Source organism: Streptomyces sp. NPDC057253 (genome assembly GCF_042669125.1).
Classification (GTDB): Bacteria; Actinomycetota; Actinomycetes; order Streptomycetales; family Streptomycetaceae; genus Streptomyces.
This window is the reverse complement of sequence record NZ_JBHUXV010000040.1, coordinates 1-57671: the sequence shown is the minus strand read 5'-3', so window position 1 is coordinate 57671 and position 57671 is coordinate 1. Positions and strand designations below refer to the sequence as shown.

The 57671-nt window shown below is 71.5% G+C and carries 45 protein-coding genes and 1 pseudogene (1 of these 46 running past the window's edge); 20 read left to right on the top strand and 26 right to left on the bottom strand.

The genetic code is table 11. The annotated features are described in order from the left end of the window. Positions 1 to 515: the 3' portion of a type 1 glutamine amidotransferase domain-containing protein gene (locus ACFULQ_RS22530; RefSeq protein WP_383546582.1), read on the top strand. The gene continues 181 nt to the left of window position 1, outside the view; the window shows 515 of its 696 coding nt (coding positions 182-696); the start codon falls outside the window, past its left edge; the stop codon is at positions 513 to 515. A 269-nt stretch (positions 516 to 784) separates the two neighbouring features. On the opposite strand, the gene ACFULQ_RS22525 is transcribed toward ACFULQ_RS22530, so the two are convergent. Further along, the gene (locus ACFULQ_RS22525; RefSeq protein WP_383546581.1) at positions 785 to 1390 is read right to left on the bottom strand and encodes a TetR/AcrR family transcriptional regulator; all 606 of its coding nucleotides are present in this window, start codon (positions 1388 to 1390) and stop codon (positions 785 to 787) included. Between the two features lie 141 nt (positions 1391 to 1531). Between ACFULQ_RS22525 and ACFULQ_RS22520 the strand changes: the two genes are divergently transcribed. Both ACFULQ_RS22520 and ACFULQ_RS22515 read left to right on the top strand, forming a co-directional pair. Next, positions 1532 to 1867, top strand: coding sequence for a hypothetical protein (locus tag ACFULQ_RS22520; protein ID WP_383546579.1), 336 nt, complete (start codon positions 1532 to 1534; stop codon positions 1865 to 1867). Between the two features lie 129 nt (positions 1868 to 1996). Then, positions 1997 to 3133: a hypothetical protein gene (locus ACFULQ_RS22515; protein WP_383546577.1), complete on the top strand. Its 1137-nt coding sequence runs from the start codon at positions 1997 to 1999 to the stop codon at positions 3131 to 3133. 6 nt (positions 3134 to 3139) lie between these two features. Here the strand turns inward: ACFULQ_RS22515 and ACFULQ_RS22510 are convergent, their stop codons facing one another. The 3 genes from ACFULQ_RS22510 to ACFULQ_RS22500 all read right to left on the bottom strand — a co-directional run bounded on the left by ACFULQ_RS22510 (position 3140) and on the right by ACFULQ_RS22500 (position 5429). Beyond that, positions 3140 to 3442, bottom strand: a complete 303-nt coding sequence (locus tag ACFULQ_RS22510) for a hypothetical protein (RefSeq protein ID WP_383546575.1) — start codon at positions 3440 to 3442, stop codon at positions 3140 to 3142. Continuing rightward, on the bottom strand, positions 3439 to 3663 hold the full coding sequence (locus tag ACFULQ_RS22505; protein ID WP_383546573.1) for a LexA family protein: 225 nt from the start codon (positions 3661 to 3663) through the stop codon (positions 3439 to 3441). Before ACFULQ_RS22505 ends, ACFULQ_RS22510 begins: the two co-directional genes overlap by 4 nt. A 599-nt stretch (positions 3664 to 4262) precedes the next feature. Continuing rightward, positions 4263 to 5429, bottom strand: coding sequence for an MFS transporter (locus tag ACFULQ_RS22500; RefSeq protein WP_383546611.1), 1167 nt, complete (start codon positions 5427 to 5429; stop codon positions 4263 to 4265). A gap of 287 nt (positions 5430 to 5716) precedes the next feature. On the opposite strand from ACFULQ_RS22500, the gene ACFULQ_RS22495 reads away from it, so the two are divergent. Continuing rightward, positions 5717 to 6637 (top strand): helix-turn-helix domain-containing protein, encoded by a 921-nt coding sequence (locus tag ACFULQ_RS22495; protein ID WP_383546572.1) that lies wholly within the window; start codon positions 5717 to 5719, stop codon positions 6635 to 6637. 102 nt (positions 6638 to 6739) lie between these two features. Here the strand turns inward: ACFULQ_RS22495 and ACFULQ_RS22490 are convergent, their stop codons facing one another. Then, positions 6740 to 7345, bottom strand: a complete 606-nt coding sequence (locus ACFULQ_RS22490; protein WP_383546571.1) for a YdcF family protein — start codon at positions 7343 to 7345, stop codon at positions 6740 to 6742. Between the two features lie 165 nt (positions 7346 to 7510). On the opposite strand from ACFULQ_RS22490, the gene ACFULQ_RS22485 reads away from it, so the two are divergent. From ACFULQ_RS22485 to ACFULQ_RS22475, 3 genes are all read left to right on the top strand, one after another. Then, complete coding sequence (locus tag ACFULQ_RS22485) at positions 7511 to 8848, top strand: gluconate:H+ symporter (protein WP_383546569.1); 1338 nt, start codon at positions 7511 to 7513, stop codon at positions 8846 to 8848. Positions 8849 to 8883: 35 nt separating this feature from the next. Further along, positions 8884 to 10212 carry an enolase C-terminal domain-like protein gene (locus ACFULQ_RS22480; protein ID WP_383546567.1) on the top strand — a complete coding sequence of 443 codons (1329 nt, stop codon included), beginning with the start codon at positions 8884 to 8886 and terminating at the stop codon, positions 10210 to 10212. A gap of 187 nt (positions 10213 to 10399) precedes the next feature. Next, on the top strand, positions 10400 to 11875 hold the full coding sequence (locus ACFULQ_RS22475) for a glutamate--cysteine ligase (RefSeq protein WP_383546566.1): 1476 nt from the start codon (positions 10400 to 10402) through the stop codon (positions 11873 to 11875). On the opposite strand, the gene ACFULQ_RS22470 is transcribed toward ACFULQ_RS22475, so the two are convergent. Continuing rightward, positions 11876 to 12979: a Gfo/Idh/MocA family protein gene (locus tag ACFULQ_RS22470; RefSeq protein WP_383546565.1), complete on the bottom strand. Its 1104-nt coding sequence runs from the start codon at positions 12977 to 12979 to the stop codon at positions 11876 to 11878. After that, the gene (locus ACFULQ_RS22465; protein WP_383546563.1) at positions 12949 to 13659 is read right to left on the bottom strand and encodes a ThuA domain-containing protein; all 711 of its coding nucleotides are present in this window, start codon (positions 13657 to 13659) and stop codon (positions 12949 to 12951) included. Before ACFULQ_RS22465 ends, ACFULQ_RS22470 begins: the two co-directional genes overlap by 31 nt. 207 nt (positions 13660 to 13866) lie before the next feature. Between ACFULQ_RS22465 and ACFULQ_RS22460 the strand changes: the two genes are divergently transcribed. Continuing rightward, entirely contained in the window at positions 13867 to 15009 is a 1143-nt protein-coding gene (locus tag ACFULQ_RS22460) for a S1 family peptidase (protein ID WP_383546561.1), read from the top strand. 125 nt (positions 15010 to 15134) lie between these two features. Here the strand turns inward: ACFULQ_RS22460 and ACFULQ_RS22455 are convergent, their stop codons facing one another. After that, positions 15135 to 17339, bottom strand: a complete 2205-nt coding sequence (locus tag ACFULQ_RS22455) for a PQQ-binding-like beta-propeller repeat protein (protein WP_383546559.1) — start codon at positions 17337 to 17339, stop codon at positions 15135 to 15137. 204 nt (positions 17340 to 17543) lie between these two features. Between ACFULQ_RS22455 and ACFULQ_RS22450 the strand changes: the two genes are divergently transcribed. Genes ACFULQ_RS22450 through ACFULQ_RS22440 form a run of 3 tightly spaced genes read left to right on the top strand, consistent with a single transcriptional unit; the run spans position 17544 to position 22545 of the window. Then, on the top strand, positions 17544 to 20153 hold the full coding sequence (locus ACFULQ_RS22450; protein WP_383546557.1) for a tetratricopeptide repeat protein: 2610 nt from the start codon (positions 17544 to 17546) through the stop codon (positions 20151 to 20153). Next, positions 20057 to 21274 (top strand): hypothetical protein, encoded by a 1218-nt coding sequence (locus ACFULQ_RS22445; protein ID WP_383546556.1) that lies wholly within the window; start codon positions 20057 to 20059, stop codon positions 21272 to 21274. The genes ACFULQ_RS22450 and ACFULQ_RS22445 overlap by 97 nt, the downstream gene beginning before the upstream one ends. Beyond that, complete coding sequence (locus tag ACFULQ_RS22440) at positions 21271 to 22545, top strand: alpha-glucoside ABC transporter substrate-binding protein (RefSeq protein WP_383546554.1); 1275 nt, start codon at positions 21271 to 21273, stop codon at positions 22543 to 22545. The genes ACFULQ_RS22445 and ACFULQ_RS22440 overlap by 4 nt, the downstream gene beginning before the upstream one ends. Positions 22546 to 22551: 6 nt before the next feature. Here the strand turns inward: ACFULQ_RS22440 and ACFULQ_RS22435 are convergent, their stop codons facing one another. Further along, a complete protein-coding gene (locus ACFULQ_RS22435; RefSeq protein WP_383546553.1) occupies positions 22552 to 23298 on the bottom strand; it encodes a phosphotransferase family protein in 747 nt (248 codons plus the stop codon). A gap of 116 nt (positions 23299 to 23414) precedes the next feature. Here ACFULQ_RS22435 and ACFULQ_RS22430 point away from each other — a divergent pair, with 116 nt between their 5' ends. Continuing rightward, on the top strand, positions 23415 to 24059 hold the full coding sequence (locus ACFULQ_RS22430) for a DUF6629 family protein (RefSeq protein ID WP_383546552.1): 645 nt from the start codon (positions 23415 to 23417) through the stop codon (positions 24057 to 24059). A 63-nt stretch (positions 24060 to 24122) separates the two neighbouring features. On the opposite strand, the gene ACFULQ_RS22425 is transcribed toward ACFULQ_RS22430, so the two are convergent. The 5 genes and pseudogenes from ACFULQ_RS22425 to ACFULQ_RS22405 form a co-directional block, all read right to left on the bottom strand. After that, positions 24123 to 25154: a LacI family DNA-binding transcriptional regulator gene (locus ACFULQ_RS22425; protein ID WP_383546551.1), complete on the bottom strand. Its 1032-nt coding sequence runs from the start codon at positions 25152 to 25154 to the stop codon at positions 24123 to 24125. 89 nt (positions 25155 to 25243) lie between these two features. After that, positions 25244 to 26311, bottom strand: a complete 1068-nt coding sequence (locus ACFULQ_RS22420; protein WP_383546549.1) for a glycerophosphodiester phosphodiesterase family protein — start codon at positions 26309 to 26311, stop codon at positions 25244 to 25246. Positions 26312 to 26453: 142 nt separating this feature from the next. After that, positions 26454 to 27249 (bottom strand): annotated as a pseudogene (locus tag ACFULQ_RS22415) (YqjF family protein). A 161-nt stretch (positions 27250 to 27410) separates the two neighbouring features. After that, the gene (locus tag ACFULQ_RS22410; protein ID WP_383546548.1) at positions 27411 to 29582 is read right to left on the bottom strand and encodes an MMPL family transporter; all 2172 of its coding nucleotides are present in this window, start codon (positions 29580 to 29582) and stop codon (positions 27411 to 27413) included. A 201-nt stretch (positions 29583 to 29783) separates the two neighbouring features. After that, entirely contained in the window at positions 29784 to 30788 is a 1005-nt protein-coding gene (locus ACFULQ_RS22405; protein WP_383546546.1) for an aldo/keto reductase, read from the bottom strand. A gap of 87 nt (positions 30789 to 30875) precedes the next feature. Between ACFULQ_RS22405 and ACFULQ_RS22400 the strand changes: the two genes are divergently transcribed. Next, positions 30876 to 31787, top strand: coding sequence for an AraC family transcriptional regulator N-terminal domain-containing protein (locus ACFULQ_RS22400; RefSeq protein ID WP_383546545.1), 912 nt, complete (start codon positions 30876 to 30878; stop codon positions 31785 to 31787). A 455-nt stretch (positions 31788 to 32242) separates the two neighbouring features. Continuing rightward, positions 32243 to 35473, top strand: coding sequence for a fused isobutyryl-CoA mutase/GTPase IcmF (gene icmF / locus ACFULQ_RS22395; protein ID WP_383546543.1), 3231 nt, complete (start codon positions 32243 to 32245; stop codon positions 35471 to 35473). Between the two features lie 12 nt (positions 35474 to 35485). Here the strand turns inward: icmF and ACFULQ_RS22390 are convergent, their stop codons facing one another. From ACFULQ_RS22390 to ACFULQ_RS22380, 3 genes are all read right to left on the bottom strand, one after another. Beyond that, positions 35486 to 36736 carry an MFS transporter gene (locus tag ACFULQ_RS22390; protein ID WP_383546541.1) on the bottom strand — a complete coding sequence of 417 codons (1251 nt, stop codon included), beginning with the start codon at positions 36734 to 36736 and terminating at the stop codon, positions 35486 to 35488. 33 nt (positions 36737 to 36769) lie between these two features. Beyond that, entirely contained in the window at positions 36770 to 37300 is a 531-nt protein-coding gene (locus ACFULQ_RS22385; RefSeq protein WP_383546540.1) for an AAA family ATPase, read from the bottom strand. Between the two features lie 78 nt (positions 37301 to 37378). Beyond that, positions 37379 to 38425, bottom strand: coding sequence for a LacI family DNA-binding transcriptional regulator (locus tag ACFULQ_RS22380; RefSeq protein WP_383546538.1), 1047 nt, complete (start codon positions 38423 to 38425; stop codon positions 37379 to 37381). 148 nt (positions 38426 to 38573) lie between these two features. Here ACFULQ_RS22380 and ACFULQ_RS22375 point away from each other — a divergent pair, with 148 nt between their 5' ends. From ACFULQ_RS22375 to ACFULQ_RS22365, 3 genes are all read left to right on the top strand, one after another. Beyond that, positions 38574 to 39653, top strand: coding sequence for a glycoside hydrolase family 5 protein (locus tag ACFULQ_RS22375; RefSeq protein ID WP_383546536.1), 1080 nt, complete (start codon positions 38574 to 38576; stop codon positions 39651 to 39653). Between the two features lie 539 nt (positions 39654 to 40192). Further along, a complete protein-coding gene (locus ACFULQ_RS22370; protein WP_383546610.1) occupies positions 40193 to 40798 on the top strand; it encodes a restriction endonuclease in 606 nt (201 codons plus the stop codon). Positions 40799 to 40888: 90 nt separating this feature from the next. Continuing rightward, positions 40889 to 41359: a carboxymuconolactone decarboxylase family protein gene (locus ACFULQ_RS22365; RefSeq protein WP_383546535.1), complete on the top strand. Its 471-nt coding sequence runs from the start codon at positions 40889 to 40891 to the stop codon at positions 41357 to 41359. A 57-nt stretch (positions 41360 to 41416) separates the two neighbouring features. Here the strand turns inward: ACFULQ_RS22365 and ACFULQ_RS22360 are convergent, their stop codons facing one another. The 6 genes from ACFULQ_RS22360 to ACFULQ_RS22335 are packed head-to-tail and all read right to left on the bottom strand — an operon-like array spanning position 41417 to position 48072. Next, on the bottom strand, positions 41417 to 42433 hold the full coding sequence (locus tag ACFULQ_RS22360) for an ABC transporter ATP-binding protein (RefSeq protein WP_383546534.1): 1017 nt from the start codon (positions 42431 to 42433) through the stop codon (positions 41417 to 41419). Continuing rightward, positions 42430 to 43458 carry an ABC transporter ATP-binding protein gene (locus ACFULQ_RS22355; RefSeq protein ID WP_383546532.1) on the bottom strand — a complete coding sequence of 343 codons (1029 nt, stop codon included), beginning with the start codon at positions 43456 to 43458 and terminating at the stop codon, positions 42430 to 42432. The genes ACFULQ_RS22360 and ACFULQ_RS22355 overlap by 4 nt, the downstream gene beginning before the upstream one ends. Next, a complete protein-coding gene (locus ACFULQ_RS22350; protein ID WP_383546530.1) occupies positions 43451 to 44419 on the bottom strand; it encodes an ABC transporter permease in 969 nt (322 codons plus the stop codon). Before ACFULQ_RS22350 ends, ACFULQ_RS22355 begins: the two co-directional genes overlap by 8 nt. Before the next feature lie 7 nt (positions 44420 to 44426). Continuing rightward, on the bottom strand, positions 44427 to 45452 hold the full coding sequence (locus tag ACFULQ_RS22345) for an ABC transporter permease (RefSeq protein ID WP_383546529.1): 1026 nt from the start codon (positions 45450 to 45452) through the stop codon (positions 44427 to 44429). Then, positions 45440 to 47158: an ABC transporter substrate-binding protein gene (locus ACFULQ_RS22340; protein WP_383546528.1), complete on the bottom strand. Its 1719-nt coding sequence runs from the start codon at positions 47156 to 47158 to the stop codon at positions 45440 to 45442. Before ACFULQ_RS22340 ends, ACFULQ_RS22345 begins: the two co-directional genes overlap by 13 nt. 17 nt (positions 47159 to 47175) lie before the next feature. Then, entirely contained in the window at positions 47176 to 48072 is an 897-nt protein-coding gene (locus tag ACFULQ_RS22335) for a proline iminopeptidase-family hydrolase (protein ID WP_383546526.1), read from the bottom strand. A 243-nt stretch (positions 48073 to 48315) separates the two neighbouring features. Here ACFULQ_RS22335 and ACFULQ_RS22330 point away from each other — a divergent pair, with 243 nt between their 5' ends. Continuing rightward, positions 48316 to 49071: a FadR/GntR family transcriptional regulator gene (locus ACFULQ_RS22330; protein ID WP_383546525.1), complete on the top strand. Its 756-nt coding sequence runs from the start codon at positions 48316 to 48318 to the stop codon at positions 49069 to 49071. 20 nt (positions 49072 to 49091) lie between these two features. Here ACFULQ_RS22330 and ACFULQ_RS22325 read toward each other — a convergent pair whose 3' ends face one another. Next, positions 49092 to 50564: an arabinose isomerase gene (locus tag ACFULQ_RS22325; RefSeq protein WP_383546523.1), complete on the bottom strand. Its 1473-nt coding sequence runs from the start codon at positions 50562 to 50564 to the stop codon at positions 49092 to 49094. 25 nt (positions 50565 to 50589) lie between these two features. Continuing rightward, positions 50590 to 51888, bottom strand: coding sequence for an MFS transporter (locus ACFULQ_RS22320; RefSeq protein WP_383546521.1), 1299 nt, complete (start codon positions 51886 to 51888; stop codon positions 50590 to 50592). A gap of 240 nt (positions 51889 to 52128) precedes the next feature. Between ACFULQ_RS22320 and ACFULQ_RS22315 the strand changes: the two genes are divergently transcribed. Further along, a complete protein-coding gene (locus tag ACFULQ_RS22315) occupies positions 52129 to 56079 on the top strand; it encodes a glycosyl hydrolase (protein ID WP_383546519.1) in 3951 nt (1316 codons plus the stop codon). On the opposite strand, the gene ACFULQ_RS22310 is transcribed toward ACFULQ_RS22315, so the two are convergent. After that, positions 56056 to 57081 (bottom strand): LacI family DNA-binding transcriptional regulator, encoded by a 1026-nt coding sequence (locus ACFULQ_RS22310; RefSeq protein WP_383546517.1) that lies wholly within the window; start codon positions 57079 to 57081, stop codon positions 56056 to 56058. The genes ACFULQ_RS22315 and ACFULQ_RS22310 overlap by 24 nt on opposite strands. A 379-nt stretch (positions 57082 to 57460) precedes the next feature. On the opposite strand from ACFULQ_RS22310, the gene ACFULQ_RS22305 reads away from it, so the two are divergent. After that, the gene (locus ACFULQ_RS22305; protein WP_383546515.1) at positions 57461 to 57658 is read left to right on the top strand and encodes a hypothetical protein; all 198 of its coding nucleotides are present in this window, start codon (positions 57461 to 57463) and stop codon (positions 57656 to 57658) included. The last annotated feature ends 13 nt before the right edge of the window (positions 57659 to 57671 follow it).

Below are 57671 nucleotides of genomic sequence, written 5' to 3'. Positions count from 1 at the left end.
GCCTCGCCGCCGAGGTCAACGGCGGACAGGAGAACGCGGACCGCATCGCCGGGGTGCTCGCCTCGGCCGCCGAACTCCAGCGGCCCCTGCGGCTGGAGGACGTGCGGCTCGACGACTACGCGGCCGTGTTCTACCCCGGCGGCCACGGGCCGATGGAGGACCTCGCGGTCGACGCGGACTCGGGGCGGCTGCTCACCGCCGCCCTGGAGAGCGGCAAGCCGCTGGGCGTCGTCTGCCATGCCCCGGCCGCGCTGCTCGCCGCGACCAGGGCGGACGGCTCCAACGTGTTCGCCGGACGCCGGGTGGCCGCCTTCACCAACGCCGAGGAGACCCAGGCGGGCCTCGCCGACAAGGCGAAGTGGCTGCTCCAGGACCGGCTCACCGAGGCGGGCGTACTGGTCGACGAGGCCGAGCCGTGGGCCCCGCATGTGATCGTCGACGACAACCTGGTGACGGGGCAGAACCCGGCGTCCTCCGCGCCGCTCGCCGTCGAACTGCTGAAGAAACTGGGCTGAGGCGGAGCGCCCCTGCCCCGTGGGCTGTCCGGGGGCGCCTGCCCCGTGGGCCGTCCGGAGACGCCGAGCGGGGCAGGGCGGGTGCGTCGGCGGCGGGGCGGAGGGCGGTGCGTCCTTCGGCCACGAACGTCGGGCGCGCCGGGCACGCCAGGGACGCCGAGCGCGCCGCGAACGCCGAGCGCGCCGGGCGCGCCGCGAACGCCGGGCGCGCCGGGGACGCCGTGCACGCGGGGACCCCGTGCACGCCGGCCGTGCCCGGGCGCATCGGTTCAGACGTCGAGGGCGGGTAGCACCACCGCGTCGATGTAATCCCGGACGAAGGCGGGGTCGGCCGGGGTGTCCTCCGCCAGTTGGCGGGCGATCAGGAGGCCGACGAGCGTGTGCGGGACGAAGGGCAGGGCGGGGGCGTCCGAGGCGACCTCGCCCCGCTCGACGGCGTGGCCCAACATCTCGGCGAGGCCGGTCAGTTCGGGGACGACGAGCAGCTCGCGCAGCGCCGCGAGCAGGTCGGGGTGGGCGTGGGCGGCCTGAAGGAGCCCGCGCAGCAGTGCGGAGTCCCGCTCCATCCGTGGCGTGCTCAACCGGTCCACCACGGCAGTGAAGTCGCCGCGCAGCGAGCCGGTGTCGATATCGGCGAAGGTGACGGGCTTCTCGTGGCGCAGCGCCTGGGCGACCAGCTGCGGCTTGCCCGTCCACTGGCGGTAGAGGGTGGCCTTGCTGCACCGGGTGCGGGTGGCCACGGCCTCCATGGTGAGACTGTCGTAGCCGACCTCCCGCAGCAGCTGGAGGACGCTTCCGAACAGCTCAGCCACCCGCTGTGGCGTCAGCTTGCTGCGCCGGGTGCGGGGGCTGAGCGTGGCTCCTTCGCCGTCCATGTGGCCTCATCCAAACGAAACTGTTTCGTACACCTCCAGGTTACCCCTGGGTTGTTCAAAGCGAAACCGTCTCGGCGGCGAGCCTCTGAGACTCCTCAAGTCGCTTGGCAGGGGCGGGACATGACCGTCACCATGCTCCGCATGTCGGTAATCGCGGGACTGAACAAGAAACACAACTTCGTGCTGCTCGTCCGGGACGCGGACGTGGTCGGCGCGGCCCTGCGGCAGGCGCTGGCCGAGGCCACGCCCGAGGAGCGCCCCGGGCTGGAACGCGCCGCCGCGCTCGTCGAGGCCACCGCGGCAGCCACCGAGACGGAGCTGCGCGCCCGCTGGGTCCGCTCCCGCCTGGCCGCCGTCGGCTTCACGGGCGACGTCGCCTCGGTCGCGGCGGTGCGGGCGCTGCGCAAGGCGGAGCCGAGGCTGAGCCTGCTGGCGGCCGTAGAGCTGCAGAAGGATGCCGTGGCCCATCCGGAGTGATCCGGGGCTGGAGGGGGTGATCCGGGCGGCTCCCGGCAGCAGGGCGGGACGGTGACCCGATCACCGAACAGACCGCGCGGACCAGCCGTTCTTCCGCGCAGAACGGTTCCTTCCTGCGAAGCTCGGTGTGTGACGTACGTAGTGACTGTGGACACCCGCATCCCGGAAGGCACTCCGGAGATGGACCCCCTCCAGCGAGCGGGCGCCGTGGCGCTCCTCGAGGACGGATTCGAGTCCGTCGAGTCCCTGGAGGGACCGGACGGCGTGGAGGCCGAACTCCTCGACAGCATCGTGGCCGTCCATCCGGACGGGGCCCTGCTGAAGGTCTTCGTGGACGCTCCTGCGCTGGAGTTCGCCGAGGACGCGGTACAGGTCCTGGTGGACGAGCTGCTGGAGCGCTCCGAACTGCTGGCGGACTGGCGGATCGAACGGTGCGAGGTGGAACTGCACCAGGATCTCGCCAAGGAGAGCCTCGACGCCGCCGACGGCCCCGACGCCCCGCCCGACGACCCGGCCGTCCGCAAGGCTCGGCACACCCAGCACCCGGCCGGTGACGGCGCCGACGAGGGCTACGACCCCGACGTACGCACCAAGACCGTACGGAACCGGATGCTGGAGCTGGCGGACCGGCTGCACTCGTTCCCTGCCGCGACCTTCGGCGTGCTCGACGACGAGGAGAACCACGGGGACGAGGCCGGCGGATTCGCCGCCTCCCCGGCGGGCGCCCTACTCGCCGCAGGCGCGCTCGTCCACGCCACCATCGTCCTGGTGGCCGAGCTGTTCGAGGACGTGCAGGTCCTGACGCAGGAGGACACCAGCGTCGCCGAATGCGAAGGGCCCCTGTGGCACCTGGAGCGGCTGCCCGACCGGTACGCCCTGCGCTACGACGCCCGGTTCGCCCGCCGCTTCCTGGTGACCGTGATCGCCCTGACCACCCGCTTCACCGACGGAAGCTTCCGGCGGCTCGGCTGTGTGGCCGAGGAACTCGCCCTGCGGTTCCTCCTGCGCGAGGCGACGGCCACCCTCGAGCTCTACGGGCTGCTCGACGACGACGTGTCGGCCGCGCTCGACGCCTTCGCCGACCACGTCTACGAGGACATGGAACACGAGTGGCTCTACGACGGCTCGATGGACGGCGACGACGAGGAGGCGGCCGGTGCGGCCCTCGGGATCGAGCCGGTGGCGTTCGAGGAGTGGTTCACGCCGTTCGACGAGGGCCGGTACGTCCACCCGTCGGCGGCGGACGGCCCCAGAGAGGCGCAGTAGCAGGGCTTACGGTGCGTTCGGGCCCGGCGTGCCAGGGTGGCCGGTCCCCTCCCGGTGCGCGAGCGGGGCCGCCGTGGGCGCCGCCGACGCCGGGGCGTCCTCGGGCCAGCTCTCCACCAGCCGTTCGTCCGCCCCGATCCGCTCGACCAGGAAGACGTGCGCGGCCGGCATCCTGCCGTACGCGCCGATCCAGTCCCGGAACTTGTCCCGGGCCGTGGTCTCCCGGGACCACCAGCCGTGCATGACGGGGCGGCCGGTGGCGGACACCGTGAGGTGGAAGCGCTGGGGGTCGGGCGCGGGGCCGGTCATGTGAGCCTGATCCCGCGCGGTCTGTGCGGCTCCCGGGCGATGTAGCCGAGCGCCTCGATCCGGCCCAGGTGGTAGTGGACGGAAGAGCGGCTGCTCAGGCCCACCCACGCGCCGATCTCCCGCACGGTGGGGGCTTCGCCGCGCTCGGCGATCGACTCGCGGATGCAGCGCAGGATCTGCTCCTGGGTGCTGGTGAGGTAGTCGACCCTGTGGTTCGCCATGGTCGGATTAGATCGCGTGTTCGAATTGCAGGGCAAGTCGAGAACGGGGGCGGGTGTGTCTCCGCCGTGTGGGGGCGCAGGGAGGGGCATTCGGCGATCTGTCGGGTGCGCAGCCCCGACACCGCGAGCTCGGCACGCAGGTCGGCGGCCCCTTTTCGTACGAGTCCCGCCGCGTGGGCCCGGGTGATCGCCCAGCCGGAGAAGCCTGCCGCGTCGAGGGGCTGCTACGGCGGCCGCCGGCGGCCCGGAGCGGGTCGTGAGCGGGATCGCGCGGAGCGGGACGGAGTCCAGGCCGGCCGGACGACCGGTGCGGACCATGCGGTGTCACCGGGCCGTGCCCGCGTCGCAGTGGGCGAAGGGCGGGTCGGGAGCGGAGCAGTCGCCCTCGCTCATTACCCCGCCGCGTCGCAGTGGGCGAACGGCGGGTCCGGGGCGAAGCAGCCGTCCTCGCTCATCACCCCGCCGCGTCGCAGTGGGCGAACGGCGTGTCTGGGGCGGAGCAGCCGCCCCCGCTCACCGCCCCGCCGCGTCGCAGTGGACGAACGGCGGGTCCGGAGCGAAGCAGCCGCCCTCGCTCACCACCCCCGGTCCGCCCCGCCTCACCCCGCCGCTCGCCGAGTCAGCAGCGCGATGGCCGCAGCCGTCGCGGCCAGTGCCGCCACGCTGGTGAGGGCGACAGGGAGGGAGAACCAGTCGGCCATGAAGCCGATGGCGGGCGGGCCGAGCAGCATGCCGCCGTAGCCGAGGGTGGAGGCGATGGCGACCCCGTCCGGTCCGGCCAGCCGGCCCGCCCGCTCGACGGCGACGGGGAAGAGGTTGGCGAGACCGAGCCCGGTGATCATGAAGCCGAGGAGGGCCGCCCAGACGGAGGGGGCGAGCGCGCCGAGCAGCATGCCGAGCGCGGCGGTGGTGCCGCCGCCCACGAGCGTGCGGGTCTGGCCGAGACGTTCGAGCAGCCTGGTGCCGGTCAGCCGGCCGATGGTCATGGCGAGCGCGAAGCAGGAGTAGCCGACCGCCGCGACACCGGGCGTGGCGTCGAGGTCGTGCTCCAGGTGCAGGGCGCTCCAGTCGGCCAGGGCGCCCTCGCCGTAGGCCGTGCACAGGGCGATCAGACCGAAGGTGATGACGAGACCGCGGGTCCGGGTGTTCGGGCGGTGGGGTGCGGAGGGTTGCCGGGGTGTGTCCTCCGGGGCGCTCGGGGGCCGGATGCGCAGCAGGGTCCGGCCGGCGACGGCGGTGACGAGGAGGCCGATCACGGTGAGCCCGAGCAGGTGCCGGGTGGGGGAGAGGCCACCGGCGACGAGTCCGCCGAGACCGGCGCCGATCATGCCGCCGAGGCTGAAGGCGGCGTGGAAGCTGGGCATGATCGGTCGCCGCAGCGCGGCCACGAGATCGACCGCGGCGCTGTTGAACGCCACGTTGATGCTGCCGTAGGCCGCGCCGAAGAGCAGCAGGACGCTGCCGAGTGCCACCGCGGAGTGGGTCAGCGGCGGCAGCGCGACGCTGAGGGAGAGCAGCACGGCACAGACGACGGTGACCCGGTGGGTGCCGTAGCGGCGGCACAGGCGGCCGGTGAGCATCATGGTGATCACCGCGCCGGCCGAGACGCCGAGCAGGGCGAGGCCGAGGGCGCTGGCGGAGGCGCCGGTCTGCTCCTTGATCGCGGGGATGCGGACGACCCATCCGGCGAACACGAATCCGTCGAGGGCGAAGAAGACGGTGAGGGCGATGCGGAGCCGGGTGAGGTCGCTGCGACTGCCCCGCACGGCGCTGTGCGATCGGGCTTTGTTTATTTGCGGCACAAAATCAGGGTAGGTGTGCGCTCGGTTGGGGGCAAGGGTGTTCGGGTGAGCGGTGTCGGAGGGTGTGGGAGGTGGGGTGTGGAAGACCTCCCAGGCGAGGATGGAGGAGTCGCGGGCACGTCACCGTATGCGCACTGATCTGCATGCCAACTTCACTTCCCCGTCGGTGAGTCGGCGGTGACGGCGGGGATACTGGGACCAGGTTGACGACCGGTTCGGAGCGGTCCCTCGGGGGTGAGGGGAGTCTCTTGGTGGTTCTCGGTACGCGCGGCGCCACGGCCGGGACGGGTGCGGTCGAGATCACGCGGCTCGGCGGCCTCTGGCGGGTCACGCGACCCTGGCATCCCGGCTTACGGCCGTACTTGCGCAGCTACGTCGGCTACTGGGAGGCCGTGCCCACTCCGTACGAGGCGAGGCTGGTGCCGACCGGGCACGCGACCCTGCTGATCAGTCTCGCGGAACCGTTCTCGCAGGTCCGAAGGCTGGGCATGCGGGACGGCGGCAGCGGGACCATCGGATCGCTGGTGGTGGGAGTGGAGGACCGGCCCGCGATCTGCACGCACCCCGGCGGCCAGGAGGCGATCCGGGTCGAGTTCACACCCCTCGGCGGCTACCGGCTGTTCGGCATGCCGATGAGCGAGCTGACGAACCTGGCCGTCGAGATCCGGGACGTCCTGGGCCCGGGGGCCGGTGTGCTGGTGGAGCGGATGGCGGCCACCCGGGACTGGGCCGCCAGATTCGACCTGCTCGACGCGGCCCTCCTCGACCGGCTCGGCCTCGGCCCGGCCCCCACTCCGGAGGTCGCCCAGGCCTGGCAGCTGCTCTCCGGCAGTGCGGGAGCGATCCCGATCGCCCGGATCGCCGACGAAGTGGGCTGGAGCCAGGGGTACTTGATCCGGCGGTTCACCCAGCAGATCGGACTCACCCCCAAGGCGTCCGCCCGGGTGCTGCGCTTCCGCCGCGCCGTGGCTCTCCTCGGCCGCGGGACCGCGAGCCTGACCGAAATCTCCACGGCCTGCGGCTTCTACGACCAGGCCCACCTCAACCGCGAGTTCCGGGCCATCGCCGGCACCACGCCCGGGCGGATGGTGGCCGCGCGGCGGGTGGAGGGGGCGATGGCGCTCACCAGGAGTGCAAATTCTTCCAAGACGGCGTCGGCCGCCACCCGATAACGTCCCCGCTCGTACGGCCGATGGCCGGTCGGATGGCGCGGGGGATCGTCCGACCGGCCGGAGCATGCCTTGCGCGGCGCCCTGGCGGACAACACCCGCCGCCTACGACGAGATGATCCGTTCGTCGGCCCTGAGGACGCGGAGTGTCCAGAGTCCGTACAGGGCCAGCAGCGGTTTGACGACCGTCCACTCGCCGACGCGGTAGTCGTCCGCGCGCACGAGCTTCTCCGCCAGATCGGGCCGCTGCCGTCGCAGGTACGCGCGGGCCTTGAGCGCGTGAGCCGGCTGGGAGGCGATCTTGATGCGGTCCACGTCTTCGAGCAGGGGGATGACATTCGTGATGTTCTCCCAGGTCGTCGTGGACCGGTCCTCGAGGAGCACCGTGCCGTCGAACCCGAGGACCGACCGCGCGTAGTCGGCCATGAGCTGGGCTTCGGTGGCGCAGCCGTCGGCCCCTGGCGCCCCGCCGCTGAGAATCACGCGGCTCGCCCGTGCGTCGTCGGCGGCGAGGGAGCGCAGACCGGCGCGGACTCGCCACCGGTTGATCGCGTTCGCCGTCGCCCGGGGGTTCCGGTATCCCAGCACCACCACGGCGACAGAAGGGCCCTCCCGCTGTCCGAGGAGAGTCCGGGACCAGCGCCAGTTCAACCACTCGCCCCACGCGAGGGCGGCAACCACAGCCACCGCGGGCCCTGTTGCTCGTCGCATCCGGCGACTCTAAGGCACGTCGAGGTCGCGCATCCCCGGATCCATGGAGGACGCATCGATCTCGCGCACACCCATTGACCCCCGGCGATCAATACACCTAGCCTCCGTCCTCATATGTAGACAGCGTTTCCGTATGGGGATCGTGTTCAGTGGGGAGAACCGCGCATGCCGCTCGTCGTCGTCGGGATCAGCGTCCTCGTTCTGCTCTTCCTGATGACGAAGCTGAGACTGAACGGCTTTGCCGCCCTCCTCCTGGTCGCCGTCGGGGTCGCCCTGGTCCAGGGGATCGCTCTGGAGGAGATCCCGGACGTCCTCTCCGAGGGCATCGGCGACCAGATCGGCGACACGATGCTCACCATCGGACTCGGCGCCATGGTCGGCCGGGTGATGGGCGACTCCGGCGCGGCCCAGCGGATCGCCGGCAAGCTCCTCGACGTGTGCGGGCCGCGCTGGGTGCAGGTCGCCATGGTGCTGTCCGCGATGCTCATCGGCGTGACGATGTTCTACGAGGTCGCCTTCGTCATCATCGTCCCGGTCGCCTTCACCCTCGTCCGCGTCACCCGGGTCAGCCTGCTCTGGGTGGGGCTGCCCATGTCGATCGCGCTGTCCACCATGCACAGCTTCCTGCCGCCCCACCCCGGCCCCACCGCCGTCGCCGCCACCTTCCACGCCTCCGTTGGACTCACCCTGTTCTACGGCCTGTTCATCGCCGTGCCGGTCGGCGCCTTCATCGCCCTGCTGTGGCCGCGCCTGCCGTTCGTCCGCCGGATGAACCCCGAGACACCGAAGGGCCTGGTCGGCGAACGGGTCTTCGAGGAGGAGGAAATGCCGGGCATGGGCTGGTCGTTGGCGGTGGCCCTGCTGCCCGTCGTACTGATCGCCGGCGCCGCGGTGACCGACCTGGCCGCCTCCGGGGACAACGCCGGGCTGCACTTCGTCGCCTTCATCGGCTCCGCGCCGATCGCCCTGCTGCTCACCCTGCTCGTGGCCGTCTGGGTCTTCGGGCCACGGACGGGGCGCAGCCTCGCGGAGGTCAGTGCCTCCTGCAAGGAGGCCGCCCAGGCGATGGCGATGATCCTGCTGGTGATCGGCGCGGGCGGCGCCTTCAAGAACGTCCTCGTCGAGGGCGGGACATCCGACTACATCAAGGACGCCACCGACGGCTGGTCCGTCTCGCCGATCATCCTGGCCTGGCTGATCGCGGCCATCCTCCGCGTGGCCCTCGGCTCCGCCACCGTCGCCGTCGTCACCGCCTCCGGCGTGGCGCTGCCGCTGCTCGCGGGCGGCGGGGTGCACGCCGAGGTGATGGTCCTCGCCGTCTCCTGCGGCTCTATCGCCTTCTCGCACGTCAACGACCCGGGCTTCTGGATGTTCAAGGAGTACTTCAACCTCTCCGTCATCGACGCGATCAAGGCCCGCACCACGTACACGACCGTGCTCGCGATCCTGGGCCTCGGCGGTGTACTGGTCCTGGAGCAGGTCCTGGACGCCCTGAAGGTCTGACCCCCGCCCCCTGATCGGAAGGACACCGCCCCGCCATGAGCCAGCCCGTCGTCACCAGGTTCTCCGTCCACCCCGTCGCCGGCCGCGACTCCATGCTCCTGAACCTCTCCGGCGCCCACGCCCCGTACTTCACCCGCAACGTCCTCGTCCTGGAGGACTCCGAAGGGCGCACCGGTCTCGGCGAGGTGCCGGGCGGCGACGGCATCACACAGACCCTGCGCGACGCCGCCCCCCTGGTCCTCGGTGCCCGCCTGGGCGACCACAAGCGCGTCCTGCGGGCCGTCCACGACACCTTCGCGGACCGCGACTCCGGCGGCCGCGGCGCCCAGACCTTCGATCTCCGTACGACCGTGCACGCCGTCACCGCCGTCGAGTCGGCCCTTCTCGACCTGCTCGGACAGCACCTCGACGTCCCGGTCGCCGCCCTGCTCGGCGACGGCCTCCAGCGCGATGCCGTACGGGTCCTCGGCTACCTCTTCTACGTCGGCGACCCGGACCGCACCGACCTCGGCTACCTCCGTGAACCCGACGCCGAGGTCGACTGGTACCGCATCCGGCGCGAGGAGGCCCTCACCCCCGAGGCGATCGTGCGCCAGGCCGAGGCGACCTACGCCCACTACGGCTTCCGCGACTTCAAGCTCAAGGGCGGGGTCCTGCCCGGCAGCGAGGAGGTGAAGGCCGTACAGGCCCTCAAGGAGCGGTTCCCCGAAGCCCGGATCACCCTGGATCCGAACGGGGCCTGGTCCCTGCGCGAGGCCGTCGAGCTGTGCCGTCCGCTGGTCGGCACGCTCGCCTACGCCGAGGATCCCTGCGGGGCGGAAGGCGGTTACTCGGGGCGCGAGATCCTCGCCGAGTTCCGCCGGGCCACCGGACTGCCCACCGCGACCAACATGATCGCCACGGACTGGCGGCAGCTGACCCACGCGCTGGCCCTCCAGTCGGTGTCCATCCCGCTCGCCGACCCGCACTTCTGGACCATGCAGGGGTCGGTCCGGGTCGCCCAGCTGTGCCACGCCATGGGGCTGACCTGGGGCTGCCACTCCAACAACCACTTCGACATCTCGCTCGCGATGATGACGCACTGCGGAGCCGCCGCCCCGGGCGAGTACAACGCCCTCGACACCCACTGGATCTGGCAGGAGGGGCAGGAGCGGCTCACCGTGGAGCCGCCGCGGATCACGGGCGGCGAGGTGGCCGTCCCGGACGCGCCCGGCCTCGGGATCCGCCTCGACCGCGACCGCCTGCGGGCGGCACAGGACCTGCACGAGGAGGTGGCCACGGCGGGCCGCGACGACGCCGCCGGAATGCAGTACCTGATCGACAACTGGACCTTCGACGCGAAGCGCCCGTGCCTGGTGCGCTGACGTGCAAACGGGCATCCCGTCGACCTTCCGCTCGCCACCCAGCCTCTCCGGTCGCGCGCCGGAGCACACGTTCGGTGAACGGGGCGTCGCACACCGCCCAGGTGGCGCGCGCTGACTGTGCGAGTCGCCCCCGAGGTGGGACTCTGGGACGGAAGAGGTATCCGCCGAGGGCACTCGGGAGGGCCCGATGGGACGTGACGTGCCGGCCCTGGTGTTCACGCGGGAGGACCGCCGACGGTACCGGGACAAGATGCACACCTGCCTCGACGTCCTCGCGCAGATGCTGCGCGAGTCGGGCTTCGAGAGCGAGCGGCCGCAGGTCGGGCTGGAGATCGAGCTCAACCTGGTGGGCGACGACGGCCTCCCCGTCATGCGGAACACCGAGGTGCTCCAGGCGATCGCCGACCCCGCCTGGTCCACCGAGCTGGGCCGCTTCAACCTGGAGATCAACATCCCGCCGCGCCGGCTGCTGTCCGGCGGCCCCGGCTCCTGGGAGCAGGAGATCCGGGACGCGCTCAACCACGCCGAGGAACGCGCCTCGGCGGTCGGCGCACACCTGATCATGGTGGGCATCCTGCCGACACTGGGCGAGTCGGACGTGGACGAGACCGCCCTGTCCGGCGACCCGCGCTACCGGCTGCTCAACGAGCAGATCTTCGCGGCCCGCGGCGAGGACCTGCACATCAAGGTGGACGGCGTGGAACGCCTCGCGATGTACGCCGACGCCATCACCCCCGAGGCCGCCTGCACCAGCACCCAGTTCCATCTCCAGGTCGCCCCCAAGGAGTTCCCGGACTACTGGAACGCCGCCCAGGCCGTCGCGGGCGTGCAGATCGCCCTCGCGGCCAACTCACCCTTCCTGTTCGGCAGGGAGCTGTGGCGCGAGACCCGCATCCCCCTCTTCGAGCAGGCCACCGACACCCGCCCCCAGGAGATCAAGGCCCAGGGCGTACGGCCCCGGGTGTGGTTCGGGGAGCGCTGGATCACCAGCGTCTTCGACCTGTTCGAGGAGAACGTCCGCTACTTCCCGGCCCTCCTGCCGATCTGCGACGAGGAGGACCCGCAGCAGGCCCTCGACGGCGGCGGGGTGCCGGAACTGGGTGAACTCACCCTGCACAACGGCACGATCTACCGCTGGAACCGCCCGATCTACGCCGTCACCGACAGCGGCCCGCACCTGCGCATCGAGAACCGGGTCCTGCCCGCCGGACCCACGGTCGCCGACACCATCGCCAACGGCGCCTTCTACTACGGCCTGACCCGCGCCCTCGTCGACGAGGACCGGCCGGTGTGGACGCGGATGTCCTTCTCGGTCGCCGAGGAGAACCTGCACACCGCGTCCCGTGACGGCATCGACGCCCGGCTGTACTGGCCCGGAGTGGGTGAAGTGCCGGTCACGGAACTGGTGTTGCGGCGCCTGCTGCCCCTCGCCCACCGGGGTCTCGAACTGGCCGGCATGGACGCCGAGTGGCGCGAGCCCCTGCTCGGCGTCATCGAGCAGCGCTGTGTCACCGGCCGCAACGGCGCGCTGTGGCAGGCGGAGATGGTCCACCACCTGGAGAAGGCGGGCTGCGACCGCCAGGAGGCGCTCCGCCGGATGACGATGACCTACATGGACTACATGCACCTCAACGTGCCCGCGCACACCTGGCAGGTGGACTGATCACCGCCACTTCTCCGCGGGCGTCAGCGGCACGGGGACCGGCCGCTCCACCGACGTCGACAGCTCGATCCGGCGCCCCTCGGCCGACGAGCGCAGCAGCGCCGTCATCGTCTCCAGTACGTGCAGGGCGAGTTCACCGCTCGCCCGCGCCGGGCGCCCACCGTCGTCGGCGGCGGCGACGAAGTCGAGCAGTCCGACGCCCCGAGCGCCACCGACGTACCCGGCCGAGGGCGGGAGCGTGCGCCGGTCGGTCGCGCCGAGCTCCAGGAGCCGTACCTCGCCGTCGAAGTGGTTGGGATCGGGGACCGTGAGGGTGCCGCTCTCGCCGTGCACCTCGATCGGCGCTGCCGTGGTGGCCACCCCGTCGAAGCTCGTCGTGAGCGTCGTCAGGGCCCCGCCCTCGTGCTCCAGGACGCCGGAGACATGGCTGTCCACGTCGACCGGGATCCGCTCGCCCGCGCGGGGACCCGAGCCGATGACCCGCTCGGAGCGCAGCCGGCTCGACGCCCCGATCACGGCCCGCACCGGGCCCAGCAGATGCACCAGCGAGGACAGGTAGTACGGCCCCATGTCCAGCAGCGGGCCGCCGCCGGGGGCGTAGTAGAAGTCGGGCTGGGGATGCCAGCGTTCGTGGCCCGGGGTGACCATGACGGCCGAGGCGAACAGCGGGCGGCCGATGTCACCCGCCTCCACCGCCGCCCGTGCCGTCTGGACGCCGGTGCCCAGGACCGTGTCCGGCGCGCATCCCACCCGCACGGACGCCTTTGCGGCGGCCTCCAGGACGGCGTGGGCGTCGGCGAGTTCGGCGGCCAGCGGCTTCTCGCCGTAGACGTTCTTGCCGCGGGCGACGGCTCCGAGCGCGATCTCCGCGTGGGCCGCGGGCACGGTGAGGTTCAACACCGTTTCCACGTCGGGGCTGTTGAGCAGTTCCTCGACGGACAGCGCCCGTACGCCGGGCAGTTCGGCGGCCACCGCGGCCGACCGGGAGGTGTCGAGGTCGGCGACCGCGGTGACCCGCACCGCGTCGCGGCCGACGAGTGTGTCCAGGTAGGCGCGGGAGATGACGCCGAGACCTATGACGCCGATGCGGTGCGCGTCGCCCACAGCATGCCCCTCTCGATGACGGTTCGGACGTTCGGGTTCTCCAGCACGTCGAGGCTGTGTCCCGGGGTCGTCACCACGACCCGTCCGGCGCCCCACCGCCGGGTCCAGACCGCCGGTGAGGTGACCGGGCGGTGCCAGGGCTGCCAGGACCGCGCGGGATGGGTGGTGGTGGCCAGCACGTCGATCAGGTCGTCGTGCAGGACCCAGTACTGCTCGGTGCGCAGCTCGAAGTCCTCGATCCCCGCGGTGACGGGGTGGTCACGGCCGAGTTCGGTGACGGCGATCGTGTGCGGGAGGAAGTTGTCGGTCTCGTCCCCCCGGCGCTCGCACGGCTCCTTGCCGGGGTGGGTCGCGAACTGCCCTCCCACGAGGTGGAGATAGTCGGAGGAGGCCCGGAAGGAGTCGGCGATCCCGCCGTGCCAGCCGGTGAAGCCGGTCCCCGCCACCACCGCCGCGCTCAGCCCCGACAGCTGCTCGGGCTTGATCTCCGACATCGTCACGCACTGCACGACGAGATCGGTCTCGGTCATCGCGTCGGCGTCGGCGTACACGTCGGTCGACTCCTCGACCCGGACGTCATAGGCGTGGTCACGGAGGAAGGGCAGGAAGAGCTCCGTGGCGCGGACCGGCTGGTGCCCCTCCCAACCACCTCGTACCACCAGGGCTTTCTTCCGCGTCATCGGCTTCCTTCACGTGCGGGGAAAAGGGTCACCCCACTATCGCCCGCCGTCTCCGCCCGACAAAGGGGTGCCGGGTACGCGAAAATTTCGCGGCGGAAATTGGTATGGACCTGACAGGCGGGTGGGGCTAGGCTCTGCCGCGCCACACCACTGAGAGCGCTCTCAGAGAACTCTGCCGTCCTGTAGGTACGACGAAGGGCAATCTCCATGAGACGCACCCGCATCATCCGCGCGGGCCTGGCCGTGCTGCTCCTGCTCGGCGCCGGCGCGACCGCCGCCACCACCCCCGCCACCGCCGAGGAGAAGGCGCCCGCCTCGGCCGGTCTCCTCACCGCGATGCAGCGGGACTTCGGCCTCACGCGCCAGGAGGCCGAGACCAGGCTCGCCGCCGAGAAGAAGGCCACCGCCCTGGAACCCGAGGTGCGCAAGGCCGCCGGCGCCTCGTACGGCGGCTCCTGGTTCGACGCCGCCAAGGGCACACTGACCGTCGCCGTCACCCCCGACACCCCGGCCGGCACCCTCCGGGAGATCCGCGCCACCGGCGCCACCGTCCGCACGGTCGCCCACAGCGCCCGCGCACTCGCCGCCACCCAGACCAGGATCGACAAACTCCCCGCGCCGGACGCGGTCAGCAGTTGGCACGTCGATGCGAAGGCAAGCACGGTCGTGGTGAACGTCGTTCGAGGCCGACAGGGTGACAACGATGTCCGCGCCTTCCTCGCCCATGCCCGCGCGGCGGGCCCCGTCACCGTCCGCGAGGTGGCCTCCGCTCCCACCACCCTCGCCGCCGGAACCGTCGGCGGCGACCCCTACTACACCGGCAACGTCCGCTGTTCCATCGGCTTCTCGGTCTACGGCGGCTTCGTCACGGCCGGTCACTGCGACCAGCACACCGGCAGCGTCTACGGCTGGGACCGCAGCTACGTCGGCAACTTCCAGGGCTCGTCCTTCCCGGACAACGACTACGCCTGGGTCAACGTGGGCAGCGGCTGGTGGACCGTCCCGGTGGTGCTGGGCTGGGGCACCGTCTCCGACCAGCTCGTGCGCGGCTCGAACGTGGCGCCCGTCGGCTCCTCGATCTGCCGCTCGGGCTCGACCACCCACTGGCACTGCGGCACGGTGCTCGCGATGAACGAGACCGTCAACTACAGCCAGGGCGCGGTGTACCAGATGACCAAGACCAATGTCTGCGCCGAGGGCGGGGACTCGGGCGGCTCCTTCATCAGCGGCGACCAGGCCCAGGGCGTCACCTCCGGCGGCTGGGGCAACTGCTCCAGTGGCGGCGAGACCTGGTTCCAGCCCGTCAACGAGATCCTCAACCGCTATGGGCTGACCCTGCACACCTACTGATCCGACCGGCGGGGTGTGGGTCCGGCCCGTGTGGGGGACCCACATCCCGCCGCCGGTGCGGGGCCACACCCTGCCGCCGCTGCGGGGCCCGCGCCCTGACATGTGTGCGGGGCCCACACCTCGGCTCAGGTGACGTCGGCCACCGAGAAGATTCCCGGGCCGCTGACCCCGTACAGCACATCGCCCACCAGCAGCGGTGGCACCGAGCTCGGGGACAGCTCCTCGAAGGAGCGGCCCGTCGTGTCGAAGGACGGGGAGGTGCGGCCGATCTCCTTACCCGTCCGCGGGTCCAGCGCCAGGATGCTGGTGTCCGGCATCGTCACGTACAACCGGCCGTCGTGGTAGGACGGTTCGCTGAAGACGCGCAGGTCCCGCGAGCTGGACCACAGGGGCTTGCCGCGCTTGACGTCCAGGGCGAGCAGCGTCTCGTTGCCGTAGTCGAAGATGTAGAGCGTGTCGCCCTGCACCAGCGGCGGCGCCTCCGGCTCGACGCTCCAGGGGAAGTCGATCCGGCGGCTCTGTCCGCTGTCGAGGTCCTGGACGAAGAAGTCGGCGGAGACGCCCGAGTCCCCTTCCCAGCGGGCGTAGTAGGCCGTGCTGTCATGGATCGTGGCCAGCCAGAGGTCGCCCTTCGGGGCCGCCACGCCGCCCAGCGTCCGGCCGGTGCGCGCGTCGACGCGGGCGATGCCCCCGGAGCCGCCGCGCAGGTCCGCGTAGAGCGTGCCTTCGGGGCCCTCGTAGAAGGGGCTCGACGAGGTGGTGCTCAGCTCGCGCCGCCACAACTCCTTGCCGGTGCGCGGCTCGTACGCCGCATAGCGCGCTGTCGTGGAGGAGGTGGCGGCGGTGGCGTCGAGCGTGTCGAGGCGTACGAGCAGGGACCCGCCCATGTAGTGGAAGTCGCCCAGGGGGCCCTTGAGTTGCCACAGGAGCTCGCCCGTTCTCGCGTCGTACGCGTCGACGCCCTGCGAGCGGTCCGCGCTGTAGACGAACACCGCGCCGTCCCTGACCACGGGCTGCCGCAGCGAGAAGCTGCTGACCTGCTTGCGGCTCATGGGCTTCGTCCAGTCGACGGTGCCCGAGGCCGGGTCCAGCCGCATCAGCGCGACCTGCTCGGAGGCGCAGAAGACGCCGAGCGCGTCAGGAGTGCACGAAGGGCCGAGGCCCATCGGCTGGTCCTTGCCGTCCGACCCCAGCGCATTGTGCCAGGGCCGCCAGCCCGCCGGGGCCGTCCCGGCCGACGGCTTGCCCGGGGCGGCCGGCACGGCCTGGCCGACCGTGCTCGCCGGGTCGTCGGTCACCACGGCGACCGCGGCCGCCCCGGCCCCGCCGAGGAGGGCCACGGCGGCCACGGCGGCCCACAGTCTCCGCCGGCGAGGCCCGCGTCCCCCACGCAATCCGCCACGTTCCGGCGGGACCGCCTCGGTGCCGCCGAGCGGCGAGGTCACCGCCTCCGTCGGGGGGATCTCCGGGGCCCGCGACGGCTCCCCGGCCGGCGCCTCGTCGGACAGCTCCGCGGGCAACGCGGCGAGTGCCTGAAGGACCTCGCTCGACGTGGGCCGGTCCGCGGGCTCCTTCGCGAGACAGCGGGCGACCAACGGGCGCAGCCCACTGGGCAGTTCACCCAGCCGGGGCTCGCCGTGCACGGTGTTGTACGCGGCCAGGTAGGCGTTCTCCGCCTCGAAGGGGCTGTGCCCGGTGGCCGCGTACACGAGGACCGCGCCCAGCGAGAAGACGTCCACGGCGGGGCCGACCTCGTGCGGTCGGCTGAACTGCTCAGGAGCCATGAAGGGCGGCGAACCCATCACCATGCCGGTCTGGGTACGGACATCGCTGTCGGCCGCGCGTGAGATGCCGAAGTCGATGACCCGGACCGCCCCGTCGTCGCCCTCGCCCTCCAGCAGCAGCACATTGCTCGGCTTGAGATCCCGGTGCACGACCTCCGCGCGGTGGATCTCCCGCAGCGCCTCGGCGAGTTCGGTGCCCAGCCGGAGCAGCGCGGGCCGGTCCAGCGGTCCCGTCCCGTCGACGCGTTCGGCGAGGGTGCGGCCCGGGACGAAGGCGGTGGCCATCCACGGCCGTGCCGCCTCCGGGTCGGCGTCCACGACCGGTGCCGTGAACGCGCCGCTGACCCGGCGGGCGGCGGCGATCTCCTGCCGGAACCTGGCCCGGAACTCCGGGTTGTCCGCGTAGCGGGTGTGAACGACCTTGACCGCGACGGCCCGTCCCGACGCCGATCTGCCGAGATAGACGACACCCATGCCGCCGGTCCCGATCCGCGATTCGATCCGGTAGCCGCCGACGGACTCCGGATCGTGCTCGCGCAGGGTCACCGTGTCTCCTTCACCGCTGCCGGCCCGGACGGCTGCGGTCCGGACCCTTCTGAACCCTTCTGACAGGGACCCTTCACTCTAGAGGGGCGCTGATCCGCGCGGGACGCCGATCTCGGCCTTGCCCCGCGGCGAACCGGGAACCTCATGGCTCGCGGGAGGAACGCAAGGGGTCAATCCCGGCACGTGGCCCTATTCTGAGGAGGCATGAAGGGGGCTCGGGGCGGGAGTGCGTTCGGTGAAGTTCCGGAATCCGAGGGGTCGTTCGGTCCGCTGGTCGTCGCCGGGCAGCCGATGTACCTGAGGGCCGCGCAGGTCGAACTGCCCCCGGAGAACCCCGACCCCACCGTGCTGCCCTCGATCGCCCTGCTGGGCCGCGGCTGGGCCCCGGTCGGCGACCCCGGGGAACTGCCCCTGCCCCCGGGGCGGCTGCTCGCCGGTCAGTACCGGCTGATCCGGCCCCTCGGCTACGGCGGCATGGGCGAGGTCTACCTCGCGCTCGACACCAAGGTCGACGACCGCGAGGTCGCCATCAAGATGCTGCGCCCCGAGCAGGCGGGCGCGGCGGCGGGCGCACTGGCCCGGGAGCGGCGGGCCCTGGTGGATCTCGGCCACGACGACATCATCCGAGTCTTCAACTACGGCCACCATCCCGAACTCGGCGACTTCCTCGTCCTGCAGTACGTGGACGGGCTCACGCTGGAGGAGGTCCGGGCGCGGGCCCGGCTCAACCCGGGGGAGTTCGGCGACCGTCGCTTCCACGAGTTCGTGCTCGCCTACGGGGTGCGGATCCTCTCCGCCCTCGCGTATCTGCACGCCGACCGGCCGGGCAAGGTCTACGGCGACCTGAAGCCGGACAACGTCATGCACGACGGCACCACCACGAAGATCATCGATGTGGGAAGCGTGCGTCCGGTCGGGGCGCCGGGGATCACGACGGACGGCTTCCGGGCTCCGACGGTCGGCCCGAACGGCGAATCCCGGGGGCAGGACGACCTGTTCAGCCTGGGGGAGACACTGCGCCGACTGTGCGGGCTGGGGCGGTCGGCGGAGGATCTGGCACGGCTGGGGGATCTTCGGACGTTGGGGGGACTTCGGGGGGCGGGGGAGCGGGGCGGTGAGGCGGAGCCGGGGTCCGGGCCCGGGCCGGAGCCGGAGCCGGGGTCAAAGCCGCGGCCGGAGCCCGGGGTTGGGGAGGTGCCGGCTGCCGAGGTGGCGCCGGGTGTCGGGGAGGTGCCCGACGTCGGGGTGGCGCCGGGTGTCAAGCAGGCGCCAAGTGCCGGAGAGGCGCCGGGTGTCGGGCCGGCGCCAGGTGTCGAGCAGGCTCCAGGCGCCGAGGTGGCGCCCGGTATCGGGGAGGCACCCCGTGTCGAAGGGGAGCCCGCTTCCCCCGGGCCGACCGGCGCCAAGGACACCTGGACCGTCGTCGACGCCACCGCGCCCGTCCCCCGCGGACTCGGTCTCCTCTCCCTCGCCCGGGTCCTGCGGCGCGCGACCCTGCGCGTGCCTGCCGGGCGGTTCGCCGACGCGCGCGAGATGGACGAGCAATTACGGGGTGTGTTCCGGGAGTTGAGATCCCTGCGCACCGGCACCGAGACCTTCGAGCCCTCCCCGCTCTTCCTCCAGTCGCCCTACGCCCTCGACGGCGCCCTCGGCTCCGCCCCGCCGCTCGCCCACTGGGCCGCCCCCGACGCCCCGTCCCCGTTCGCCCCGCCGCCACCCGCCGAGGTCGCCCAGCGGTTGCCCGTCCCGCGCCCCGACCCGCACGACGAGCACCACGCCGAGCTCAGCCGGCTCGCCGACGCCGCCCCGGAGGCGCTGCTCCAGCACATAGGGGACTGGCCGGACTCCACGGAAGTCCATCTCCTGCGCTGCCGACTGCGGTTGCGGAACCCGGCGGACGGACCGGATGCCGCCGAAAGGGAGTTACGGGCGGCCGAGGCACGGATCGGTCCCCGGCGCGCCCCCTACGACTGGCGGCTGGACTGGCACCACGGCCTCCTCGCCCTCGCCCGGGGCCAAGTCACCGCGGCCTGGGGCCACTTCGACCGGGTGTACGCGGCGATCCCGGGCGAGTACGCCCCCAAGCTCGCCCTCGGCCACTGCGCGGAACGACTCGGCCACCGGCACGAGGCCCTGACCTTCTACGAGGCCGTACGGCTGCGCAACCCGTCCCTCGGCAGCGCCGCCTTCGGCGCCGCCCGCGCCCGCCTCGCCCGCGACGGCGAAAGGGCGCGGGAAGCGGCCGTACGCGAACTGGACGCCGTACCACAGCACTCGCGGCACCGGACCGCCGCGCGGACCGCGGCCGTGCGGATCGGCGTCGAGTACGTGCGCCGGGCCGAGCGCGACGACGACGTGCCGCGGCGGCTGCGGGAGGTGCTGGACCGTCTCGCCCTGCTCTTCCACGCGCACGGACTGACCGACGAGGCCGCCAGGGTCCGGATGACCGTCGAGGTCTGGGAGGCCGTACAGGGTGCCCTGGACCGCGGTGCCCTCGACGCGGCCGGCCTCGCGGCCCTGTCCGCCGGCACCGACCCCCGGCTCGGCCTCCCGGCCGACGAACACGGCCTGCGCGAGGACCTCTCCCGCCGTTACGTCACCCTCGCCCACCAGGCCGCCCGCTCCACCGCCGCCGAGGATGCGGCCGTGGCCGAGACCCTCCTGGACCGCGCCTACGAGATCCGCCCGCTCGCCTTCCGACACCACAGGGACAGCCCATGGCTCGGCAAGAGAATCGCCGACTGGCTCCGGACGGCCGCCCACGCGTCCTCGCGCAGGACACCCTCCGCCTCGCGCGGGCCGCAGCCGCCGTAACTACCGAACTCGCCCGCCGGGTCCGCCGCTACGCCTGGCCCTCGACCGCCGACCGGCGCAACCGCGGCTATCTGCGGGACCGGCTCGTCGCCCTGCCGCTGCTCACCGTGGTGGCCTTCGGGGCGCTCGGCTGGGCCTACGCGGGCGCGCGCGCCGACTCCGCGTACCTCCGCGATCGTGCCGCACCCGCCCTGGTCGACCTCGCGGACGCCCGGGCCTCGCTGCTCATCGCGCAGGGCGAGGCCGAGCGCAACCTCGACGAGGGGCGGGCGGCCGAGCTCAGCGGCCTCAGCGACCGGTACCGGACCCGGATCGCCCGTGCCACCCAGAGCCTGAACCAGGTCACCCGCAGCGGGGCCCTCACCGTCGCCGAGGAGCAGGAACTGCGGGTCGTGTCCGCGCTGGTCGTCGACTACACCAGCCGGATCGGCCGGGCCCAGGGACATGCCGGCGACTCGGTCCTGCGCGATGCCGAACTCTCCTACGCGCGCAGCATGCTCTGCTCCCAGCCCACCGACGCCACCGCCCGGAACCCCTACCCCGAGTGCCCGGCCGCGACCGGTTCCGCCGCGACCTCGATCGTGGACCGGGTGACGGGCCTGGAGGGGCGACTGCGCGAACGGCTCGCCGACCGGGCCGCCTGGGGTGCGGGCGGTATCGCCGCGGTGGTCGTGGCCACGCTCGCCCTCACCCTCCTCGCCGCCGGGCTGTGGCGCACGGTGGCCTTCCTGCGCAGCCGCTTCCGGATCCGGCTGAGCCTCCCGCTCGCGGCCGCCGCCCTGCCCCTGCTCACCGTTCCGTTCCTGACCGCCGACGCCCTGCTCGCGCTGCACGCCCAGCACGAGACCGTCCGCGTCGCTGACACCCTGGCCGAGCGGACCTCGCCGACGATCGAGATGGTCGCCGAGGAACGTCCCTTCGCAGGACCGGACCCACGGGCCATCGAGACGCTCCGGGCCCGGATCGACGAGGGCCTGGCGGACGGGCGGCTGGCCGCCCTCGACGGCACCGCCCCCTTTGTGTTCCCCACGGGCCTGCTCGCCGCGGCCGTCATCGCCGGCGCCCTGCACACCTACCGCCGTGAGTACCTCCTCGTCACCCGACCGGGAGCCGTCGCATGAGCCGCTTCCTGCGCGTCCTCGTCGCGGCCTGTCTGCTCACCCTCGTCCCCGGCTGCGGGGCGGACACCCGCGACCCGCTCGTCGTCCTCGGCCCCTGGACCGGCGAGGAGGGCAAGGCCTTCGAAGCCGCCCTGGACAAGCTGGACGACGGCACGGGACGGACGTACACCTATGAGGGCACCCGTTCGCTCCGCGAGACGCTCGTCTCACAGCTGGAGGCCGACGATCCGCCGGACGTGGCGGTCCTCAACAGCATCGGCGAACTCACCGAGTACGCCCGCCGCGACAAGCTCAGGCCGCTCGTCAACGAGAGCGCCGAGCGGGCGTTCGCTCCCTGGGCGCCGACCCTGATCGTGGACAACAAGCAGCGCACCTACTGGGTGCCGTTGAAGGTCGACCTCAAGAGCCTGGTGTGGAGCAAGCGGGGCGCGGCCGGTGACCGGCCCACCTGGTGCGTCGGCCTCGCCTCGCAGGCGACCTCCGGCTGGCCGGGCACCGACTGGATCGAGGACCTCGTGCTCCACCAGTCCGGCCCCACGCTCTACGTCCAGTGGGCCACGGGCCGCCTCGACTGGCGGGACCCGGCCGTCAAGAACGCCTGGACCACCTGGGCGCGCCTGCTCGGCAAACGCTCCCCGGAGGCGGTCGAAGGGTCCCTGACCACGTCGTTCGAGGGCACGTCCACGGCCGACGGCCAGCCGCGCGGACTGCTCGACTCGCCCGGCTTCGGCTGCACGCACGAGCATCAGAGCGCCTTCATCCGGTACGTCTACGCGGGCGACGACGTGACGGTGGAGCCGTCGGCCCGCTATCTGGGCGGGAAGTCCGCCTACCGGGACGCCTTCGAGGTCGCGGGTGACATGGCGGCCGTCTTCAGCGACGACCCGGACGCCCAGGAACTCGTGGCGCGGCTGTCGAGCAGGGCCGGGCGCGAGCTGTGGCGGGCCGAGGCGGATCCGGCCGTACGGCCCCTCTTCCCGGACACCGCCGGGCTGTCGCTGCCGGCCTCCGCGACCCCGGTCGAGCGCGAGATCGAGTCCCTGCTCACGTCCCGCGCCCGCACCCTCTGCTTCGACGCGTCCGACGTCATGGCTCCCGAACTCCGCGACGCCTTCCACCGAGCGGTCCTGGAGTTCTTCCGCGACCCGACGGAACGTCAACTCGACTCGTTGCTCGACCAGTTGGAGACGATCCGCGTCCAGACGAACACCGACTCGGGCACGGACCGCACCTTCCGCCCGCCCAAGGCGATCTGCGAGCAGCAGGGTTGAGCGACCTCACATGCGGGATCTCAGCACATCGACCTCACAGCCCGGCGCGAACGGGTCGAAGCCGTGCTCGCTCAGCCAGCGGACGATCAGCAGGCTTCGCAACGACCACCACGCGTGGATCACGTCGAGGTCGACGTCCCTGCCGTAGCCGGCGAGGACGTCGTCGAGGTGCTCCTCGTGGCCGAGCGTGAAGGTGGCGAGGTCGTACAGGGCGTCTCCCCGGCCCGCCTCGGACCAGTCGATGATGCCGGTGACCTCGTCGCCCTCGACGAAGACATGATCGATCTGAAGGTCGCCGTGGGTGAACGCCGGGGTCCACGGCCGCAGCGCGGCCTCGGCGACCTGACGGTTGCGGGTGACCAGGTCGGCGGGCAGGACGCCGTGCGACACGAGCGCCTCGCACTCGTCGTCGAGTTCCGCCGCCAGCGCGAGGACGTCCCGGCCCGCCTGGCCCGGCCGGGGCGGCGGCGGGGCGTCGTGCAGCTTCCGGATGGCGGCGCCCGCCGCGGCCCACGCGGCCGGCGACCCGGTCGACGGCCCGCCCAGGCGCCCGAGCGTCGTCCCCGGGAGCGCGGCGACCGCGAGCACGGGCGGCCTGCACCACAGGACCTCCGGGGTCGGGACCGGCGCCAGGGACATCGCCTCGACCTCGAGGTCCAGGCGCGCCCGATCGGCGTCCACCTTCAGGAACACGTCGCCGACGCGCAGAGTCGCCCGCTCGGAATGGGCGACGACGACCTGGACCTCATCCATGAGCGACCAGTATCCCGGTGACGTCGACCGACGTCGCTGGATTTGTCGCCTGCTGTGACGGCCTGGCTCGCCGTGCCGGACTGCACGGGCCCGGGCGGGGCTGACATGGTGGTGTCATGTGCTGGAGTGCGACAGCCGACCTCGTGGCGGGTACGGCCATCACCTGCGTCGGGGTGGCCTGTGTGGCCCGGACCCGGCGGGCCGCGGACCTTCCGCTGGCCGCGCTGCCCCTGCTGCTCGGCGCCCACCAACTGGTCGAGGCCCATGTCTGGCACACCGGGGGCGGAACCGGCGCGGCCACCCTCACCTGGGCCGTCATCGCCCTGCCCGTCCTCGCGCTGTGGGTGCCGCTGGGGGTGTGGTCCGCCTCCGCCCGCCGGGCGAGACGCCGGGTGACCGCGGTCGTGCCGGTGGGGCTGGTGACCGCCGGCTTCCTCGCGTACGGTCTCGCCACCCGCCCGGTCCGGGCCGAGATCCGCGGCCACACCATGGCCTATGTGATCGGACTGCCCGAGGCCCAACTCCTAGTCGCGGCATACCTGGTGGCCACGGTGGGCGCCCTGCTGCTCTCCGGCGACCGCCGGCTCACCCTGCTGGGCGTCCTGGCCGGAGCGGGTGCCGTGGTGTGCTGGCTGCTGTGGCGGCTGGAGTTCGTGTCGACCTGGTGCGCGCTCGCGGCGGTCTGCTCGGTGGTGCTGTACGGCTGGGTGGGCAGGCGCCCGGCGCCCAGGCCGTTGCCGGCATTGGACGTCCGGCACTGATCGGTCCGCGAAGACGCCCGACCAGCCCCGGTGCGCACACGGGGCACGGCACAGACAAGGGAGTCAGGCCGACGGCCGCCCCGAGCTCTCCCGGACCACCAACTCCGGTACGGACACGGGATGCGGCGCGATCGGCGCGGACTCCTCCAGGACTCCGTGCAGCAGGGCGAACGCGGCACGGCCCAGACCGGTGAAGTCCAGCCGTACGGTCGTCAGGGACGGCGTCAGATAGGCGGAGTGCGGGGCGTCGTCGAACCCGGCCACGCTGACCTCGCCCGGCACCGAACGGCCCGCCTCGTGCAGCGCGCGCAGCACACCGAGGGCCAGGTCGTCGTTGCCGCACAGGATCGCGGTGACCGCGGGGTCCTTGGCGAGCTTCCGGCCCGCCGCGTGGCCGCCCGCCGGGCCCCAACTGCCCTGCACCGGACGGGGTTGCGCGGCTCCGGCCTCCTTGAGGGCCTGGCGCCAGCCGCCGGTGCGGGCGCCGGTGCGGCGGGTGCTGGAGGGGATGGCGACGTAGTGCACGGTCTCGTGGCCCAGGGACAGCAGATGCCGGGTCACCTCGTACGCGGCCTGGCGGTCGTCGGTCCACACCCACGGCCGGTCGTCCGTGGGCGGGCTCGCCGGGGTCTCGACGACACCGACGACCGGAACGCCGGCCGGGACCGCCTCCAGGGCCCGGACACCTGCCGGATCATAGGCGATCACCACCAGCCCGCCGCCCGCGTCGGCGGCGCGCTGCACCTCGGCGGTGACGGCGGCCTGGTCGGCCGACTCCAGGACGCCCACGCCCACCGAGTACGCTGCCGCGCGGGCGGACTCCTCGACGCCCTGGAGGATCGAGGCGTAGCCGTAGTGCGTGGTGTTGGCGGTGAGCACGGTCACGGCCCTGCTGCGGCCCCTGGCCAGGGCGAGCGCGGTGGCGTTGCGCCGGAAGCCCAGCTCGTCGATGGCGGCGAGGACGCGTTCGCGCGTGGACTGCCTGACGCTCGGGTGACCGTTGATCACCCGGGAGACCGTCTGGTAGGAGACCCCGGCGGCCGCGGCGACATCACGGATGCTTGCCGGAGCGCGGGTGTGACCGGTCACATTCATTTCTGGAGTCTGGTCGGTCGCTCCGGTGGACGTCAAGCGGACAGGACGACGGATGCACGCGGCTGTTCGCGCCGGTACCGGTCCCCCTGTCAGCGGGGCTGGTACGGCCGGGGCAGGCGCATGCCGCGGTCGGCCATGATCTGCCGTACGCGGTTCGGGTAGTCGGTGATGACGCCGTCGACGCCCATGTCCATGAGCGCCTCCACCGTGGCCGGGTCGTCGCAGGTCCACGGGACGACCTTCAGGCCCCTGGCGTGGGCCTCCCGGACCATCGTGCGGTCGGCGTAGAAGCGGAAGCCGGGGTCGCCGACCTTGCCGCTCTGCGGGAAGCCGTAGTTGGGGGAGAGGGCCCTGACGCCGGGGACGGTCGCGGCGGCCCGCACGAAGTCGCCGCCGTAGTCGTCGGCGTCGATCCCGCCGAGCCACGGGGACGCGCCCGGTCGGCCGACCTGGAGGAAGTCGTAGTTGGTGAGCGCGACCAGGGGCCATGTCGGGGCGAGTTCGTGCATCGCCTTGAGCGCGCCCCAGTCGAAGGACTGGATGGTGACCTGGTTCTCGATGCCGGAGCGGTGGATCTCCTCGTACACGCGCCGCACGAACAGCCCACGCGGCGCGGTCTGTTCGGGAGCGCCCGCCTCGACCTTGGTCTCGACGTTCAGCTTGACCTGCCGGGCGCGGTAGGTCTTGACCAGGTTCAGGACGTCCTTGAGCTCGACCATCCGGAAGCCCTTGACGACCTCCTGCTCGGGGAACCCGGGCAGTTGCTGGTAACCGCAGTCCATGGTCTCGATCTGAGCGAGCGTCAGGTCCTTGATGTACTTGCCGACGTACGGGTACATCGGGTCGTCCGGCGTCACCGGCCCGGTGTCACGGCACTTGACCGCGCTGATCTGCCGGTCGTGGTTGACGACGACCTTGCGATCCTTGGTGACATGGGTGTCCAGCTCCAGCGTGGACACCCCGAGCCGCAGCGCCTTGCCGAAGCCCTCCAGGGACTCCTCGGTCGTCATGCCGAGGCCGCCGCGGTGGGCCTGGAGATCGAAGTGCCGCTGTTTCTTGGGCGGTTGGCGATCGTCGTACGCCGTCGCGGGCGCCGCCACCGAGAGCGCGAGCAGCGGCGCCAGCGCCAGGCCGGCCAGGACATGCCTTGCGGACATCGACACCTCACTCATGGGGGACGGGACGCCCACAGACGCTAGTGAGGACACGCACCGGTTCAACCCCTCGGACATGATCCCACCGTGAATGTCCGAGGAACGCCGCACGGACCGGCCGCGCGGTGCCCGACGTCGAGGGTGTTCACGGTGTCGGGATCCCCGCAGGGCGGGCCGGGCGGCCGAGGCGGACCGGGACACCGGGGGAGTAGAGGACGCTGGCCGGGGGGTCGGTGAGGGCGGGGAGGCCGGCCGTGGCGGTGAGGTTCTGCTCGCAGGTGAGGAGTTCGGCGCGGTACAGGGGCCAGCGCGGGTGGTGGTTCGGGAGGTAGGCCAGCGGCTCGGGCTCGCCGAAGAAGGCGTTGTGCATGCCCCAGCGCGCGGTCAGGAAGTGCTCCAGGGCCGTGGGCTCCTCGATGCGCTCGCCGGTGCGGACCGTGATGAGGCTGCGGGCGTCGCGCGGGCCGGGCCGGCGGCGTGAGCTGCGGTAGGTGACGGTGTCGCCGGCAGCGCGGACGCTCATCCGGGACCAGAGGTACGGCAGCCGGAACCCCACGCGTCCCATCACCACCGGGATCAGCCGGGAGGCGTCCATCGAGAGGAACACCACCCCCCCGCCGCCCGTGCGCGTCCACCGAGTACAGCCGCACGTTGGTCTCCGGGAACGTCCCGAGATACGGCACCCCCGGCAGCCCCAGCCAGCCGACCCGGTGCATTCGGAAGGCGACCAGCCCGACGTACGTCATCCCCTCGTACGTGTCCGGGACCGTGCCACGCGGCAACAGCCCGGCCACGACGGCCGGTTCGAGGGCCCAGTGGAGGAAGGCGAGGTCGAGCCACTGCTGGGTGAGGAGCGGGGCCCGTATGAGAGAAGGGGCGTCGGGGCTGACGGGAGCGGGGTTCGGCACGTGGTCCAGGGTGGCAGAAGCGGGCTGCGACATCGGGCCGTACGGCAGCCACACGTGCGGCGGCCATACGAACGAACGGCGGCCACACCTGCGGCGGCCATACGAACGAACGGCAGCCACACCTGCGGCGGCCATGCGAACGAACGGCGGCCACCGGACCGTATGGCCCGGCAGCCGCCGTCGGTCGGCCGGCGTCAGTTGCGGCGGCCCGCCGGATCGTGCGCGAACGTGTCCCGCTCGCCGCCCGAGACCGGTGCCGGGGCCGCCGCCGGCTCCTTCGCCCGGTCCGCGTGGCCCGGCCACCAGGCGGCATGGCCGATCAGGGCCGTGAGGCTCGGGGTGAAGAACATCGCCATGACGAACGCGGCGACGGCGATGCCGAAGGAGACCGCGAAGCCCATCTCGGTGAGCAGGGCGTTCCCGGCCAGCATCATCGTGGCGAAGGTCGCCGCCAGGATGAACCCGGCCGCGGCCACCGTGGGACCGGCGTGCCGCAGCGCCATGCCCGCCGCCTCGCGTGGCTCGCGGCCCTCGCGGGCCTCCTCCCTCAGCCGGGCGATCATCAGGATGTTGTAGTCGGTGCCGATGGCGACCACGAAGAGATACATGATCACCGGCAGCATGAACATCAGGCCCGAATGACCGACCGCGCCCTGGAAGATCCAGACCGTGGCACCGAGCGTGGCGCCGAAGCCCAGGCCGACCGACGCGATCAGGTACCAGGGGGCGACCACGCTGCGCAGCAGCAGCCCCAGGATGAGCATGATCAGCAGGGCGGCGACGGGGAAGACCGTCTTGTAGTCGTGGGTGACGGCGGTGTCGATGTCCTTGTAGATCGAGGACATGCCGCCCACCACGGCTTCGGTGCCGGGCGGGGCATCGGCGTGCGCGACCTCACGGACCCGGCCGACCGTCTCGATCGCCTTGTCCGTGGACGCCTCGTACTTGAGCGTCACGTTGAAGTCGATCGTGCTGCCGTCCTTGTTCAGCTGGGCCAGGCGGGCGTTCGCCACCCCGTCCACGGCCGCGAGCTTCTTCACGTACGCGTCGAAGACCGTGGTGTCGATCGCCTTGCCGTCGGTGCTGGAGAGATACACGTCGGTGGGTGCGGCGGCGCCCGCCGAATAGGCCTTCTGCATCTCGTCCTGGACCACCATCGACTCCTTGGTCTTGGGCATGGAGCCCGCCGCCAGGTCGAAGGTGGCGTTGAAGCCTAGGGTCCCAAGCGACAGCACGACCAGGACCAGGCCGGAGAGCGCGGTGGTGAGCGCCGGACGCTTCTGCACGCCCCGGCCGAGGGCGGCGAACCGGGCGTTCTCCGGTTCGCGCTGCCAGGACTTGGACGGCCAGAAGACCTTCGGGCCGATCAGTGAGACGACGGCCGGGATCAGCGTCAGCCCCGCGATCAGGGTGACGGTGACCGCGATCGCCAGCGCCGGGCCCATCTGCTTGAGGAAGCCCAGCGTGGACAGGACCAGCGCGAGGAAGGCGATGATGACCGCCCCGGCGGCGGAGGCGATGGCCTCACCGACCCGGTCGACCGCGTTGACCATGGCCTGCTTCGGTTCGTCGCCGAGGCGCAGGCGTTCGCGGTAGCGGAACATCAGGAACAGGAAGTAGTCGGTGCCCACGCCGAACAGCACGACGATCAGGATCGAGGAGATCGAGCTGTTGGCCTGGAGGTCGAACAGCTTGGTGGCGTACGCGATCAGCCCGTTGGCGATGGCGGACACCAACCCGATGGTGATCAGGGGCAGGAAGGCCAGGATCGGCGCCCGGAAGATGATCAGCAGGGTCACCAGGATGATGACGAAGGTGCCGATGCCGATCAGCGCCTCGCCGCGCTTGGACGAGTCCTGCTGGTCGAGCGCCTGCGCGGCGGAACCGCCGAGCTTGACCTCCAGGTTCGTGCCCTTGGCGAGCTGCTTGACGTCGTCGCGCAGCACCTTGGCCGCGTCGGCCTGTACGGGCTGGCCGGCGTTCTTGCTGTCCATCTGGACCAGGGTCATGGCGTACCTGCCGTCCGAGGACGGCTGGCCGGGGACGACCTTCTGCACCTGGTCGATCTTCTTCTTGCCGAGCTCGGAGGTGATCCGCTCGACGTCCTTGGTGTCGGCGGCGGTCAGTTTGCCGCCGTCGGTGCGCTGGTACAGCGCGATCGCGGACGGGGTGAAGGCGGCGGGGAACGCCCTCTCCTGGATGTCCGCGGCCTTGATGGACTCGTAGCTCTTGGGGAGAAAGCTGCTCTCGTCACTGTTCGAGGGCAGGCTGGGGGCGGTGGCCACGATCGCCACGGCGGCGAACAGCCAGGCCACGATCGTCCAGACGGGATGTCGGACGACTACGTTGCCAATACGTCGGAACATGCGGGGGCGTCCTCCTGGACAGGAAGATCACCGCAGCCCGGGGAGCGGTCCCTGGCATCGGCGACCCCGGCCGTCCCTCAGGGTCCCCCCGTCGGACGGCCGGATGGTTGTCTTGGGCTCATTTCTTCGGCCTCTCATCGTAGGGATCACGAACGAGGATTGCTCGCGAGTTCTTGGCCGTCGTGGCCGGCATGGCCGCTGCTACCAGGCCGGCATCATGCTCTGCGGGTAGCGGGATCCTGCCGAGCCGTGCGGGAGCAACTCCTGGACACGGGCGAGGTCCTCGGGCGTGAGGTCGACGGACGCGGAGGCGACGTTCTCCTCCAGGCGGCGCACGCTGCGGGTGCCGGGGATCGGGACGATGTCGTCGCCCTGGGCCAGCAGCCAGGCCAGGGCCAGCTGGGTGACCGCGATGCCCTTGGACTCCGCCAGGGCGGTCAGCTCACGGACGGCGGCGAGGTTCTTCTCGTAGTTGCCGGGCTGCCAGCGTTCGTCCCAGCTGCGCATGTCGTCCGAGGGGTACTCGGCGGCCGGCTTCACCGCCCCCGTGAGGAAGCCGCGGCCCAGCGGCGAGTACGGCACGAAGCCGATGCCCAGCTCGCGCACGACGGGCAGCACCTCCGCCTCCACGGCCCGCTCGAACACCGAGTACTCGGTCTGGAGCACCGAGACCGGGTGCACGGCGTGGGCGCGCCGGAGGATGTCGGGGCCGGCCTCGCTCAGTCCGAAGTAGCGGACCTTGCCTTCCGCGATCAGTTCGCCGACGGTGCCGGCCACGTCCTCGATGGGCACGGCCGGATCGACCCGGTGCTGGTAGAGCACGTCGATGTGGTCGGTGCCGAGGTGGCGCAGGCTGTTCTCGGTGACCTCGCGGATGTGCCCGGGACGGCTGTCGAGGGCGCCGAGCCTGGTCGGGTCGCTCAGGTCGAAGCCGAACTTGGTGGCCAGGACGACGTCGTCGCGGACGTCCTTGAGGGCCCGCCCGAGGAGCTGCTCGTTGCTGCCGGTGCCCAGGCCGTACAGCTCGGCGGTGTCGAAGAGGGTGACGCCGAGTTCGTGGGCGCGGCGGAGGGTGGCGATGCTGCCCTGCTCGTCCGAGGTGCCGTAGGCCATGGTCATGCCCATGGTGCCGAGGCCGATGGCGCCGACCTCCAGACCCTGGGTGCCGAGCCTGCGGTGCGGGAGGTTCCTCTGGTGCTGTGTCATGCCTCCACGCTAGGAACGCGGTGCCCGGACGTCATGGGGCACTGATCGCATAGGATTGCCTGATCCTCTCAGGGGAAGGGTGCTCCCATGCTGGACCGACTGGCGCGGGCCGTCGAGCGGCACTGCGTGGGGCGGTGGTCGGAAACCGCTGTGCCCCGACTGTCGCTGGTCGCGCTCGACGAGCTCATCGAGCCGATCGAGGTGACGTACGAGCCGATGGTCTGCTTCATCGCCGACGGCGCCAAGCGCACCGCGGCGGGCGAGCGCAGCTGGATCACGCCGCCCGGCTCGATGGCGCTGTTCACCGTCGACCTGCCGGTCACCCTCGCCTTCGAGAAGGTGCCCTACCGCGCCGCCGTCATGCAGCTCGACCACCAGGCCCTCTCCGCCCTTCAGCTGGAGCTGGCGGCCGTCCCGCCGTCGCCGCAGGCCGCCGCCGGGGCGTTCACCGCGCCGATGGCGCCGGAGCTGGTGGACGCGGTCACCCGCTGGATCGGTCTCCTCGACGCCCCGGAGGACATCGGCGCCCTGGCGCCCCGTGTCGAGACCGAGATCCTCTACCGCCTGCTGCGCAGCCCGCTCGGACCCGTACTGCACCACTGGTCGCTGGCCGACTCCGCCGCCGCCCGGATCCGTACGGTGGCCCGCTGGATCCGCGACCACTACACCGAGCCGCTCGGCATCGACGAGATCGCCGAGGTGGCCCGGATGAGCCCGGCCACCCTGCACCGGCACTTCAAGGCGGCCACCGGCATGAGCCCCCTGCGCTTCCAGAAGCACCTGCGGCTCCAGGAGGCGCGACGGCGGCTGTTCGCCGGGGATGTCACGGCGGCCCAGGTCGCCCAGGACGTCGGATACGTCAGTGCGACCCAGTTCAACCGCGAGTACCGACGCGCCTACGGCCTGCCCCCCGGCCAGGACGCGACCCAGCTGCGCACCCGGCTCGCCGAGGCCGGAGAGGTGCCACTCCTGAGCGACACGTCGGGCGCGAAGCCCTGACGCCTCGGGTCGCCGCGGGCTCTGAGCGGCGGTCACGTGAGCCTTTGGGCAGGCGACCGATGTTCCATCCGCGAACCGGTGCCGGGACGCGGCCGCACCCCAGCAGGACGGCGCGGGAGTTCGCCGCGGAGAAGCGTCGCGGGGACGGGCGTGGAGAGGCGGCGGCGGCCTGGGGGCGAGGCGAGGCTGCGCGGCGTGGGGGCATGGCTGGGCTGCGTGGCGTCGAGCGGTGTGGGGCCACGTTCCGGCGCGGCCTTCCCCGCCGCGACGCGCTCGACCGTCGTCGGCGTCCAGGTGTCCCCGGCTCCCGCGCTCCGACGATCCTCGGTCGCACACTTATCCCGGTCCCACGGCGAGGCGTGTGTTCTTCGGCACCCCGACCCCTGATAATTTACTAGGACGTCCTACTATTTTCTCAGCCCACGCTCTTCGTCGTGTCTTGGGAAGGCCTCGCCATGAGCGATCTGCACCGCCCCGTCCACCCTGTCCGCCTGGTCACCGCCTCGGCGCTGTTCGACGGGCACGACGCCTCGATCAACATCATGCGGCGGATCTTCCAGTCGCAGGGTGCCGAAGTCATCCACCTCGGCCACAACCGGTCCGTGCGGGAGGTCGTGGACGCGGCGCTGGAGGAGGACGCGCACGGCGTGGCGGTCTCGTCCTACCAGGGCGGACACGTCGAGTACTTCGAGTACCTGGTCGCCTCGCTGCGCAAGCAGGGCGCGGAGCACATCCGGGTGGTGGGCGGCGGGGGCGGCGTCATCGTGCCCGAGGAGATCACCAGGCTCCGCGAGAGCGGAGTGACGATCTTCTCCCCGGAGGACGGCCAGCGGATGGGCCTCGCCGGGATGGTCAACACGGTCGTACGGGACTGCGACTTCGACCTGTGGGACGGCAAGCCGGCCGACATCACCGCGGTCCTGACCGGCGACCGGTTCGCCGTCGCCCGGGCCCTCACCGGCGCCGAACTCGGCAAGCTGCCCGAGGAGTTCCTCGCACAGCTGCGGGCCACGGCCGGCTCGCGGCACGTGCCGGTGCTCGGCATCACCGGCACCGGCGGCTCGGGCAAGTCGTCGCTGACCGACGAGCTGGTGCGCCGGTTCCGGGTCGACCAGCGGGACGCCCTGCGCATCGCCGTGATCGCCGTGGACCCGACCCGACGCCGGGGCGGCGGCGCGCTGCTCGGCGACCGGATCCGGATGAACTCCCTCGACGGTGAGCGGGTGTTCTTCCGCAGCCTGGCCACCCGCGGCAGCCGCGAGCTGCCCGAGCACCTCTCCGACGTCATCGACGTGGTGAAGGCCGCCGGATTCGACCTGGTGATCGTGGAGACGCCGGGCATCGGCCAGGGCGACGCCGCGATCGTGCCGTTCGTGGACGCCTCGCTGTACGTGATGACACCGGAGTTCGGTGCCGCCTCGCAGCTGGAGAAGATCGACATGCTCGACTTCGCCGACGTGGTGGCCATCAACAAGTTCGAGCGGCGCGGCGCCAAGGACGCCCTGCGGGACGTGGGGCGCCAACTCGTGCGCAACCGCGAGGCGTTCGGGCAGCGGCCCGAGGACATGCCGGTCTACGGCACCTCCGCGGCCACCTTCAACGACGACGGCGTCACCGCGCTCTACCAGCACCTGAAGAACACGCTGGTGGAGAAGGGCCTGCCGCTGTCGGAGGGGTCGCTGGTCCCGGTGGACGTACGGCATTCCTCCGGCATCCGCCAGGTGGTCCCCGCGGACCGGGTGCGCTACCTCGCCGAGATCACCGACGCCGTCCGCGGATACCACGCCGAGACCCTGCAACTGGCCGAGCGGGCAAGGCGGGTTCAGCGGCTGGAGCTCGTCGAGAGCGAGCTCGCCGACGCCGGCCTGGATCCCGAGGACGTACGGTCCCTGCTGACCGAGGCGCGTCGGCAGCTGCCGTACGAGATCACGGAACAGATCGTGAACTGGCCCGCGGTGATCGCCTCCTACTCCGGCGACGAGCAGGTCGTGAAGGTCCGCGACAAGGAGATCCGCACCAAGCTGACCCGCGAGTCCCTCTCGGGCAACAAGATCCCCCGGGTCGCCCTGCCCCGCTTCGCCGACCACGGCGAACTGGTCCGGTTCTGGCGCGGCGAGAACCTCCCCGGCCGATTCCCCTTCACGGCAGGGGTGTTCCCCTTCAAGCGCGACGGCGAGGACCCGGCCCGGATGTTCGCCGGCGAGGGCGACCCCTTCCGCACCAACCGCCGCTTCAAGCTGCTGTCGGAGGGCCAGCCGGCGACCCGTCTGTCCACCGCGTTCGACTCGGTGACGCTGTACGGCCGCGACCCCGACGAACGCCCCGACATCTACGGCAAGGTCGGCACCTCCGGCGTCTCGGTGGCCACCCTGGAGGACATGAAGGCGCTCTACGACGGCTTCGACCTCGTGGCGCCCACGACCTCCGTCTCCATGACGATCAACGGCCCGGCGCCGGCCGTCCTGGCGTTCTTCCTCAACACCGCGATCGACCAGCAGATCGAGCGGTTCCGTGCCGAGGAGGGCCGAGACCCCTCGCCCGAGGAGGCGGCCGGGCTGCGGGCGCACGCGCTGGCGAACGTGCGCGGGACCGTGCAGGCCGACATCCTCAAGGAGGACCAGGGCCAGAACACCTGTCTGTTCTCCACGGAGTTCAGCCTGCGGATGATGGCCGACATCCAGGAGTGGTTCATCCAGCAGCAGGTCCGCAACTTCTACTCGGTGTCCATCTCCGGCTACCACATCGCCGAAGCCGGCGCGAACCCCATCAGCCAGCTCGCCTTCACCCTCGCCAACGGCTTCACCTACGTCGAGGCGTACCTCGCCCGCGGTATGCACGTCGACGACTTCGCGCCGAACCTGTCGTTCTTCTTCTCCAACGGCATGGACCCCGAGTACTCGGTCCTCGGCCGGGTCGCCCGCCGTATCTGGGCCGTGGCGATGAAGGAGAAGTACGGCGCGGGGGAGCGCAGCCAGAAGCTGAAATACCACGTCCAGACCTCCGGACGCTCCCTGCACGCCCAGGAGATGGACTTCAACGACATCCGCACCACGCTCCAGGCGCTCATCGCCATCTACGACAACTGCAACAGCCTGCACACCAACGCCTATGACGAGGCGGTGACCACCCCCACCGAGGAGTCGGTGCGCCGGGCCCTGGCCATCCAGCTGATCATCAACCGGGAGTGGGGCCTGGCGATGAACGAGAACCCCCTCCAGGGGTCGTTCATCATCGACGAACTCACCGACCTGGTCGAGGAACAGGTCCTCCAGGAGTTCGAGCGCATCAGCGAACGCGGTGGGGTGCTCGGCGCGATGGAGACCGGCTACCAGCGCGGCCGCATCCAGGACGAGTCGATGCTGTACGAGCAGCGCAAGCACGACGGCGCCCTGCCCCTGATCGGCGTCAACACCTTCCGCAACCCGCACGCCGACACCGCCGAGCCCGGTGTCGTCGAACTCGCCCGCGCCACCGAGGAGGAGAAGCAGTCCCAGCTGGAGCGAGTCCGGGACTTCCAGGCCCGCCACCACGAGGAGGCCCGGGCCGCCCTGGACGCCCTCAAGGAGGCGGCGGTGCGCGGCGACAACGTGTTCGCGGTGCTGATGGACGCCACCCGCGTCTGCTCCCTCCAGCAGATCACCGAGGCCTTCTTCGAGGTGGGGGGCCAGTACCGCCGTAACGTCTGAGGCCGGGCCCGGTCACCAGCTGAAGTGATGTCGGCGGAACCGGGGGAAGCACAGGAGCAGCACAGCCGCTGCCACGACGGTCAGGACTCCGCCACCCGTGACGGTCCATGTCACGCCGAGGGCGGAGCCGACCGTGCCGTGCAGGAGGTCGCCCACCCGTGGTCCGCCGACGGCGACCACCGTGTCGATGCCCTGGAGCCGGCCGCGCATCCCGTCCGGAACGGCCGTCTGGAGCACGGTCTTCCGGAACACCCCCAGTGCGAGGAGCGCGCCGCCGGCGAGCAGCAGCCACGCCACGGCCGAGACCAGCGAGCGGGCCAGCCCGAACCCGGCGACGGCGGCTCCCCACACGCCGACCGAGACCGCCACCGCGACACCGTGCCGGCCGACCCGGGTGAAGGCCCCGGAGAACAGCCCCGCCAGCACGCCACCGGCCGAGACGGCGGCGTACAGCACCCCGATGTCCGAAGGACGGAAGCTCTCCGCGACGAGCTGCGGAAAGAGGGCGGTGGGCAGGCCGAGGGACAGTGCGGCGAAGTCGGCGAGATAGACCACGAGCAACACCTGACGACGTGTCACGAGCCGTATGCCGTCGGCGATCTGCCGCAGCCCTGCGCCCTGCCGCCGTTCTCCGTCGCCGTACCGAGTCGGGCCGGGGTGCGGAGGAAGGTCGGGCAGCCGCCATACGGCCCACACCGTCGCGCAGACGGCGACGGCGTCCGCCAGATACAGCGTCCCGCTCCCGACGACGGGCAGCAGCATGCTCGCCAGGAGGGGGCCGGCGATCCCGGCGGACAGAAGGACCGTCGACTGGAGCGCGTTGGCGGCGGGAAGCAGCTCGGGCCGCACCAGACGGGGAGTGACGGCCCTGCTCACCGTGGAGTGGGCGCCGAACAGGGCCTGTTGGACGCCGACGACCGCGAGCAGCACACCGACCGACCGCAGATTCGCCCACGCCTGCGCCCACAGCAGCAACGACGTCCCGCCGATGCCGACGGTGGTCACCAGCAGCACCCGCCGTCGGTCCCGCAGGTCCGCGAGCACCCCTCCCCACAGCGCCGCCGCGGCCATCGGAACGAGCCCGACCAGAGCGGCCAGCCCCACCCAGGCCGACGACCCGGAGAAGCCGTAGATCTGCAACGGCACCACGACCGCGGTGAGTTGAGCCCCCAGACCGGTCACGATCCCGGCCACCCACAACCGCCGGAACTCGCCGACCCGCAGCGGCCGCACGTCGACCAGCACCTGTTTCCCATACGCCATGGACCGAGGCTGCGGCTTCCCCTTGGGGCAAGGTCAACCGACGCGTGCGAGCACCTGACCGGCCAACTCCCGGGGGCTCGCCTCGCCGTCCAGGAACACGGTGTCGCCGGGCAGGGTGTCGACCGCGGCCGTACACGCCTCGATGCGGGCTTTGCACCACGCGCGCACCCGCTCCTCCCTGCTGGGGTCGTCGGGGAAGAAGCTCCGCCCGTCGATCCGCCGTTCCAGCACCTCCGGCGCGACCTTGAGGAAGAAGTGGTGGACGGCGATGTCCGAGTCCTTCAAGGCGCCGAAGATCTCGTCCAGATACCCCGGGTGCACCAGCGTCATCGGCACGAGCAGCGGGCGCCGGTACTCCTCGACCAGACCCACGGCCAGCTCCGCGACCTGCCGCCGCCACAGCCGGAGGTCCTGGAAGTCGCCGGTCGGGACGTCCACGATCTCCCGCAGCACATAGCCGACCAGCTCCGGGTCGAACACCAGTGACTCCGGCCAGCGCGGCCGCAGTTCCTCCACGAGCGTGGTCTTCCCGCTGCCGAACGCTCCGTTGATCCAGACGATCACAGCAGTGCCCCCGGTCCCTTGCGATCACCGTCCCGTCAGATCCTGCACCATGCCCAACTGGCATGAGCCGCCTCCCGCTCAGACCGACGGCGGTGCCGTGCTTCCCCTCACCACCAGGCTGGTCGGTACGAGGTCGGTGCCGGGCTCGGCTCCGCTGCCCGCGCGGATCTGCTGGAGGACCTTCTGGACGCAGCGGTGGCCCACCTCGGCGAAGTCCTGGTGGACGGTGGTCAGCGGTGGCACGAAGAAGCCCGCGTCGGGGATGTCGTCGAAACCCACCACACTGACGTCGTACGGCACGGACAGCCCCCGCTCGTGGAAGGCGCGCAGCAGCCCCAGCGCCATCTGGTCGTTGGCGGCGAACACGGCCGTGCAGTCCGGGGGTTCGGGCAGCACGAGCCCGGCCTCGTAGCCGGACTCGGCCGACCAGTCCCCGTACAGCGCGGGCGGCACCGGCCGACCGGCCTCCCCGAGCACCGCCCGCCAGGCCTGCGCCCGCCGCTGCCCCGCGAAGGACTCCTGCGGACCCGTCACATGCCACACGGTCCGATGTCCCAGATCGAGGAGATGCCGTACGGCCTTCCTGGCGCCGTCCGCCTGGTCGGTGTCGACCACGCTGTAGCGGTCGCCGGCGTCCGAGTCCACCACGACGACATGCACCCCGGGCGGCAGCTGCACCGACCCGGCGTCGAGGAGATGGACCTCCATGATGACGATGACCGCGTCCACGGCCAGCTCACCCATGCGGGTGAACGCGCCCAGCACGTTGTCCTGGGTCGGGACGTCGATGGGGATCAGGGTGATCGCGTACCCCTCCGCCGCCGCGTGCGTGGCGATCGCCTCCACCGTGCGGCTGTTGCCCGTCGAGGACAGGCTGAACAGGATCACGCCGATGGTGTTGAACTGGCCGTACCGCAGCGCCCGCGCGGCACTGTTGGGTCGGTAGCCCAACTCACGCATCGCCGCCAGGACCTGCTCGCGCGTCGAGCTGATCACCCCGGGGTGACCGTTGGAGACCCGCGAGACGGTCTGCGAGGAGACGCCCGCGAGCTTCGCGACGTCGGCCATCGACACCCGCTGCTTGCGCCGCCCTCCGGGGACACCGGAACCTCCCCGCTCCACCACTGCTGCCTCCTTCAGACGCGCACACAGCTGTCGCGTATCGCACCGGATGTTACGTGGGGGAAACCTTGACGGCCGCCGGAGCGGATGCCACGATTCCGGCGCCGTCATGTTTACGTAAACATGCTGTCACTCGGAAAGGGTTCGGTCGATGCGAAAGACCCCCACCAGTTCCCGTCAGACCCCCACCGGTTCCCGTCGCGCCCCGAGGCTGCGTGCCTCGCTCGTCGCCGTCGCGATCGCCGCGATCGGCGGCGCCGGCCTCACCGGCACCCCCGCGTCCGCCGCCGCCCCGACCACCGGCACTTCCCAGTTCAAGGGCGTCAACTGGGCGGACCCGCGCGACAACTTCGCCGACGACGAGCTCCAGCTGTCGGGCCTGTCGACCTCCGACACCTACGCCCGGACCTACACCAAGGCGACCCGGGTCATCGCGGCGTTCCGCGCCAACCTCGGCGCCAACACGGTCCGGCTGCCGATCAACCCGTACACCGTCAACGGCTCCTACTGGAAGTCCTACCGGGGCGTCATCGACGCGGCCACGGCCCAGGGCTTCAAGGTCATCGTGTCCTACTGGGAGGGCACGGGCGACCGCAGGGACGGCTTCATCGACGACGAGGCCACCTACTGGCCGATGTGGAACACCGTCGTCAAGGCCTACAAGAACAACTCCCGGGTCTACTTCGAGCCCATGAACGAGCCGCACGGCTACACCGACGCCGAGTGGGCCGACATCGCCGCCAAGTGGCTGGACACCTACCGGTCCGTGCCCCGCAACCGCGTCTTCGTCAGCGGCGCCGGCTACAACGACCACGTCACCACGGTGTGCGCCGACCCGCGCCTGAAGGGCACCTACCTGTCGCTGCACGACTACGGCTTCTGGAAGTCGTACGCCACCTACGACGAGTGGGTGGCCGACGTGAAGGCCCGCATCGGCGACTGCGCCGGCCGGACGGTGGCCGACGAGTTCGGCGCGCCGATGACGACCGGCCTGAACTACAACGTGAAGACCCCCGACGACAACTACGTCAACTTCATCCAGGCCGCCACCGACACCTTCCGCGAGCTGAAGATGGGCTCGGTGTACTGGCCCGGCCTGCGCACCGACGACATCTACTCGATACAGCAGCTCGTGGGCCCGGCGGACCGTCCGTGGCTGGAGACCACCAACCGCTCCGGCGCCGACCGGCTCGCCTGGGGCTGGGGCCGCGGCACGCCCGTCCAGGGCTGACCCGCGCGTCGACCGGCCGCGGTGCGCTTGGGCGTCGCGGCCGGTCCCCGGGTTCGGGCCCGGTCGCCCTTGAGCGCCGGCCGGGCGCGTACGGCGTCGACCGTGGCGGGCCGGCTGGTGTCCGGCTGTGTGTCTCCGCTGCTGTGGCCGCGAATCGGCTGCTGTCCGGCCGTGTGTCTCCGCGGCTGTGACCGCCCACCTTCTCGCGGCTGCCCGCACCTCCGCTGCGCCAACAGCGCGCCTGCCTGCGACCGCCTGCGTCCGCCCTCGCGCCTGTCTGCCTCCGACCGAAGCGCGCACCCGCGTCAGCCCCCGCCCCCCACGCCCGCCCGCGTCCACCCCATCCCTGCTCGGCATCCGGACATGGCCGAGTCGCCCCCTAGCCGCGCCGCCCCGACCTGCCCAGACTTCTCGGCAGGGGAACCGGGGGAGGGGAGGTCGGCGTGGCCAGGCGTCGACGGGGTGTGGCTGCTCTCAGGCGGCGGGTGCAGCGGGTCAAGTGGGGTGAGGTGGCCGGCGCGGCGGCACTGGTCGTCGTGATGGCGTACTGGTCCCATGTGTGGCCGTATGTGGTGGGTTTCCTGCTGGTCCGTATCCTCGTGGCCGTCGGTCTGCGACTGTGGCGTACGGACCGGCTTCTGCGCAGCGAGGATCGTGACTGGCGCCAGGAGGAGGCGGTGCGGGCGGGCCGGCGGACCCTCGCCGAGGTGGACGTGATGACGGGCACCGAGTTCGAGGAACTGGTCGCGGATCTGTGCAGGCGGGACGGGTGCACGCAGGTCCGGCGGGTGGGCGGGGCCGGTGACAACGGCGCCGACGTCCTCGGCCGGTTGCCGGACGGCCGCACGATGGTGGTCCAGTGCAAGCGCTACGCGCCGAACAGGGCGATCCCCAACCGCGAACTGCGCGAACTGCTGGGCGCCCGACTGCACTTCGGCGCCGACGTGGCGGTGTTCGTGACGACCTCCCGCTTCACCGCCCCCTCCGAGAGGTTCGCGCTGGAGCACGACATCCTCGCCGTGCACCGCGACCACCTCGGCCAGTGGAACAACGGGGCCTCCCTGCTGTCACTGAGCGAGGTGAACGGCCGCGGTCAGGGGGACGCCCGCCACCGCAGGCGCTGGAAGCAGGCCTACGGCGACTAGGAGACGCAGGTCACATTCGCCTGTGTCACAAACCGTCGCTCCCCTCAGTCATAGGTGTGTAGCCATCGACAACGGCAGAAGGAGCACACCATGGAAGCCCGACTCAACGTCTTCACCAGCCCCCTGGCCGGCAAGCTGCTGAAGCACTTCGCCGCCGCGGGCAAGGTGGTCACGGACTCGGGACTGCCGCTGACCACCCAGGAGTTGGTGAAGATCCGCGCCAGCCAGATCAACGGCTGCGGGTTCTGCCTCGACATGCACACCAAGGAGGCCGCCGCCGCGGGCGAGACCGCGCAGCGCCTGCACATGGTCGCCGCATGGCGTGAGGCCAAGGTCTTCACCGAGGCCGAGCGCGCCGCACTGGAGCTGGCCGAGCAGGGCACCCGCCTCGCGGACGGGACCGGCGTTCCGGACGAGGTCTGGGAGAACGCCGCCAAGCACTACGACGAGGAGCAACTGCTCGCCCTGGTCTCCCTGATCGCTGTCATCAACGCCTTCAACCGGCTGAACGTCCTCACCCAGCAGCCGGCCGGCGACTACGTGGTGGGCCAGTTCGGCTGAACCTGACGGCCGGGTCGGCCACCCGGGGGCTGCAGACCCCGGGCCGACCCCGGTTCCTCATCCGGCCAGCGGATAGTGACAGGCCACCTGGCGGCCGGAAGCCGTCATCGTGAGCGGCGGACGCTCCACCGCACACAGCTCCTGGACATAGGGACACCGCGTACGGAACGGACATCCCGTCGGCTTGTCCGCCGGACTGGGCACCTCACCGGTCAGCACGATCCGCTCCCGCGGCGCCTCGCCCCCGGCCGTCCCGTCGTCGATGTCCGGGACAGCCGACAGCAGCGCCTGGGTGTACGGGTGGGCGGGCTCCGCGTACAGGGCGTCCGTCCCGGCGAGTTCGACGATCTCGCCCAGGTACATCACCGCGATCCGGTCCGACACATGACGGACCACACCGAGATCGTGCGCGATGAAGACATAGGTGAGGCCGAACTCCTCCTGGAGATCGGCGAACAGGTTCAGCACCTGTGCCTGGATCGACACGTCGAGCGCGGACACCGGCTCGTCGGCCACGACCAGCTTGGGGTTGGTCGCCAACGCCCGTGCGATGCCGATGCGTTGGCGCTGTCCACCGGAGAACTCGTGCGGGTAGCGGTCCAGATGGGCCGCCGCCAGTCCTACGACGTCGAAGAGCTCCCCGACCCTGCGGCGGACCGCCTTCGCATCGCCGTACCGGTGCACCAGCAGCGGTTCGGCCACGATGTCCCCGGCGCGGCGGCGGGGGTTGAGCGAGGCCTGCGGGTCCTGGAAGACCAGCTGCATGCCCGGCCGCACCGGCCGCAGCCGTCGGTTGGACAGCGTGGAGATGTCCTGTCCGTCGAACTCGACCCGCCCGCCCGTGAGTTCGGTGAGCCGCACCAGACAGCGTCCCAGCGTGGACTTGCCGCAGCCGGACTCGCCGACGATGCCGAGGGTCTCGCCGCCGCGCACCTCCAGGGAGACCCCGTCCACGGCACGCAGCACCTGGCGTCTGCCGCGCACGGGATAGTGCTTGGTGACGTCCGCGGCGCGCAGCAGGACCTCACCGGGAGGTGCCGCCTCGCCGACCGTCACGCTCTCCTGTGTCGTCACGATGCCACTTCCCTGTTCACGTCCTCGTCGGCCGCGGACCTGAGTCCCGCGCGGTCCTCGCCGGGCAGCCAGCAGGCGTCCAGATGCGTGGGATCACCGCTGCCCGCGGTCAGCGCCGGCCGCTCCGCGCATCGCTCGTGCCGCAGTCGGCAGCGCGGGGCGAACGCGCAGCCCTCGGGGACCGCGCCCGGGGAGACCGGACTGCCGGCGATGGTCGGCAGCCGCCGCAGCCGGACCCCGCCGACCCGCGGCACCGAGTCGAGCAGGCCCCAGGTGTACGGGTGCCGGGGACCGTGGAACACCGCCTGCCGCGGCCCCTGTTCGGCCGCCCGGCCGCCGTACATCACGAGCACCCGGTCGGCGATCTGGGACACCACGCCCATGTCGTGGGTGATGAGCACCATCGCGGAGCCCCGGCTGTTCAGCTCCCGCATCAGATCGAGGATCTGTGCCTGCACGGTCACGTCCAGCGCCGTGGTCGGTTCGTCGGCGATCAGCAGGGAAGGCCCGCAGGACAGCGCCATCGCGATGACCGCGCGCTGGCGCATCCCGCCGGAGAACTCGTGCGGATAGGCGTGCGCCCGGGTGGCCGCGTCGGGGATGCCGACGTCCGAGAGCAACTGGACGGCCCGGGCCCGGGCCTCCTTGCGGGAGACCTGCTCGTGCGCCCGGATCGCCTCGGCGATCTGCCAGCCCACGGTGTACACGGGGGTCAGCGCGGTCATCGGGTCCTGGAAGACCATCGCGATCTCCCGGCCGCGCACCGCGCGCATCTCCTTGTCGGCGAGGGTGAGCAGGTCCCGTCCGCGGAAGCGGACCTCGCCGGACACGGTCACGTTCGCGCTGGTGAGCAGCCGCAGCACGGCCAGCATCGACACGCTCTTGCCGGAGCCCGACTCGCCGACCACGCCCAGGACTTCACCGGGGGCGACGGCGAAGGAGATCCCGTCGACAGCGGTGACGACTCCCTGGCGGGTGCGGAAGCGCACGCTCAAGTCGCGTACGTCGAGGAGCGGTTCAGGCATGACGGGCCCTCGGATCGAGTCGTGCGTACAGGATGTCCACCAGGGCGTTGGCGAGGACCACGAAGAACGCGGCGTACAGCACGGTCCCCATGATCACGGGCAGGTCGAGGTTCTGGAGGGCGTCGAAGGTGAGCTTGCCGATGCCGGGCAGGCCGAAGACGACCTCGGTGAGCAGGGCCGCACCGCCCACCAGCGCCCCGAAGTCCAGGCCGAACAGCGACACGATCGGGATCAGCGAGCAGCGCAGGGCGTGCCGGACCAGGATCCGCCGCTCGGACAGGCCCTTGGCGCGGGCCGTGCGGACGTAGTCCTCGTTCAGCGCGGTGACGACCTCCCCGCGCAGCAGCCGGGCGTAGATCCCGGCGTACAGCAGGGCCAGGGTCAGCCAGGGGAAGAGCAGGTGCAGCGCCCACTGGCCAGGATCCTGGCCGAGACCGACGTATCCCGGCGGCGGCACCCAGGAGAACAGCGAGTCGTGCAGCTGCTTCTGGGTGAGGAGGTTGACGACCTCGCCGAGCCAGTAGGCCGGGAGCGAGACGCCGACCACGCCGACGAGCATGATGACCGGGTCGGCCGCCCTGCCGCGCAGGGTGGCCGCCGCCGTGCCCATGAGGATGCCGGCCGTCATCCAGATGAGGGCCGCCCCGACGACCAGCGACAGCGTCACCGGAGTGGCCTGGAGGATCTGGGGGATGACCCGGGAGCCGCGGTTGACGAAGGACTCCAGGTCCCGGTCGATCAGCAGATGACGCATCATCAGCAGATAGCGGACCGGCATCGGCCGGTCCAGGCCGAAGGAGTGCCGCACCTGGGCGAGCGTGGCCGGGTCGGCGTTGCGGCCGGCGATACGGGCCGCCGGGTCGACCCCCGGGGTGGCGAAGAAGATCAGGAACACCAGCACACTGATCGCGAACATCACCAGCAGGGCCGAGGCGAAGCGTTTCAGGGCGAATCGCAGCACGGGGCGGTCACACCCCTCCGCGCAGTCGGGCGCCCGGATCGAGCGCGTCGCGCACACCGTCGCCGAGGACGTTGAGGGCGGCCGTGGTCAGCGCGATCAGCAGACCGGGCGCGATCGTCACCGCGGGCCGGGTGTACAGCAGACCCAGACCGTCCTCGATGATGGTGCCCCAGCTGGCGTCGGGCGGCTGGACGCCGACGGACAGGAAGGACAGCGCCGACTCGGTGAGCATGGCGAGCGCGGTCATGAGGGGCACGAACACGAGTGCCGTGGGCACCACGTTCGGCAGCACCTCCCGGCGCAGGATGCGCGAGGTGGGCGCACCCGAGCCGATGGCCGCCTGGATGTACTCCTTGTTCCGCAGCACCAGCACCTGACCGCGCAACGGCCGCGCTATGTACGGGACATAGATCGCCGCGATGATCGCGACGGGCAGCCACAGACTCCCGGCGTCGACGGTGAGCGGGCCGAGCCGCAGGCCGTTGGTGAGCAGCACCACCGACAGGCAGATGGCCAGCAGGTACACCGGGAACGCCCAGATGACGTCCAGGAGCCGGGAGATGAGGGCGTCCACGACCCCGCCCGCGTACCCGGCGACGACCCCCACGGCCGTACCGAGGACACAGCTGAGCAGCGCGGCCGCGAATCCGATGAACAGGCTGGTACGGCCGCCGTACAGCAGGCGCGCCATCACGTCCCGCCCCTGGTTGTCGGCGCCGAGGAAGTAGTGGGAGGGGTCCCACGTCGGGCCGATCGGGGTGACGCCGAGGCCGAGGCCGGTGCTGCTCGGGGTGAGCACCGGCACGGTCTTCCCGTCGACCACGGTGGTGCCGGAGACGTGGGACTGGAAGGGGTCGGTGTGGGCGATGTGGTCCGCGTAGAGCGGGGCGCACACCGTTGCCAGCACCACGAGGAGCAGGACCGCGGCCGAGGCCAGGGCGGACCTGTTGCGCAGCAGGTCGCCGGCGGCGGTCCGCCAGGGGCCCGGCGAGCGCCGGGCCCCTGCCGACGGGGCGAGGGTCACTTCACCCACAGCTGCCCGACCAGCATGTAGAACTGCTTGCTGAACCGGTAGTTGCCGACCCGGGTCGAGGTGAAGTCGATCAGCTTCGGGTTGATCAGCGGGACGACCGGCGACTGGCCCATGATCTCCTGGTCGATCGCCCCCCACTGCTTGTCCGCGCTCGCCTTGTCGGTCTGCGAGGTCTTGATCGCCGCCTGCATTTTCGCGTCGACTCCCTTGTCGCAGAAGCCGGAGATGTTGATGCTGGAGTCGCTGCCGGGGTGGTAACTGGCGCAGGACAGCAGCACGTTGAGGAAGTCCGAGGCGGCCGGGTAGTCCTGGTACCAGGACGTCAGGGCCAGTTGCACCTTGTTCTTGGTGTTCTGGATGTAGGTGAACTGGATGTTCCCCGACAGCGGCTTGAGCGTCGCCTTGTAGCCGATCTGGGTGAGCAGGCTCTGCAGGTACTGCCCGATCGACTTGTTGACGTCGTCGTCCTGCACGACGATCCCGACCTCCTGTCCGGCCGTTCCGGACTGCTTGACCAGCGCCTTCGCCTTGGCGAGGTCGGCGGCCTTCCAGGTCGTACCGCCGCCCTTGGTGTAGTCGCAGGAGTCGACGTGCCCGGGGAAGCCCGGCGGCAGGATCGTGCAGGCGGGGGAGGCGAGGTTGGTGCCGCCGTACAGCCGCACCACGGCGGACCGGTCGACGGCCCAGTTGATCGCCTGCCGCGCCAGCTTGTTGTCGAACGGGGCCGTGTTGACGTTGAGCGTCGCGTACCAGAACGCGGTCAGCGGGTTCACATGCGCCTGGGAGGCGTACTTGGTGCCGATCTCGCTCAGCCGGTCGGCGGGCGGTGCGTCGAACATCCAGTCCGCCTGGCCGTTCTCGACGGCGGTCACCTCCGACTCGACCGTCTGCCCGAAGGTGTAGTCGATGACGTCCGGGTAGCCCTGCGGCTCGGCCTCGCGCGACCACTCCTTGAAGTGCGGGTTGCGCACCAGCTTCAGCGCCCGGTTGGGGTCGTAGGAGGCCGCCGTGTACGGGCCGGTCGTCGGCAGCGGCTTGGTCCCGGCGTCCTTCGTGGGTGAGTCCTTCGGTACGACGACGGCGTGCGGGACGGCGAGCTTGTACTCGAACTCGGGGTCCGGGGCGGTCAGGTTGATGGTGACCGTGTTCGTCTTGGCGTCGCCGATCACGCCCTTGGGCAGGGTGCAGGAGGCGGGCGTCTTCAGACAGGCGTCGGCACCGACGATGCCGTTGTAGAAGGTGCCCGCGGTGGGGCTGGAGACCTTGAAGATGCGCTGGAAGGACGCGACCACGTCGTCCGTGGTCAGGGGCTTGCCGTCGGAGAAGGTGATGCCCTTGCGGAGCGTGAAGGTGTACGTCTTGCCGCCGTTGGTCACCTTCGGCAGGGCGGTCGCCAGGTCCGGCACGACGGTGAAGGACTCCTGGCCGCCGACCTTCTTGAAGGCGAGCAGCCCGTCGTACATCGACTGGAACAACTGCCAGTACTGGAGCGTGTAGTTGACCTGGGGGTCGAAGCTGCCCGCGGCCGCGTGGGCGACGAGCTTGAGCGTGCCGCCCTTGTGCTGGGCCTGGAAGGCGGAGGAACCGGAGCCGGACGAGCTCGGCGCGGAGGAGGAGCCCGAGTCGGAGGAGGACGAACAGGCGGCGGTGAGGGTGAGGGCGACGGTGGCGGCGGCGAGCGCCCCCCGTCTCGTGGTGCGGGACATGGCGGACAACTCCCGTGTCAGTCGGTGGAGTCGAGGAACTCGCCGACGATCCGGAGGTAGAGCTCCTCCTCCTCGACGTGCGGCATGTGGCTCGAGTGCTCGAACATGTGCCAGCGCACATCGGGGATGTGGTCGGCGAAGGGGCGGACGGTCTCGGGGGTCGCCTCGTCGAAGCGCCCGGACACCAGCAGGGTCGGCACCTCGATCAGGTGCAGCCGGTCGATGACGGACCAGTCCTTGAGGGTGCCGACGACATGGAACTCGTTGGGGCCGTTCATCGTGTGGTACACGGTCGGATCGGCCGCGATGTTGTCCCAGGTGGCCTGCACCTCGGGCGGGTTGGGTGTCAGGCGACACACATGCCGTTCGTTGAAGACCTGTTCGGCCGCCCGGTAGTCGGGGTGGTCCGTGGTCCCGGCCGCCTCGTGGGCGTGCAGGGTGTGCTGGACCTCCTCGGGGAGCGCGGCGCGCAGTTCGGCCGCCGCCTCCAGCCACAGCCCCATGGACGCGGGGGAGTTGGCGATGACCAGTCCGCGCAGCCCGGCGGGGCGCCGTACCGCGTGCTCGGCGGCGAGCATGCCGCCCCAGGACTGGCCGAGGATGTGGTAGCCGTCGGCGATGCCCAACTGCTTGAGAAGGTTGTCCAGTTCGTCGAGGAAGAGCTGGACGGTCCAGAAGTCGGCGCCCTGGTCGGGCAGATGGGTGGAGAACCCGGTGCCGAGCTGGTCGTAGTGGATCACGGGCCGGCCCTGCCGGGAGATGCCCGCGATGCTGAGCGTGTAGTGGTGACCGGCGCCGGGCCCGCCGTGCAGGACCACCAGCGGTGTCCTGCCCGGTTCGCCCGTGATCCGGTACCAGGTGGAATGGCCGCCGAAGTCGACGGTTCCGGTGTGGTTCGGTTCGGGGATCGCCACGGGGGAGCCTCCCAGACCGGTCGCGAACAGGCCGACCGCTGTCTGAAAATAGTTGGGTGTGACGGATGGATGAGATAGTGGGGCGGTAAAAGGTCAGTCCACAAGACCTTTTAGCTGGGGCAGGGAAAGACGTAACGGCGGGTTCACACGGCCCGTGTTCGTTTACAGGAACGACGACTTGCGGGAGGACAACTGACATCCGCATCCGAACCCGGTGACGAGTTCTCGCGTGTCCTCGACCGCGTGCTCCTCGGTGACGGTCCGACGGCCTCGCTGCGCCCGGTCAGGGTGACCTCGGCGGTCGACGAGGTCACCGACCGGCTGCTCACCGCCATCGCCGTCGGGGACTTCCTGCCCGGCGAGCGGCTGCCCGCCGAACGCGATCTGACCGGGCTGCTGGGCGTCAGTCGTCCCACCGTGCGCGAGGCCGTGGCTCGCCTCCAGGCGCTGGGGGTCGTGGAGAGCCGCCGGGGCCGCAACGGCGGAGCGTTCGTCCGCGACAGCTGGACCGAGTCGTCCGGCGCAGCGGTCCGCCGGACGCTGCTGCCCCGCTGGGAGGAGTTCGAGCAGCTCTTCGATCTGCGCGGTCTTGTGGAGGGCATGGTCGCCGCGACGGCCGCCCGGCGGCGCCGGCCCGAGGACCTGGAGCCGATGCGCGAGGCCCTGTCCGCGCACCTCTCCGCGAGCACACCCCGCGAGGAGCAGGCCGCCGACAGCGCGTTCCACCAGGCGATCTGCGCGGCCACCCACAACCCGCAGATCGCCCAGCTCAGCCGGGACCTGCTGACCCGCATCAGCCTGGGCTTCCCGGTCGAGCCCTGGGGCAGGGGCGAGCGGTCCCACCACGAGCGGGCCGGTCACGGGCACACCGCGCTCTACGAGGCCGTGGCGGCGGGTGAGCCGGAGCGCGCCGAGGAGATCGCGAGGGAACACTTCGTGATCAGCGCGGAGATGATCCGGGACGTCCTGGCACGGGTGCGGGCGGCACAGGCCCCCTGACCGCGCCCGGACCGCCCCGCTCAGACCTCCCGGTGGTCGATCCCCAGCAGACTCGCCGCGGCCCCGAAGTCGGCGCCGTGCCGGCCCACCGCCAGCGACCAGTGATGCCCGACCCCGGTGGCGCTCCACGCGTCGACCCACTCCCCGGGGTCCCGGCCGAAGTCCACCCGGCTGGTCGTGTTGCCGATCTCCAGCACAGGCCCGGGGACGACCGTGCCCTCGGACGTGATGAAGGACAGGCTGCCGTCCGCGTCCTGCCCGAGACCGAGCAGCGTGACCGGCCCGGGCCGGACGTCGAACTCCACGCTGACGCCCCAGCCCCGCTTGCCGTGATAGACGCCGAGACCCCGCAGCAGCGGATCCCGGGAGCTGAGCGCCAGGTGGGCGGGCCCGTCGTGGCCCATCTCCACCACCCCGTCCTCGAAGTTCAGCGCCTGGATCTCCGTGAAGGAACCGCCCGCGCCCACGCTCTGCGAGGCCAACTGGGCGATGCTGGTGCGCAGTTCGAACTCACCCGCCGCGGGCACCCCCCGCGCGGTGAGCAGCGAGGCGCCCAGGATCATCCCTGCGCCGAGCCGCTCGTGCAGCTCGCCGTCGAGCCCCCGGTGGTAGTACGCGAGCGAGTCCAGACCGAAGTCCTCCACCAGCCGGTCCAGGGCCACCGACACCGTCGCGCCCCACGCGAAGTCCTCGTCGACCACGCTGTCGTCGACGGTGAACAGCTTGCGCGCCAGCGCCACCCGCTCCTGGGTCTCGGCCTCGGTCACCCGCTCCACCTGGTGCCGCAGGTCGTCGAACTCCAGCACCTCGACATGCGAGCCGAACGTCGCCGACAGCAGTGTCGGATCGGTCTGCACATCGAGCATCCCGGGATACACATGCCCCATCAGCCCGTGCCGGGCGTGCCGCAGTGCGGCCCGGACGTGCGCGGCACGCACCCACCGCTCGACGCGCCGCCATGCCGACTCCTGCCGCAGCCAGCCCGACACCGAGCGGAACGGGATTCCGGCCCGCCGGAAGACATTGCCGACCTCCGGCACGGAGCACTGCGAGCAGTACGCCAGCCAGGCGCCCGTGTCGAAGGAGGCGTGGTCCATCCGCTCGGACGGCTGGAGGTCGACGACCAGTACCGGGGTGTGGGTGCGCTGGGCGATCGGCAGCACCATCGACGAGGTCAGGTAGGTCGTCAGGAACAGCACGATCAGATCGCAGTCCGCCCGGCGCAGCCGCTCGGCGGCGGCCGCGCCCTCCTGCGCGTCGGAGACGAACCCGGCGTCCGTCACCTCCGCGTCCAACTGCCCCAGCCGCTCGGCGACATACGCCGCCGACTCCTTCAACTGGGGCAGCAGACCCGGGAACTGCGGCCAGTACGTGCCGAGTCCGCCGGAGACCAGCCCGATCCGCGGGCGGCGACGGGTCACGGGCGGGAGCAACTCGGCCAGGGCGGCCTCCCGTTCACCGGCACGGGTGGTGGTGGATTCGGTCGTCGCCATGGTCGGCGCTCCTTCGGGGTTCGGTTCAGGCCTGCGCGACCTTGACGTCTGCCGGAGCGGTGACGCCGGTGGACGCGCGGGGAACGAGGACGCGCACGATGTAGACGCCCGCGACCGCCGACAGCGCCATGCAGCCGGTGATCACCCACAGCAACAGGCTGGGGCTCCGGTCGAGCAGCGCGGGCGTGACGAAGGCGACGCCCGCGAAGACGCCGCGGGAGACGGCGTAGGTGATCCCCTGCGTGGTGCCCCGGGTGTCCGCGGGCAGCGTCAGCTGCGACCACACCTTGTAGTTGGCCTCGCCCGCGAAGGGATAGGACAGCTGGTAGAGCACGTAGAAGACGAGGAAGCCGACGATGGCGCCCAGGGTGAGCGTGCCGATCGCGAAGGCCGCGATCTGTACGACCGTGGCGACGTAGAACATGCGGTCGCGCCGCGGGCCGTCGGCGATGCGGACGAAGGCGAGGGTCAGCAGCAGACCGATCGGCAGACACGCGAGGTTGATGCCGGTCGCCACGCTCTGCGAGGCACCGCTGACGGTGACCAGCAGATATGTCGTGAACTGGCCCATGGTGTTGGCGCCCAGACCCCAGGTGACGTAGAAGGCGAAGGTCGCGAGCATGGGCACCAGCGCTGCACGGGTCCAGACGTTCTTCAGCGCCACACCCTGCTGCTCGGCCGGCTTTCCCACCGGGACCCGGTCCTGCTCCGGGTCGGGTCCGGTGGCCAGTTCCAGCCGGGAGCGCAGATGCCAGGTGAGCAGTGCGGCGACCGCCAGATGGGCGGTGATGAGGCGGGCTCCGAGCATGCCGGTGTCCGACAGGGCGAAGCCGGCGAAGACCACGACGATGATGCCCAGCATCCACATGACCTGCGTGAACGCGATGAGCCGTCCCCGGGCGTGATCGGGGGCCGCGTCCGAGACCACGGCCAGGGAGGTCGGCAGGTCGGCGCCGGCCGCGAGACCGGCGAGCAGGACACCCACCAGAAGGGTGATGTCGTCGGGCGCGAGCGTGATGATGATCGCTCCGACGGCGTAACAGAGGATGTCGAGGTTGTAGAGGCGGCGGCGGCCGAAGACGTCGGCGAGACGTCCGCCGACCAGGGAGCCGACCGCGATGCAGATGGTGACGATCGCGCTGATCGCACCGGCCATCCAGACGCCCATGTCGTAGGCGTCGCGGTAGATGGCCAGGTTGACGCCGATACTGACGATGAGCGCGGCGTCGAGGTAGGACGCCATGCCGGAGAGGGTTGCGACCTTCCACAGGCGCTTCTCGATGGGCGGTTCCGGCTGGTTCGGGGCAGGCGAGGTTCGGGCCATGATGCGGCTCCGTCTGGGGAGAGTGGGTCCGAGCGGAGGGGGACGTCACTGTTCTCGGCCGATGTCCAGCGACTATAGGAGGGTAAAAACGTTCCAACAAGACGTCATGCGGCCATCCGTGGAAACGACCTGACGGCCCCGCAGCTCTGGTGGGCGTCTCGGGACTGTCCTACGGTGAGGCTGACGTAAAACGTTTTTGATCCGTGAGAGTGTCCGGGCCGTAGTCGGAAGGACCTATCCGTGATCTCTCCAGCTCTGCGACAGCTGTTCGACAACCCGCCCCGGGACTTCGGCCCCACCCCGCTGTGGTGGTGGTCCGGCGCCAAGGTCACCCGCGACCGCCTCGCCTGGCAGCTGCGCCGGTTCGCGGAGGGCGGCGTCCACAACCTCGTGGTGATCAACCTCGCCCCGGCGGGCCCGACCTTCGGTGCCCGCACCGACGACCCGGTGTGGTTCGGCGAGGAGTGGTGGGCCCGCTTCACCGACGCCTGCGAGATCGCCGGCGACCTGGGCACCCGCCTGTGGTTCTACGACCAGATCGGCTTCTCCGGCGCCAATGTGCAGGGAAGCATCACCCGGCGGCACCCCGAGGCGGCGGGCCGGGCCCTGCGCTCACGCACGGCGGTCGTCTCCGGCGGCACGGTCGCGCTGCGGGGCGCGGAGACCCTCCTTGGGGCGTACGACCGTTCGGGCGCCCGCCTGCCGGTCGGCGGTACGGACTCCGGCCGCCTCGCAGGGCCCCCGCGGATCGAGGCCCCCGACGGCACCGAAGTACGCCTGGTCCTCGCCGTCCCCACCGCCTTCGACTACCTGAACCCGCAGTCGGTCGGCCACCTGTTCGACGCCATCCACCACGAGTACGACCGCCGCGTCCCCGAGTACCTCGGCAACGTCATCGCCGGCAGCTTCCAGGACGAACTGCCCGCCACCAACTCCTGGACCGCCCGCTTCCCCGAGGAGTTCCGCACCCGGCGCGGCTACGACCTCCTCGACCACCTCCCGGACCTCTTCACGGGCGACACCTTGAGGGCCCGCAAGATCCGCGCCGACTACTACGCGGTCTGCGCCGAACTCACCGAGGAAGCCCTGTTCCGCCCGCTCGCCGCCTGGCACGAGGAGCGTGGCCTGCTGCTGGGCTGCGACCAGAGCCACCCGGCCCGCTCCGGCTTCCCGGCCCAGTCGACCCAGCTCTACACCGACTACTTCCGCACCCACCGCTGGTACAGCGCCGCCGGCAGCGACCACCACGGCGACGCCAAGGTGCACTCCTCCATGGCCCACCTCTACGGCCACGAGCGCGTGTGGATCGAGTCGTTCCACTCCTCCGGCTGGGGCGGCACCCTGGAGGAGACCTACGACTGGCTGCTGCCGTTCCTGCGCAGCGGTGCCAACCTGTACAACCCGCACGCCAGTTACTTCGGCACCGCGGGCGGGTGGTTCGAGTGGGCGCCCCCGTCCACCGACTGGCGCCAGCCCTACTGGCGGCAGTACCCCGCCTTCTCCCGGGCCGTCGCCCGGATCTGCTCGATCCTGTCCTGGGGCACCTACAGCGCCGACGTGGCGGTCCTGCACCCCACCGCCACCATGCAGTCCCTCATCCCCCTCGACGCCCCCGTCCAGCACTTCGGCGACGGCCGTCTCGGCGGGCCCCACACCGACGCCGACGAGACCCAGCGCCACTACCTGGAGCTGTGCGGCACCAACAACTGGCTCGAACCCGCCGTCGGCACCCTCGACGCCCGGCGCGTCTCCTTCGACGTCATCGACGACACCTCGGTCCAGGGCGCCAAGGTGGGCGATGGCGCCCTGCGCGTGCGGGACCTGGCCTACACGGCCGTCCTCCTGCCCTCGGCGAGCGTCCTGGAGCACGAGACGGCCCGCCGCCTCGCCGAACTCCTCGACGCCGGCGGCCGGGTGGTGGTCGTCGGCCGACCGCCGACGCACGCTTCGGGACTGTCCGGTGACGACTCCCTCGTGACCGCGCTGCTGGACCATCCACGCTTGGAGCGGGTGCCCGACGCCGAGTCCGGTGCGGCCGCGGTCGCCGAAGCCGCCGGATACGCCACGGGGGAGGTGCCGCTGCTCGTCAGAAGGAACGGCGACACGGCGGTCGCGCTGGTGACGGGGGCCTTCCCCGACGCCCGTGCGCATCCGCCGAGGGGCGTTCACGAGATCGACCCCGCCCGCTACGCCCGCACCTCCACCGTCACCGTGCGGGGCCCGGTCGCCGAGGCCGAGATCTGGAACCCGGCGACCGGCAGCCGTCACCCGGGGCGTGTCACGGTCGCCGACGGCGTCTCCACCATCGAGGTGCCCCTGCACGGCGCCCCCGCCGTCCTCGTCGTATGGCGCGAGGGACCGCCGCAGGACGGCACACCCGCGCCCGCACGGCAGGCGTCGGAGACCGTCGACCTGTCGAGCGGCTGGGAGGGCCGGCTCGTTCCCACGATGGACAACACCTGGGGCGACCTGGCACTGCCCGCCGGCTCGTCCGTCGCCGAACCGCAGATCTGGACCATGCGGTGGAGCGAGGGCGACGGCCCCTGGGAGCAGGCACGTGTGACCTACGGCAATCGCGTCCGCGTTCTCCCGCCCGTGCCGTCGGGACAGGCGCCGGCGCCCCTCGACGCGGTCGCGGTCGCTCAAGTGCTGTCCGGGGAGCGGGAGTTGGCGTCGGCGGACTGGGAGGTCTCGCTGTACTCGTCGAGCCGCGGCATCCCGGACCCGAACGGGCTCTTGGGCAACAAGGGCCTGGTGCCCGAGGAGTTCGTCCGCGTCCCGGTGCCGGGGCCCGGCTCGGTCGCCCGGGTCAGGGCCGTCGTGGAGACCGACCACCGCGGGCCCGCCGACCTGCACATCGGCGCGGCCGCGGCCAAACGCGTGTGGTGGAACGGCGTCAAGGCCGAGACCGGGGGCGGCTATCTGGCCTCCGCCCGGGTGGAGATCGAGCGGGCGCGCAATGTGCTGGAGTACGAACTGTCCGACGCGCAGGACCGTCCGCAGACCATCTCCGGTGCCGCCGGCACCCCGTTGGGCAGCTACTTCTGCCTGTCCCGTCCGGACGGGTTCGCCCCGCGCCCGCTGTTCATGCGGGTCCCGGAGGGCGTACGACCGGACGGCCGCGTGACCTACCGCGGCCGGATCAGCGCCCCGGCCCCGGGCTCGACGGCGGTCCTCGTCGTGGGTGCCGCGGTGGGTGTGACCGTCCTGCTCGACGGAGCCATGGTGGCCCGGCAGGAGAAGGTGGAGTACTACGAGTCCGACTGGGGCGCGGTGCCGATGTTCTTCCGGCACGAACTGAAGCTGAGCGGCGGCGATCACGTCCTCGACGTCGTGGCCGACAGCGTGGATGCCCGGGACGCGGTCTTCGTCGACCTGGTGGCGGACACCGCCGCCCTGGTCAGCGGCCCCGGCTGGGAAGCCCGGACGGGGGAGTGGAGCGGGCCCACCGTCGAACACGAGGGCCGCTGGGGGGAGTTGCAGCACTGCGGCGCGGCGGTACGGCCGCACCCGCTGCCCGAGGCCGCGTGGCTGGCCGGAGCCCCGGTGCTCGGCTCCGCCGTGCTGCCGCTGCGATCCACCGACGACGTCCGGGAGGCCGAGCAGCGCTTCCGGTTCACCGTGCCGGCCGGGACAGTCTCCCTGGATCTGCCGCTGGAGCTGCCCGCCCGGGTGCGGATCGACGGTGGCGATGAAATCCAGCTCGACGGGGGCGAGTTGACGTTGCATCAACCCCTTGACAGAGCAACCGAGTTCGAGGTGGTCACCGCTCCCTCGGCCGTCCATCGCGGCGGCTCGGCCTGGCGCGCGCCGGTGCGGGTGCGCACGGTTCCGGCACCCCTGCCGCTGGGCGAGTGGGGCGAGTCGGGGCTGGGCGGCTGGAGCGGAGGCGTGACCTACACGCGGACGCTCAAGGTGCCGGCCGGGGAGGACCCGGTGCTGGATCTGGGCCGGGTGCGCGGCAGCGTGGCGGTGTCCGTCGACGGCGACCTCGTCGGCGAGGCGTTCTGCGCGCCGTACCGCTTCGAGCTGCGCGGCAGCGCCGGGCGTACCGTGCGGCTCGACGTGACCGTCCACAACACCCTGGCGCCCTATCTCGCCGAGGCCACCCCGACCGCCTGGGCGTTCCCCTCGCAGCTGCCGTCCGGTCTGCTGGGGCCGGTGACGCTAGAAAGGCCCGTCCGAGGCTGAGCGGGTGGAGTCCCGCAGGACCAGTCCCGGCGCGAACACCCGTGCCTCGTGGGCGTGTTCCGCGCGGGCCTCCACCTCGTCGAGGAGCATCTCCACGGCCGCCCTGCCGAGCTCCTCGACGGGCTGGCGGACCGTCGTGAGGGTCGTGCCCACGAAGCTCGCGATGTCCAAGTCGCCGTAACCGACCACCTGCACGTCCTCCGGGACCTTCACACCGCGCTCGCCGAGCGCGCGGCACAGTCCCGCCGCCAGGAAGTCGTTGGTGCAGAAGACAGCGTCGGGCAGGTCGTCGAGACCCCGGGCTATGGCGGTGCCGTACGCCACCGTCATCTCCTCGGCGACGACCTGGCCGAGGCGGGCCTCGCGCCGGGTGCGCACGGCCTGGCGGGCGCCCTGGTAGCGGTCGGCGCACTGGCGGATCGTGCGCTCGCCGTTGACGACGAGGATCTCGCGCGCCCCGCGGTCCAGCAGGTGCTGCACGGCCATGCGGCCGCCCGCGATGTCGTCCACCGAGACCGAGCAGCCCTCCTGCGCGGGCATCGCGCGGTCCGCGAGGACCAGCGGGATCCCTCGCTCCCGCAGCCGCGACAGCCGGGTCGGATCGGCACTCAGCGGGACCACCACCGCGCCCACGGCGCGCTGTTCGACCAGCATGGTGAAGTAGCCCTGCTCCCGCTCCGCGTCGTCCCCGCTGTCGCAGAGCACGAGGGAATAGCCGTGCTCGTACGCCGCGTCCGCGGCGCCGCGCGCGATGCGTGAGTAGAAGGAGTTGGCCACGTCCGGCAGCACGAGACCGATCGACGAGGAGTGGCCGGTGCGCAGACCGGCGGCTCCCGGGTGCGGGACGTAGTCGAGCGCGGCGACCGCGGCACGGACCCGCTCGGCGGTGCGGGCATTGACCCGCTCCGGCCGGTTCAGGACGTTGGACACCGTCGACACCGAGACTCCGGCGGCTGCGGCGACGTCCTGGATACGGGCGGGGCGAAGCGAAATGGCGTCCACCCCCTCGCTGTTGCGGCCGTTCGACCAGGCGGGGCAAGTCTACCCTCGCGGAACGTGAAACGTTTTTCGCATGGGGAGGGGCGGGGACTGCGAAGGGGGCTGCGACCTGGTGGTCATGGAAAATCCGGTGAACCTGCACACCGTTCGCCGCCGGATCGGAACCGGCCCTGACCGTGGCTCCGGTTGTGCCGTCGCACGCCTTTTGCGTGTCGGTGCGACGGCGAAGTCTGTGAAGGAAATGACGTGTTCCGTGAGCGGGTTGCGACGCCGGTGAAGCCCACCGCTCCCACCGGCCGGGAGCAACTGGCCGTGATGCCCTGGGCATGCTTCGATCCGGGAGCCGTCGTTGGCATTGCTTCCGCGAAAGGAAACGCGCGACATGAACTCCGCCCCCCGTTTCGAAACCACCGAGATCCACGACGCGGACCTCGACACCATCTCCGGTGGCGTGGCCGTAGCGGCCGCCTCCGGTCTCCACATCGAGGCCGGCCCGCTCGCCGTCTGCGCCGACCTCGGCGCGTTCGCCTCGGCCCAGGGTGTCGCCGCGCACGCGAACGCCGACATCGTCCTCGGCTGAACCGGCACAGCAC

Excerpts from the sequence above, each read along its gene's own strand:
- ACFULQ_RS22525 (WP_383546581.1), bottom strand. The coding sequence starts at position 1,390 with ATGGACGGCGAAGGAGCCACGCTCAGCCCCCGCACCCGGCGCAGCAAG.
- ACFULQ_RS22520 (WP_383546579.1), top strand. The coding sequence starts at position 1,532 with ATGTCGGTAATCGCGGGACTGAACAAGAAACACAACTTCGTGCTGCTC.
- ACFULQ_RS22510 (WP_383546575.1), bottom strand. The coding sequence starts at position 3,442 with ATGACCGGCCCCGCGCCCGACCCCCAGCGCTTCCACCTCACGGTGTCC.
- ACFULQ_RS22505 (WP_383546573.1), bottom strand. The coding sequence starts at position 3,663 with ATGGCGAACCACAGGGTCGACTACCTCACCAGCACCCAGGAGCAGATC.
- ACFULQ_RS22490 (WP_383546571.1), bottom strand. The coding sequence starts at position 7,345 with ATGCGACGAGCAACAGGGCCCGCGGTGGCTGTGGTTGCCGCCCTCGCG.
- ACFULQ_RS22485 (WP_383546569.1), top strand. The coding sequence starts at position 7,511 with ATGCCGCTCGTCGTCGTCGGGATCAGCGTCCTCGTTCTGCTCTTCCTG.
- ACFULQ_RS22480 (WP_383546567.1), top strand. The coding sequence starts at position 8,884 with ATGAGCCAGCCCGTCGTCACCAGGTTCTCCGTCCACCCCGTCGCCGGC.
- ACFULQ_RS22475 (WP_383546566.1), top strand. The coding sequence starts at position 10,400 with ATGGGACGTGACGTGCCGGCCCTGGTGTTCACGCGGGAGGACCGCCGA.
- ACFULQ_RS22465 (WP_383546563.1), bottom strand. The coding sequence starts at position 13,659 with ATGACGCGGAAGAAAGCCCTGGTGGTACGAGGTGGTTGGGAGGGGCAC.
- ACFULQ_RS22460 (WP_383546561.1), top strand. The coding sequence starts at position 13,867 with ATGAGACGCACCCGCATCATCCGCGCGGGCCTGGCCGTGCTGCTCCTG.
- ACFULQ_RS22450 (WP_383546557.1), top strand. The coding sequence starts at position 17,544 with ATGAAGGGGGCTCGGGGCGGGAGTGCGTTCGGTGAAGTTCCGGAATCC.
- ACFULQ_RS22445 (WP_383546556.1), top strand. The coding sequence starts at position 20,057 with ATGGCTCGGCAAGAGAATCGCCGACTGGCTCCGGACGGCCGCCCACGC.
- ACFULQ_RS22440 (WP_383546554.1), top strand. The coding sequence starts at position 21,271 with ATGAGCCGCTTCCTGCGCGTCCTCGTCGCGGCCTGTCTGCTCACCCTC.
- ACFULQ_RS22435 (WP_383546553.1), bottom strand. The coding sequence starts at position 23,298 with ATGGATGAGGTCCAGGTCGTCGTCGCCCATTCCGAGCGGGCGACTCTG.
- ACFULQ_RS22430 (WP_383546552.1), top strand. The coding sequence starts at position 23,415 with ATGTGCTGGAGTGCGACAGCCGACCTCGTGGCGGGTACGGCCATCACC.
- ACFULQ_RS22425 (WP_383546551.1), bottom strand. The coding sequence starts at position 25,154 with ATGAATGTGACCGGTCACACCCGCGCTCCGGCAAGCATCCGTGATGTC.
- ACFULQ_RS22420 (WP_383546549.1), bottom strand. The coding sequence starts at position 26,311 with ATGTCCGCAAGGCATGTCCTGGCCGGCCTGGCGCTGGCGCCGCTGCTC.
- ACFULQ_RS22410 (WP_383546548.1), bottom strand. The coding sequence starts at position 29,582 with ATGTTCCGACGTATTGGCAACGTAGTCGTCCGACATCCCGTCTGGACG.
- ACFULQ_RS22405 (WP_383546546.1), bottom strand. The coding sequence starts at position 30,788 with ATGACACAGCACCAGAGGAACCTCCCGCACCGCAGGCTCGGCACCCAG.
- ACFULQ_RS22400 (WP_383546545.1), top strand. The coding sequence starts at position 30,876 with ATGCTGGACCGACTGGCGCGGGCCGTCGAGCGGCACTGCGTGGGGCGG.
- icmF (WP_383546543.1), top strand. The coding sequence starts at position 32,243 with ATGAGCGATCTGCACCGCCCCGTCCACCCTGTCCGCCTGGTCACCGCC.
- ACFULQ_RS22390 (WP_383546541.1), bottom strand. The coding sequence starts at position 36,736 with ATGGCGTATGGGAAACAGGTGCTGGTCGACGTGCGGCCGCTGCGGGTC.
- ACFULQ_RS22375 (WP_383546536.1), top strand. The coding sequence starts at position 38,574 with ATGCGAAAGACCCCCACCAGTTCCCGTCAGACCCCCACCGGTTCCCGT.
- ACFULQ_RS22370 (WP_383546610.1), top strand. The coding sequence starts at position 40,193 with ATGGCGTACTGGTCCCATGTGTGGCCGTATGTGGTGGGTTTCCTGCTG.
- ACFULQ_RS22365 (WP_383546535.1), top strand. The coding sequence starts at position 40,889 with ATGGAAGCCCGACTCAACGTCTTCACCAGCCCCCTGGCCGGCAAGCTG.
- ACFULQ_RS22355 (WP_383546532.1), bottom strand. The coding sequence starts at position 43,458 with ATGCCTGAACCGCTCCTCGACGTACGCGACTTGAGCGTGCGCTTCCGC.
- ACFULQ_RS22340 (WP_383546528.1), bottom strand. The coding sequence starts at position 47,158 with ATGTCCCGCACCACGAGACGGGGGGCGCTCGCCGCCGCCACCGTCGCC.
- ACFULQ_RS22325 (WP_383546523.1), bottom strand. The coding sequence starts at position 50,564 with ATGGCGACGACCGAATCCACCACCACCCGTGCCGGTGAACGGGAGGCC.
- ACFULQ_RS22320 (WP_383546521.1), bottom strand. The coding sequence starts at position 51,888 with ATGGCCCGAACCTCGCCTGCCCCGAACCAGCCGGAACCGCCCATCGAG.
- ACFULQ_RS22305 (WP_383546515.1), top strand. The coding sequence starts at position 57,461 with ATGAACTCCGCCCCCCGTTTCGAAACCACCGAGATCCACGACGCGGAC.